Below are 54,077 nucleotides of genomic sequence, written 5' to 3' on the forward strand. Positions count from 1 at the left end.
AGATAAAAACATACCCGTCAGTTTTCGAAAAAACACGAAAACTGACGGGCTTTTAATGAACTATGAATAATTCAGGTTTATAATAATTTTACCATTTTAGTGACTGCTGAGTCCCGTTTTGGCATATCAAAACACTTATATTTTTTATGTTAGAAATATGATCAGATGGTATACAATTCTTAAGAATTAATTAATACACCCACGAAAAGATGAACACCCTTTACCGGTCAATTGTAAATTGGTATACTTGAAAGTGGCCTTAGAAAACAAACGAACACATACGAGTCATAATTCATGCATATATTACTTGAATATCATATAATCTGGTTGTCGGATAACATTTTGATGAGGGGTCCCAAAGGAGAATATCACTATGAACAGCAAATTACTTTCGTTTCTTGAAGAAATAAAGGCGCAAGGAAATATGTCCAAAGCGGCCCAAGCGTTATTTGTTACTCAACCGTACATCAGTCGGGTTATCAAAAATGCAGAAATCAATTTTGGCGTTAAATTAATCGACCGGTCATCCCATCCCATTCAGCTGACCTATGCTGGGGATCGACTGCTGGCCTATTTGCAGGAAGAGAATCGACTCAGATCCAACCTTGATCGGGAAATGACCCATTTGTCCCAGTTCAAATATGGTCATCTAACCATTGCTTCTAATGAAGTCGTTACCAATGACTTGTACAAACCGATTCTAGTTCGCTTCTACAATAAGTATCCAAATATTCATGCTCAAATCACCCGGATGACTAGCAGAGACGCTGAAAAGCGCCTGTTATCAGGAACACTTGACTTCTTTGTCGGCCATGCTTTGCAGAGTCACAAAGTTGATTATCAGCCAGCTGCTCGTTTGCCCCTTGTGTTGATTATTCCAAAGACCTCTAAACTATTTATCCCAGGTCAATTATATTCCAAATATGAAGACTTGGATCTCACCAAACTATCGGGTGAATCGTTTATTGGTACACCACAAGAAGATAACTACCAACGACTCGTTAATAGTTATTACAATGATGTCGGCATCACGCCAGAATACAGTATTGAGGTCCCAGATTTGCACTTGGCATCCGACCTAGCAATTGAACATATTGGCGCCATCGTCACCCCAGAACCATTTGCGGGCGAAGAACGGTTGACTGACGAGCAAAAGGCAGGAATCAATATTGTTAAGATCCCAACCGACGTGTTAACGGCTAACTTTGGTATCTCATATATCAAAAACAAACAAACGTCTGAACCTGTGACTGATCTACTTGAGATCATTACTGAGTATGTAGACGAGTATACGCCAAAACGGTAGTGTGCTGGCAGTAACGGTTCGACGTGGCTAAAGCAAAAGGAGTCATCACTGAAATCCTAGTTAGGGTTTGGTGATGACTCCTTTTGCTTTAGCCAGTTGCTTGACCCGACTGCTTACCAAAGGTGGAACAAGCGGCAAATTGTAATTCTTTCAAATTTTAAAGAAAGGCAACTGAATGCTGCAATTTGATCATTATTCTTCGACTGTTTTTTGAAGCCGGGTATGGTTCAATAAGATGTTCAAGATAACGGCGGTAAAGCTACCAACAACCATCCCATTACTCATGATAACTTGAACCGTTGCAGGCAAGTACTGGAACAAAGCCGGTTGGGTCGTAACCCCTAAGCCAAGTCCAACTGAGATGGCAATGATTAATAAGTTCTTGTTGTTTAATTCAACTTTAGATAACATCTTGATACCTTGGGCGCCAACCATTCCAAACATCACCAACATGGCCCCGCCTAAAACAGATGACGGAATCAATGTCGCAATTGCGCCAAACTTTGGAATCAATCCCAGTACCATCAACATAAATGCTGAATAGTAAATGGGTGTTAATTTCTTAATACCAGAAAGTTGCACGATCCCAACGTTTTGGGAGAATGTCGAATATGGGAATGTGTTGAACACACCACCGAGAATGGCAGCAATCCCCTCTGAACGATAGCCATGTTCCAAATCGCGGTCTTCCAATTTTCTGCCAGTAATATCACTCAACGCAAAGTAAACGCCGGTAGATTCAATCATACAGGTAAAGGCAGCTAATATCAGGGTTGCAATCGATGACCATTCAAACTTGGGTGTGCCAAAATAGAAAAATTGAGGCAATTGAGCCCAATGTGCTTGACCAACGGCCGCAAAATCAATTTGACCCATGAAAATTGCCACTAAGGTGCCAACCAGAATCCCAATTAAAATTGAGATTTGCTTCAAAAATCCACGTGCCCAAATGTTCAATACAATAATAACTAACGCAGTAAAAAATCCTAAAAACAAGTGAGTTGGATCTCCAAAGGCCTTGGCAGTTGTATCGCCACCACCAATGTTTTGAAAAGCAACCGGCATCAACGTAAACCCAATCAAGGTGATCAGTGAACCAGTGACAACGAGTGGAAAATATTTCCGCATGTGAGCAAATGGCTTGGCTGCCAATATAATGAACACCCCAGCGACGATAATGCCACCGTACATATACCCTAATCCGAAGTTCTTACCAATTGATTGCAAGGGGGCAACGTACTCCACGGCACACCCAAGGACAACCGGCAGTCCAATCCCAGTAATTGGGGTTCGGCGAATTTGTAGTAAGGTCGCAACCCCACACATGAAAATATCCATTGAAACTAAGTATGTCATCTGAGCGGCGTTAAACTTCAATGCAGCCCCAATTAATAACGGAACTAAAATATCGCCAGAATACATCGCCAATAAATGTTGAAAGCCTAAAATCGCATTCTTAATTGGTGACTTTTCTTCTGAAACGGAAACATTATTCATGATATTCTCCCTTTTATTCGTGTTTAACGTAATATTGTCATATTACCATGAATGAATCTTAAAAACAATTCAAATTCCGAATAATAGCGCTAACATCAGCCCTTTTTAACGACTGGTGCCGAATGGTTGGACAACTGGTATGCAAGTATTGCCTAAATAATTTCGCTTAAAACAAATAGATTGGTTAACGGTTACATTTTGCAAATCATTTTAAATGCTGATATGAAACGTTTTCACAGTCGTTTTCACTTGACTTATTATGAAAAGCGATTAGACTACTTACAGTAAAGTTCAATATCCGCGGAACAACTAACATATCAGGATAGAAATTCATCATTAACGAGGGAGATTTTTTTATGACAATCAATGACACAAGCGCATGGAAAGAATCATTACAATCAGCTGATGCATTCAGAGATTTTATTACAAAATATTTTCAGGAACACAAAGAACTAACCGGTAAGTATGAAGTACCTTCCTACTACGAATATTACACGGCCCATCTCGATAGCCGTGATGGGATTATCATCACTTTGACAACCGGCGTTAACCAGTCAGTTAACGCCACCATCTCACCATTGCCATTCAAGCAAAAGGAAAAGATGTCAATCGAAGACTTCCGTCAATTAATTTTGAACAAGAAGTTTGCTGACATGCAGGTTTCCCTTGCAGATGTCTTTAAGGCTGTTGCAGGCGTCCCAACTACTAAATAATCTGTTATTCGGCTGATCGCCGAATAAACAAATAAAGAGCGTAACCATTCCCAATTAGAGGATTGATTACGCTCTTTGTTTACATTATGAGATCGGGACTAATTTTAGTACCAACCGTATGCTTTCCAGTGCTTCTTGGCATTAACCCAACTACCATAACGCGCTTTAACGTAATGGTCAGCGGCCTTTTCTTGGTTGTTCTTTGAGTAATCACCGTGTAAGTATGATGAACTTAATTGATACTTACCAACGTAGCGACCGTTGCGAGCATGGTATGAACCTCTTGATTCATGATAGGCGATCCATGACTTTGCTTTTTGATTTGCTTTTGAAAGATTTGATTTATATACCTTGGTTGTCTTGGCGCTTGCGATTTCTGTGGTTGCGGCAACATCAAACGTGCCGTAGAAAGTTAATGCAGTCATTAAAACCATGACGAATTTTCTAAATTTCATTAAAATATTTCTCCCTCGTATTTACTCAACAGGGTAGAATATACACTCTCGTATTTACAGGGAGGTTGCTGGAAAATTACAAGCGTGTTAAACACGTTGTCATGTTAGTAATATTAGAAGGCAAATCTGATAGTAGAACAGATATATGCCTGATTTAACAGGCTTTAGGGCAAAAATAATTCTCTGACAAAATTAGTCATTGTCAGAGAATTCTAATGCCTTTTATTGGAAAAAGATTTGATATAAGTGTTTTCCAAGCAAATTCATGGCATCAATTTGCTGGTTTTGACGACCACTTTCGGATAAAACGACGACAACAAATGATTGTTGCCCTTTTTTGACAATTGCGGCGTCATTTTGAACACCATAATCTGGGAATTCACCAGTTTTATTATAAATAGTCGCCCTCGAACTGATTAGGGCTGGCAATTTTGTCTGATTCGCATTGTTCGCCAAAAGTCGTAACATTTCGGTATCATAACGACCACCCAGTAACTGATGCCGGTCAATTTTCAACAATGTCCGCCCTAAATCTGCTGCACTGGTATAGTTGTCGTGCCCAGCATTTAAGGCCCGATAGTCCAACATTTTTCGCTGCAATTTAGTGTGATGACAGCCAAGATTCTCAATTGTCCGGTTAATCTTGGAAAGGCCACCCAACTGATCAATTAACACATTGGTGGCTGTATTGTCACTGACTTTGATCATCAATTCAAGTAATTGCCCGATTGTCTGCTGATTGGTCCCGCGCTGGGCTAACACACCGGTCCCGCCAACCTGATCATGGGCGGGGATTGCCACTGCTTGCTTCAAATTCAGTGCCCCAGCTTTCACCCTCCTCATGGCTTCGATCATGATAAAAACTTTAATGACACTGGCAGACCGTTGCCGCCGATTGACCGCAATCCCAGTTGCTAATGGGTGATTGGCAGATGCCACGTAGACCGCCGTTGTTCCAGAAGCCTGTTGCACTGTTGCCCGAACGGCCTTGGTTACCTTGGCAGACTTAACCGTGCTGGCTGAACTTCCAGTCGCCTTTTTTGGTGGCACCTTTGTCGAACTGCTGGCCACCCGACCTACTTTTGAGTCAGAATGATGGTCGTTTGGCTGATGGGCGGAACACCCAGCTAACATAACGATCCCAGCTACGGCAAGAATACTAGTACTTAACCCAAACTTCATTGACTAAGTCCCCATCGTACGATTTGCCATCAGTCAGCACGGAATTGCCGTCATATGATGTGTAACCATAATACGTTTCGTTTTGGCCATTGCTCCAAGTGACTGTGACCTTGACATTTGAATTAATACTTTTGGTTTTATTCGTATCAGTCGTGACATCATATGATAGAATACCGCCTTGGCTGTATCCTGAAATAGTGGCAATCCCATGGAAACTGGTCCCATCTGTATTTTCCTGAAGAACCGTTCCGTCAGAATCAATCACCAAATCACTTTGAAGCCGATCAGGATCGTAATTATAGAATTCATAATCGCCAGCAAACTTTGGATAACTTGAAAAACTGCTGTTGGTACTTAAATTAGTTGTCCCGCCATTACTATTAGTCGCATTACTGGTTTGATTCTGTTTCTTAGCCTTCTTCAGCAAAAATGCATCGTTGCTTTTCTGCAACTGGAAGTACTCAGTCTTCAATGAACCAAAGCCGTGATCGCTCAAGTCCGCGATCCGGATCCCATTGAGGGCCTTGTTAGAGGCCTTATAATTGCCGCTTTCATTCAAATTGCGCGCTGTTTTGATAACCCCTTCGTACTCGGAAATCTTGTCTCGGGTCTTGGAAGTGATCTTTGGTTTCGTGTCATGACTCGCACTGTTGCTGGAGCACCCCGCCGTTGCAAACATCATTGTTGCTAATACACAAACTACCAATCGAAATTTCTTCATAATGATCTCCCACTCATAACCATAATATAATCTAATTATATAATAAGTGAATTCATCAAGATTAACAATCCTATTGCAACATTTCTATTAGTTATGAGCCGTTATATTGTATACTTAAGGAGTAACAGGGGGGCTTAACGTTGGACGAACATTTTAATAAAATCACCAAGGCCGGCTATGAACACATCAAATCCGAAATTCGCGATTTGGAAGAAGCCCGGCCGAATAAAATCAAAATACTGGCGGCGGCCCGGGCACTCGGCGACTTGTCGGAAAACGCCGAGTACAGTGCTGCTAAACGGGATCTTCGTCATTTGGAGAGTCGAATGCGATTTCTCAAGAAGCAACTTCAATACGCAAAGATTTATACCCCTACCGACAACGACACGGTTGAAATTGGTAAAACTGTGACTCTTGAGTTCATGGACGACCACTCAACGGATACTTATGAAATCGTCGGTACCCCCGAAGTTGACATCGAACACAACAAGATTTCAATTGCGTCGCCGATTGGGGCTGCGTTGTTAAACCATCATTCAGGTGATGCAGTACAAGTTTCTGCACCTGGGTTGACTTACCAAATCAAAATCATCAAAGTCACCAAATAAGTGAGCAAGCCAAGCCAGCTTAGCTCACTACTTTTTTGACGAAACTTACGATAAGCGGCTAATCCCCACCATTTACGCAAAACAAGCAGTGCATCCAAAACCAGATGCACTGCTTGTTTTCACTTAATCCCCGAGATCAGATGATCGAATCCCAGTTTCTTCTTAACGCTCATTAATCATATTCAACGACATCATCATTCTGCCCTTCACGCATTCGCCAGATCAATTTTTTGATCCCAGACAGGATAAATGTTGGCAAGGCTGACAGGATAATAATGCCAACGTAGAGGCCCATTGATAATGAGGCCGTTCCCATCACTTGATTAAAGAACGGAATCAATGTGACCAATACAGACGAGGTTGCGGCAAAACCAACCGCAAGGGTTAACCGGGAGTTGGTAAATGGATTCCGGTCAAACAGCGTCTTCGTACTTCTAGCATCATACACGTGCCAGAGTTGTCCGAATACCAAGGTCAGGAAGGCGATCGTCTGACTTTGGGCAATTGAAAAGCCTTGATTGGCTGCCCAAATGAAGGCGATAAACACGGCACCACCCATTACCCCACCGCGGATCAGCACTCGGCTGAGCATCCCATTGGCCAAAATTGATTGGTTAGTATCTCGGGGTTGTTGTTTCATCACATCGGCCTCTGCCTCATCGTATCCTAACGCAAATGATGGCAGCGAATCACTAATCATGTTCACCCACAGGACCATCAGTGCGGTCAGCGTTGGGGTCACTTCGGTAATGTGACCAATTGGTGCCGTAATCAGGAAGACTCCCAATAACAGCGAGAGTACTTCAGCCACATTGGTGGTTAATTCATGCCGCATAAAATTCAAAATATTGGCAAAAATGGTTCGCCCAGATTCTACTGATTTCTCGATGGTTGTAAATTTGTCATCTAATAAAATCAAATCAGCAGCATCTTTAGTCACTTCCGTCCCATTAATCCCCATTGCGATTCCGATATCAGCGGCTTTCAATGCTGGGGCGTCATTAATCCCGTCGCCGGTCATGGCCACCACCTGTTTGTGCTGCTGAAGCTGTTTGATAATGCGCTGTTTATGGGCTGGGGTCACTCGGGCATAAACTCGAGTGGTCAAGACAGCTTCGGCGAGTTGGGCATCGTCCATTGTCTCCAGTTCTTTTCCAGTAATCACCCGGGCAGTCTTTGATTTGATAATCCCTAACTGCTTGGCAATTGCTTTAGCGGTCGCGGCATGGTCACCGGTAATCATCACCACATTCACAGCGGCATCGGTTAATTTCTTAACCGATGCTCGCACTTCCTCACGCGGTGGATCAATAATTCCCACTAATCCTAAGAAGCACAGATCACGCTCAAGTTCTTCGCTTGGGGCATTCAATGCTTGATCTCGGGTGACCTCCCGTTGAGTAAGTGAAATTGTCCGCAGGGCGTTGTTAGCAAACGCCAGCATGGTGTTCTCAATATCAGCTGCAACTTCGCCAATGTCGACCACTTGATCATCAAGCATAGCTGAAGCGGTTCGATCTTTAATCACGTCCGGGGCGCCCTTGGTTAAACTATAGTATTTACCATTCTCTTTAATCACGACGGTCATCATTTTTCGAGTGCTGTCAAACGGCAGAATTCTGATGATATCAATGTCATGGTTGCCGCGTTCTTCTAACAAGGCATCACGCTTCACGCCCTGTTTGGCACCCAACACGACTAATGATACATCAGTGGGATTCCCAAATGGCCGCCAGTTCTGTTTATCATCGGGTTTAATTTCTGCTTCATTATTTAAGACTGCCACTTCCAAAAAGCGCTGGTAGTCCTTGGGGTTAACCGGCTTCCCATCGGTACGGATGATGTCACCAACCGGCGTGTAACCATTTCCCTCAACGTCATACACTTCGCCATTTGCCCAGAAACGAGTGACAGTCATCTCATTTTTAGTTAACGTTCCCGTCTTATCAGAGGCAATATAGGTCGTTGACCCCAGGGTTTCTACACTACTCAATGACTTTACCAACCCTTTCTGGTCGGCCATCATTTTGGCCCCAATTGTCAGCACAATTGAAAGGACCACTGGCATGGCATCAGGGATCGAGGCCACTGCAATGGCAATCGAAGTGGAAGAAATTCCGGCTAAGCTTTCCAGTGACACATTGCCGACTTGCAACAGTTGCTTGACAATATCGTAGCCGATTGTCAGGAGAATAATCAGCCCGGCAATGATCATCAATTTCTTGCTTAACCCGTGGACTGATTTTTCGATCGGCGTTTTCTGGTCGTCGATATCCTGCATTAAATTTGAAATTCGACCCAGTTCAGTGTCCATCCCCGTCGCGACCACCACGCCAATTCCGTTTCCGTTAACGACCATTGAGCCGGAATACCCCATGTTAGTGCGATCCCCCAGCTCGGTATCTTCGGAAACAGCTTCGGTATCCTTGCTGATGGCATCAGATTCACCAGTCAAATGTGACTCGTTAATCTGCAATTCAGCGGTCTTTAGCCACCGTAAGTCGCCGTCAATGAAGTCACCAGATTTCACACTGACGATATCGCCAGGAACCAAATCACTGGCTGCCACCGAAATCCAGTTGCTGTCCCGAAGAACGTGCATGTGATGCTGGCGCATGTTGGAGAGCGCTTCAAGCGATTTTTGGGCGGAGCGGGTTTGGTGAAAGGTCAGGCCACTATTAATCACCACAATTAGCAAAATTGCAACTGCTTCATAAACGGAAGCCATGGCATGCTTGTGGTCACCGGTCACGTTAAAATCGTACATTGCACTGGCAAGGGCTAATCCCGTCGCAACCAGCAGAATAATAATTAATGGCTCCTTAAAACTTTTCAAGAACATTTTCCAAGCGGGCTCTTTCTTGGCTGACTGAAGCCGATTGGGTCCATATTCCTGTTGGCGAAGTTGTGCTTTTGGTTCACTCAAGCCAGAAATTCGGCTAGTTTCAAGGGTTTCCAAAACTGACTTTGTGCTTTGACTATACCATTTCATCGGGTTCCTCCTTATAGGTGGGAATCTGTTTCGTCTAAAAAATACTTATAATAAGTATAACAAAGTCAAGCTGCTCACTTGTGAAAGTTTAGAGAATATTTGAGAAAAGTTTGAAGAATTTTAAAGTGTGCGCAGCAAAGCGGTTAGAAACCGGAGCCTAAGTGTCTTCAATCATAAATCCTGGTTTTGGATTTTTGGTTGAAGAGGCTTAGGTGCAGGTTTCTGCTTTGCGGAGCATGATTCTACTATGTGACATAAGTGCTTATGTGCAGGTTATTGCTTTGCGGAGCACTACTAATCTATCCAACAAGAAACCGCATAACTACAAGTTCCTCCTTTGCACCACAGTCCTAATTTACATAGAAAAGAAACTTCTGCCTTAGAATGCCCTGCATCACGCAACAAAAAAGGCCCCCAGGCAATCGCCCACAGGTCCAAATTCACTGTTCATCCCTATTTTTCGTTGAAAATTTATAATAAACGTAGCAAGCTACAATGACCACCACGACGACCAGAATCACCATCAACCATTGATCTAGTTGCCCAAGCATCTGTTCCCAAGCTTGCCCAGCAAAGTGACCAACGAGGATTAGCACCGTATTCCAAAGCAATGTCCCAATAATGGTTAAACCACTGAACTTGCCAAACGAATAGCCAGTCATCCCTGCCGGAATTGAAATCAAGCTCCGGACGACTGGAATGCATCGACCGATTAAAATAGCAACAGCCCCATGCTTGTTGAAATAATGACCGGCTTTCGCAATGTCTGCGGGCTTCAACCGTAAAATTTTGCCGATTTTCCCAGATACCAGCCGCTCCAGCTGTTCAACACTCAATAATCGGCCAACCCCATATAGGGCGACTGCCCCAAGGTAAGCCCCAGCAGTTGCTGCCAAAATCGACCCCAAAATGGTCAGCTTACTTGAGATCGTTAAATAACCAGTGAACACCAACACCACTTCAGAAGGGATCGGCGGAAAAATATTTTCGAAGGCAATTAGGAACGCAATTCCCCAATAGCCATATTGATTAATTAATTCAGTAATCGTACTCTCGCTCAATTAATTTCCTCGCTTCTCATTTTGGTAAGGCGATTATACCATATTCAAACTTTTCAATCTTTGGCATGTTGATTTTAATGGCTTATAATTGAAGGTAATTAATGAAGGAGGATGGAAATGAAGACATTAAAAATTGGTAACACCAACTTCGAAGCATCTGCAGTTGCGTTAGGAATCATGCGGATGGCTGGCATGGATACAAATGCCGCCGCAAAAACGCTGCAAACTGCTGTGGATACTGGGATTAACTACATTGATTCAGCCAACATCTATGGTGAAGGCGGTTCAGAAAAGAAGTTTAAGGAAGCCTTAAAAGCTTCTGGCATTTCTCGGGATAAACTATTTATCCAGTCAAAGGGTGGAATCGTCCTTGATCCCAGCCGCAGCCACGATGGCTTAGTATTCGGGGCTCGCTATGACTTTTCAAAGCAACACTTAATCGAAGCGGTTGATGGGATTCTGGAACGAATGGGCGTCGATTACCTGGATTCATTCTTGCTCCACCGACCAGATCCATTGATGGAAGAAGATGAAGTTGCGGACGCCTTTGATACTCTTCAGCGTGAAGGTAAAGTTCGTCACTTTGGGGTTTCCAACTTTGATCCTGAACAAGTCGAAATGGTTCAATCATGGGTTAACCAACGACTAATCATTAACCAACTGCAATTTAACGTGGTTCATTCCGGCATGATCAAGGCTGGCCTCCATGTTAACAAGGCCGGTGATGATAGTAATGATCATAACGATCAAATCATCGAATATTCACGCCGCAAACACATGACTATCCAAGCTTGGTCACCATTTAATTATGGCTTGTTTGATGGTATGTATATCAATGATCCTAAGTATGGCAAACTAAACGATAAGTTGGCTGAATTAGCTGACAAGTATGGCGTTTCAAAGAATGCCATCGCGGTAGCCTGGATTCTCCGTCATCCGGCTCACATTCAAGTATTGTTAGGCACAATGAATCCTGACCATATCAAGGATAGTGCTGCTGGTGCTGATGTCGAATTGACGAAGCAGGAGTGGTACGATTTGTACTTTGCTGCGGGTAATGACTTGCCTTAAAAAGAAGTGAGCGACGAGCAACGGTTTGACGCGGTTATCTAAGGGTCCGCCAACTGAAATCCCGGTTTTGGATTTTGGTTGGCGGATTCTTAGATGTTAGCGTCAGTTGCGTCGGAGCGGTCCTCAACAAGAATATGGAATCGAAGGCTCCAACCATTGACCCCGGAACATAACTCAAAACAGCCACTGATAAACGGCTTTGTTTGTCAGTGGCTGTTTTGTGTTATGTGGTAGGGGGCGAACGGTCCTCAACAAGAATACAACCAATTGACCCTGGAGCAATAATTGATCGTGGTTTAAGTTAGGAAGAAATAATTAAATATTAGAGTATGCCTTAAGATCCTTTAAACAGTCTACATTAAAAATTTGTTTTTAGTGTACTGTGCACATTTTCCTTGTCAGGAAATAAAGCGACTTGATTTATTTCAAATGATCAATTTAATTCATTTAACATATGTTTCTTGTTACTATCATTACTAGGAATTACTAATCTGATTGGTTACTTACTCTTAATTATACAGAACCACTTTTGGATTAATCACATCGTGAATGTTTTGCAAACTAAACATTTTACCATCACGGGATTCAACAAGAAAAGCCACTTTGAGCACACAAGCGTTCATTAATAAATGATTGCTCAACAAAGAAATGATGAATTAGGTTTCTAAAGTTAATTAGATCAGCGCATTCACACAGTATCAAAAAAGCCGCGTTTTATAACAATAAATTTCCTATTCTACTGGGATTAATATTTCACAGTATCCCATCTTTACTAATTTTTGCTGATACCGTTCAATAATTGGTTTATTGATAGTGCTAAGCCTTTCCTCGCAGATAATCCGTTCCATCTTTTGATAGAATTCGTTAATTGCTGTTTCAATGTGCGCTATTTGGAAAACAGCATAGTTCCCGGCTGTTAATACTCTTTGTTTGATTCGGTCATTTTTAAAATGTCCCCTATCGGTAATTAGACAAGTATCATATCTACAGTTAACACTAGAAACATTTTGTGGATTATCCAGAGCTATGCCAAGTATAGTCGATTCTTGAAATAGTCGTTCTGATTTAATCCATTGTTTAAATGAATCCATTAACTTTCTATTTTCAACACCATAAGCCCCTATTCGTCTAAAATAAACGACTTTCGTTTCTGTCATATGTTCAATATTCACTTTTACACACTCCATTGTTGTACTTGGACGTCCTGTGCTAATAGCATAACCCCAGTTAAAATGAAATACACTACCAAGTTTAAAATAATTTATTGACAATCATATTTCCCGTTTAATAGATCAAGTAAGGAAATTAAAGCGGCGGTTATTTCCGATCAAAAGTGGTGCTTTTAATGTTAAATCTGTAAATCCTATAATTCTCAGCAATCTATATAGCTAATTCAAAGTTCAAGTGCCCCCATTTTAAATTTCAATCAATTAGCTTTGCTATTTGATTGAAATTGCATCGAAGTATTTTTTTATCGCAGTATAAAACTAAATATTTTAATTTATTGGATCTCGAGCATAACTCAAAACAGCCACCAGAACTTTAAACTGTTCATAAGTGGCTGGTTTGCATTACATGACTGGTTTTCAAATCATTTGTAATTCTTACACATAGCTAGGACAATAGTTTGAGAACTCCCTCTCAAATTCCGACGAACTTTAGCAGATAAAAGTTAAAAGCCGCCCAAATAACTGAGATAATCAAAATCACAAGAATGACGATACCAGCAATCCATAACCCAGAATGCTTCTCGGTTGTCCGTTCCCGATCCGGATTATAAGCAGGATTCAAGTTTTCCGCCAATGGATATTTGCGCGATAACCGTGGTTCCATCCACGTCGTCTGAAATACTTTAATTGCTCCTAACCCAATTGGCCACAAAATTAGCCAACTGATGCCAGCAATCTCTAATATCCTATCACTATCCGTTAATGACACTAGGCTAATCAAGATCAACATTAATACTACAAATCCAATAATCAGGCACAAGCGATAAAATTGATGCATTACCAGCCATGTGTGGGTTTGGTCAGCCTTCTGTTTGTCAAATATCTTAATTTGTTCACCCTTATCCGAGTCTGATATCGTTTCAAATAAATCACCAATTTGAACACCCAATGCATTAGCAACCAAACGTAACGTTTCTAAACTGGCATCTTCCCCAGCTTCTAGGCGTTGAATTGTTCTGGGATTAACCTGGCTCACTTCTGCTAAATGTTCTTGAGTCCAACCATGCTGTTTTCGTAAATATGCAATTTTGTTATTAGTCATCATTTTGATTTCAGAATGGTTTTTCGGCTAGCTCGATCTACCGTTCTGTTCCTCCTTACTATTGGTTTTGAATCATTCATGATTCACTTAAACCATAGTGTACTTGGTAAAATCATACCACGACAGCGTCACGACAATAACCCGACAGTTGGCAACTCAAGATGAGGACAGCTAAATCCACTCAAACGTTAGAGGTTCGCGAACCATTTTAACGATGGTTATTTTGATTTATTATGAGTGCAGTTTCCGCGATTTAACCTTTGATCAACGACTTCGTATAACTTAATAAGGCCATCCGATTGAAATTCTGAGAATGAATTCCGATCAGATGGCCTTATTAATTAATCACTTTATTTTCCATCAGCCTTCAAATATTTTCGAAAAATATAAGCTGGCACACATCCCCAGCCATGACAATAACTATGAACCAGCGTGCTATTAACACCATACGGAGAATATTCAGCATCTTGAATTGAAAAAACTTCCCAGGATGTTTGGGCACCTGCTGCAATCATCTTTCCCCAATATGCTTTGATTAGTCTAACTGCCAAATCAACTAAATCATTTTCACATAAAGTTAAGCAGAGTTCACCATACAAATAGGGCGATACAAAGAAAGTCATTGGCAGTTTATCCAAGGCACGCCTTAGTAGTTGCTGATTTTGCTTTTTGGTAAACACATTCGCTCTCACAAGCCAAATTTGGCTAGGCCAGTTTATCTGACTATTTTTGCCACTGACAAACAAGCCCTTCTGCTGATCAAAATACAGGTCACGTGCAAGGCTAGTCAATTTTGTCTGGATCTGCCTAAGTTCAGGGATTTGTGGATCCTCCACAATCTCAGCCAAATATATCAACCGATTTAAGGCAAAAATTATGATCCCAAGGGTTGCTGCTTCCTTGGAAACATTGGCGTCTGCTAACCAATCTAAGAAAACTGTCTGAACTAAGTCACTATTCGGGATTCCGCTAGGATCAATTTGATTCAAGCCGTACTGAACCGCTCGTTTCGCAGTTTCATAAAGGCCCATCAACGTTTCTTTATCTTTAGTCTCCCCAAAATAATTTGCTAACACATCGACAAACAGTAACGTATAGTCTCCCATTTCCAAATCATCGGGTGTCTCTATCCCATCCGAAAAAATATCCGCACATAGAGAACCGGTTCTGCGATTAGCCGTACTTGCAAATAAATATAGGCACCGTTTAATAATGTCGAAATTTTCGAACGTTACTTCATCAGTTAATGATTGAATCCGAAAATCGCCAATCCACAAACGTCGATCACGTTTAGGACCGTCTTCAAAGACCGTCTGCATACAGCTGTGCAATGTGGCTAACGACAACTCGTCAATTTGCTTTAGTTGTGAGTCGTTTGTACAAAACTCATTATTTACGTTAAGTTCACCAGCAGAACTTTCAGAAACAAAGTCTGGATTTTTGAGTACTAATTGATATTTTTGAGAAGTATCAATGATTGAAATTTTGATATACCGGCAGGCAACGCGTTCAAATTCTTTTTTCCACGGGAACTTTAGGATTCTAACGGCATCCTCTTGAATCCATCCCTTTGGCAACCAACCCTCATAGTCCTTGCTTGCAGACAATTCCTTCTCCGTTTCACAAAAGCGAACATTCAAACCAGCTGGTGCATCCGGATGGGAACCAGTTGTTATCAATTGACAATTAAAATGACCAACACAGTGCCTACCTAGATCTAATACCAAAACATCATTTCTTGATAATCTAGGCAACCTATCTACGTCAACATTTTTCCGTGAGCCTTGATTGCCAATGTGTGAATAAGTCGCTGACAAAATCGGGATCCTTTGACGTTTTAATTGAGGATCGATTGCCTGAGCCTTTCCGTAAAACTCATCATTCACTTCCAAATTTGAACTGCCAGTCTTGTCAACCTTAAATTGTGACCGTTTCCCCTGATTGTCAAAATGGTAACTCATTTAAGCCTTCACTTCTTTCTGAAGTTTGGATGTCCACACGTAATAGCCATAAAGTGAATTGATGAGGTAGGCAAGCCAAAGTGCAATTATGATTGGGTTAAAGTTAATTGTCCAAAGAACAAGTTCAGCAACGTTACCAATAATCCACAGTAACCACTGGCTGGAACCATATCTGAGAACCATTAATAATTGAGCAAACACTTGAACGACAACACTAATCGAATCAATCCAAGGATGAGGATCTAAGGTACTCGATAAGAATGGCACTTGTTTTAAGAACGATCCCAAAGCAAACCAACCAATCAATACCAGAACTACTAAGGTTGCCCATCCCCATTTTGTCAGTTCTTTAACTTGAACAACATCTTTTCTGTCAGAATCAGTTTGGATGTTTTTAGCTGTCCACTCATAAATACCAATAAATTGAAGAATGAAAAAGTATAAGTTCAAATAAACCTCGCCATACAAGTTGTTCGCAAATGAAACATAAATGTAAGTAATATTATTGAGAATCCCCCAAAAATAGTTGGTAATCTCGCCATCTGCACAAATAACAACGCTGATAATGCCAGTAATTCCAGCAAGTAAGCCAAATATGCCTGTGACAGACGTATCGGGTTTCAATGAAAAAGTTCCGTTGGCAAAATATAGGAAAAACGAAACCACCTGAAGTAAAAGTAACAGGAATAGGTAGAAAGTTCTTCCCCTACTCATTTTAAAAATTGCCCGATAAATTTGCTTCGGGCTAAAAGCCAAGCCAATTGCTCGGCTAACAATGTTACCATGTTCATGTAATAAGCTTTGCATTCTTGTTCATCTTCCTCATTATAAAAGTACATTTAACCTTTATTAGTTTAAAGTTAAATGTACTTTTATAATAACTCCTAATCTCAAAATTACAAGCCCTTTACTAAATTCAATTAATGAACCCCTTGCCGTTCCCCTCCGTAATCTGCTATCCTCAATAGCGGACGTTACAACTATAATCGAGGGTGAAATCATGAGTAAACGTAGACGCAAGCATCGTCAATCATACACATTTTCCAGCTTAATCATTGCAATTATCATTTTAGTTGGTGGCTGGTTATTTTCCGGCGGCCAGCCAAGCGACATTCAATCATTTATTCAAAACATTTCTCAAACAGTATTCAACCAGACCAAAAGCGTCGATTCCAATAATGAACTAGCCAAGCTCAACTACCATTCAGGCGAGCAAAGCTATATTTACGTAAACCGTAATAAGGCCAACCTGAATCCTACCAAGTGGCAATCAAATCATGTCGTTTATTCAAATTTAGATCGCTTCAATCGGACCAGCAAAGGAAACCTGGCCTATTTAGAACCCCACAATTTGGCTTCAGATGAAAATCGCGTTCGCCAGTACGTTGAACCGACTGCTTGGCACCAAAAATTTGTCGACCGCGAGCCCATTATCAATCGGGGACACTTAATTGCCTATTCGATTTCTAAAGGGATTAGCGCAAATGGCACCTATAACCCCAGTGACCAATCGGGGGATCAAAATAATCCGAAAAACTTATTTACCCAAACCGCCTTTTCCAATCAACGAGTCCAAACCATTTTCGAGCAGAAAATCCGGGAAGCCCTTAAAGATGGTAAACGGGTCATCTTCTTTTCCAAACCAATTTTCAGGGACAATGACCTAATGGCCCGGGGAATTCACTTAGAGGCAATCAGCACCGACAAATCACTCAACTTCAACGTTTACCTGTTTAATGTACAACCAAAAGTTCAATTTGACTACTCAACTGGGCGATCAACCATTGATCGGGAAATGAGCGTTCCAGAACCTTAAACTAATTACCAAACCGAACTATAGAATCCTTGCATAAAAAGACAAATGCAGAGGCTTTGAATTAACAAGCCAATCCATACCCAATTTTGATTAGTTGATTGCCAAAATTGATAATTTAGCCAAAGTAATAATGGTAATGCGGTAATTGCAGCAATATCATTCACAGGGAAGGCTTTCGTCATGACTCTCAAACCATTACCAATCATGAGCAAAATAATTTCGAAGATCCCTAATACGACAGTAATCTTGTTAATTCGATTATTGAAAACTGATTGATGGATAAATTCTTTTTGAGTCAAAATACCAACCCAAACATAGCTGGCAACCATTATCCAAATAAACGTAACAATCATCAGCCAAGGCATTAGATTTGGGCTGACAAACGGTAACGTTCCCAAATCAAACAACTTAAAGAAGGTCATCCCATTCATGACATACGCAACAGTTGGGCTAACCAGAAAGTTCAGCCAAAATAGAATGGTTAACCCAAGGGATTTATTCATTATTTGGTCGTTCCTTTCTTTAGTTTCTCATTTCGATATCGAAGATTCTAGCTATTCTTTAGCATCAAAGTAAAGCCAACCGCTTAAGTAGGCCATAAAACTGATGATGAGTGCTCCTCCAAGGGCAAACAACACCGGGTGAGCACCCATACCAACGCTTAGAATTGGAATGACAATCAGTTCAATCAGCAATAACGTAATCATTACGTGATAAGTCCACCGCAATGCCTGTTGAGAAATTGCTTTTTCCCGTTCGTCTGCGGCGCTCAGTTCACCCCGATTAGGGTTAAATGACGGATCTTGTCTCGCTAAAATAACTCTTATAATACCAAAAATAATTAACCATACTAGCAGCATAATTCCATAAACACCAAATTGAAATGACGATTCTCCGGTGGTAGTCCAATACGAATGACTCACCGTGTACATCATTGTACAGGTCGCAAGGATAACCATGATAATATTGCCAATTTGTTCAATGATCACTTTTTTCATTTGCGGAGCCTCCCAACCAAAATAAGTCATTAATATTAACCTTTAACTTCAGAGCAAGCTGCAGAGCCAGGAGCAACGAGGGGGTACACTTTCCCTTTTCCAAAGAAATGATTGTTCGCCGGGTCACCCCAACAGCGGCCGCCAGTTGTGCTTGGGTTAACCCCAACTGTTTGCGGTGCTCTGACACATTATTATCTACAAAGATGATCGGCATCCCCCTATCTGCTGTGAAGTTCATTTCACATTATATTATAGCAAGTTATTGATTGAATGTGAAGTTGGTTTCACATTGTTTCTGTATATCTGTTTGCATTAATGTAACTTCAATCATTAAATATTTATTAGGCAAAGTCATTATTCAAAACGTATTTAATTATAAATTTCTAACGTTGAATATATATTTGTAATTACCAGAGGGAGGCGTGCTAACATTGACAAACAAAGATTATCCTTGGTTAGACGGTGGATATGATGATATCGATTTTGACGCTGAACTTAAAGATGTTGGTAATTATGGACTTGAGTCTCCTGTTGGGAAGGAGCAAGTAAACTGGTAACCCCTGCATCATTTTTATAGCAGCTAATCTCCACCCCGGCCACGAATAAATCGGCCATGATCCGGGAATGGACTCGTTAGACGCCCAATGATAGTGGTATTCAGAGACCAGTCATTACTTTCCAAATTTTGATTATATTGCCAGACACGGTGAAATTGTTGGTAGTGTTACCACCACTCTTTTGAACCAATTAATTAAACGAGCCAAATCTATCTTTTAACCCATTGGTTATTGCAAACTGTTATCTTCTTTAATTTAAACAAAAACAGTCACGACATGGTTTTTACCCGTCATGACTGTTTTTGTTTACTTTTACTCCTGTAGATTCTTTTAATAATTTTGGATTTGAACGATGGTTAGGTTTCTTGGCATCATAGTGGAAACGTGCTCACCCAAGCAGAAGCCTGCACATAAGCACTTTCAACAAAAATCCCCAAGACCAGGGGATTCCTGTTGAAAGCGACTTATGCTCCGGCTTCTAACCGCTTGGGTTCGCACTCTTCGCACTTTATGCTCTTTGCGCGCCATCAATCACAAAATCGGCGCCGTTAGCAAACTTCGATTCATCGCTGCCAAGGTAGACACAGACTTCACCGATATCAACCGGTTCGCCCATGTGCCCTACTGGAATGGTGCTAACAATTTGCTTTTCATATTCCTTTGGTACAATATCCGTTGCAATCCAGCCAGGGTGCACATTGTTGACTCGGATATCGAGTTTCTGTTGAGCCAACGATAGTGCTGTGGCATGGGTTAACAAACGTGTACCACCCTTACTTGCTGAATAAGCTGGGCTCATTGGCAGACCAACTAAGCCGGCAACTGATGAAATATTAATAATCGAACCCTTGCCGTTGGTATATTTCTTCATGGCTTTGATCGCATACTTCTCACCAAGGAAATTCCCAGTTAAATTAATATCAATCACTTGTTGCCAGTCTTCAAGCTTCAACTCATCGAGTGGGCCATTAACCCCACCAACACCCGCATTGTTGACCAGAATATCCAGCTTACCAAATTTATCGATGGTTTTGGTAACGGTATCCTGCCAAGATTTTTCATCAGCAACATTTTGCTGAACAAAGAGTGATTTGTCGTCGCCAAACTTTTCAACGGCTTTCTTGCCGCCTTCAACGTTATGGTTGGCGGTCAAAACAACCTTGGCTCCCTCCCGAACGTAACACTCAGCAATGCCTAAACCAATTCCAGCAACGCCACCAGTAATCAATGCAACCTTATCTTTCAATCGATCCATCACAAACGCTCCCCTTCTAATTGTCATTACAAGTCAATTCTACAGACCAGAAATTCCAATAGCAATTGATATGCTCTTTAATTCACAAATATTTGTGTCGTTCCTTCGCAATCATTTCATGCTAAAATAACCACAGTCAAAATTTGCCAAGTTAAAGGAGTTATCATCACAATGCCAACAATCACCGATCAAATGAAACAAAAAGCTGAACCGCTTTGGCAAGCCAGCTTCAATCATCCATTCATCAAAGAATTATCAACCGGTCAACTGCCAATGGAAGAATTCCGTTACTACCTCAAGCAGGACCGCTATTACCTGCAGAACTTTTCAACCCTTCACGGTAAAATTGCCGATCAAATCAAAGATCCATCGATCAAGAAATTCTTATATGCCGGTGCCACTGGCTTGAACGATTCTGAAAAGGATGTTCGCACTGAATTCTTTCAGCAACTCGCAATCACCCCAACAGAAATCCGCCAAACACCCATGGCACCTAACGCTTACAACTATGTGAGCCACATGTATCACGAATTATATGTCGGTTCACCCCGGCGAGCATGTGCGGCCCTGCTGCCATGTTACTGGCTTTATAATGATCTCGGCAAGCAACTCATTAAGAACGGTTCGCCGATGAAAATTTACCAAGAATTCATCGAAACTTATGACAGCCCTGAGTTTACGGATGCGACCAACACGATGATTTCAATCGTCGATCAACTCGGCGAAAAGGCCGAACCGGCTGAGCGCCAAGCCATGGTGACCGCGTTTGTCCGCAGCAGTTACTACGAACTTCATTTCTGGGGAATGGCGTATACCGAACAAAAATGGTAAGCAACGGCTGATCTTAGCTTCACCAAAAACGGGTTCCTCAATCAATCCAAACGCTGGATTGAACTGGGGAACCCGTTAATTATTCGTGCCACGCTATTATTTCATTAAGAATGATTTTGAACTATTTTGCCAAATTCAACGTCACCATCGTGTAGTTGATCTTCGTGTTGGTCGTCTGGCTCTTGGCCTTTTTACCCTTTTGTTTAACCTTCGTCACCGTTTTGGTTGTTGATTTACCCTTTTGAACCTTTGTGACAATCATCTTGGTGCCGGGCTTTAACAAATATTCCTTCTCGCCAACATTGGTTGAAATGGGGTCAATGTAAGCGCCGTGTTTGCCAGCCGGCAAGTTGATTTTTAAAATCACGTGTTGATTTGAGAAGCCCAACGCGATCATCTGGCTCAACGTGCAGGATGAATAAGCTGGGTCCTGGTAACGGCGGCCAACTTTGATCGACCGGTTTACCAATGATTTCCTCAGGCCAACTAGCGACGTCCCCCGATAAATCGTCAACGGCTTGGTTAAGTTAAATTTGTTAATACTTGCGTTAATTCGGCGAATACTGGTTGTTACTTTCTTCGTTGGCTTAAAACTTGGTGTCCGCAGCACCGTATTAATCTTGCCATACCCCTTATCCGTATAATACCGGATTGCTTTAATATCTGATTTAGAAATACGCTTTGACCATTTCTTCGAGGCTGCCTTCATCTTTGCGATGGTCTGCCGATCGTTTTTTAGCCCTTTGGTTGAATAAACCACTTTTGCTGGGTTGAGCAATTCATAAGCATCCTGGCTTCCCGCCTTACTAACCACATAGCCTTGGCGATTCTGTAATGTTGACTTGATGGTTAAAACCGTATTCTTTGGAACCGCGATATAGGAGTCGTAATTGGGTAACCCATTAACAACACCATACAAGCGAACCCTTTTATTAGTAACAACTTGTTGTGGCCCAGCGTTCTTGAGCTTTGCTGAATAAGTTGTTGAAACAGTGGTCGTTGTGTTGCCGTGAACTTCTTTGTGAACCGACTCGGCATTAACCGGGCTTGTTGCAAGTAGTCCCGCCATCAATGCGAGGGCGAGGACTAACCGTTTAGGTTTAAACATTTTGTGACCATCCCTTTTGCTTTATTTGAAATCGTTTGGGTTGCTTCAAGGTTGCCCTCCCCACTCACGGTCGTTTCAGCTCAATCACCGGCACATTGGCAATTGCCTTGACAAAATTTCGATCATGGTCAATCACCAACATTGGCGGTTGATACTTTAGAATTAAATCTTCAACTTGTTGACGGGTGATCACGTCCAGATAGTTTAGCGGTTCATCCCATACATACAGGTTGGCGGACTCACACAACGATCTGGCCAGCGACACCTTTCGTTTTTGGCCCATGCTCAAATCGCGAAGATCTGCCGTGAACACCGACCGCTCGAAGCCCAATTTTCTTAACATATTCAGCAAGCTTGGTAATTCAATACTGTAACTTGCCGCATATGCTTCAATCGACCCGCTTAATGCTTCAAAGTTCTGGGTTAAATACGAAATTTTGAGCTTTGACGGATAGTTAACCGTTCCATTAATAACTAGATCAGTATCACCCAGAATTGCTTTGATCAAAGTTGTCTTGCCATAGCCATTTGGGCCCAATAATACCTGTCGTTGGCCCGATTTCAACTCAAACGTAATTGGCTGATTTAACGTCACCCCGTTTCTGGCAACCTGTAAATCAGTGACTCACATTAAGTGTTGCTGGTACGGTGGTTGATAATTCAACGTCAACTGCGGCATTTCGTCAATGTTCTTCAATAAGGTCTTCTTCTCGTCAATCGCCATTTCAGTTCGGTTGAGGGTATTTTTTGAGCGCTTCATGATTTTGGCGGCTTTGTGACCTAAAAAGCCTTTATCCATCATGACCCGACCTTGATACTTGTATGCCAGCTGCGACTTTTTGGCTTCGGCGTTGCCTGCCCACTGCTTAATTTTGTTGGCAGTCACATCCAAGCGTTTGATTTCACTCTGTAAATGCTGCTTTTCAGCCTTCTCGCTGGCATTGGTCTTGTCAAATTCGCGCTGCCAGGTTTCATAATTGCCATCAAACAACTGGATTTTTTCACGGTCAATTGATAACACGTGGTCAATAACTTGGTCGATAAAGTAACGGTCATGGCTAACAACAATGAAGCCGGTTTTGCCTTTCAAGTAATCTGCCACAACATCCCTGGCGGCCACATCCAAATGATTGGTCGGCTCATCAATCAGCTTGAACGTCCCGCTCTCACTGAACATCACTGCCAGTAGTGCTTTTGTCCGTTCACCTGGGCTCAGGGTGTTAAATGGCCGCTCCAAGACATTATCACTCAGTTGTAACTTATCCATTTCAATTTGAATCCGCCAAAGTTCACTCGAATCCATCTTAGCGATGTTGAGTAAGACCGTTGCCGTCATTTGACTAGGATCGTGAACTGGTTGGGGAAAATAGGTAAAGGCAACGTTGGTGCTAATTTGACCATGGTAGGCCAGCTGTCCCAACAAAAGCCGCAAAAAAGTCGTCTTTCCCCGACCATTTCGCCCGATTAATCCCAACTTCCAACTGTCATCGATATTCAAACTAAATTTATCAAAAAGATTGCTCGACATGCCATCGTATCTAAATGATAGGTCATGAATTTTAATTGTTCCCATTAAAGATCACCTCATTTGTTAAGAGGCTCATCACGGCAATTATTCAGCTAAACAAAAGGTCCGCTAAACGAGAATCATCCCGTCGCAGGCCTTCTGTATCGATATTTTTGCGAGAATGTCAGCTTAACCCGTGTGACATTAACAAACGTCACCCTTAATAAACGACACCGAATTTGGTTCACACAAAATTACTAATTCGCACAGAATAACCCCTGCTGATGAGCAGTGATAGTATCAAATTCTGAATTAACGATTAGCAATCTTCAATGCGAGCCACATCCCTTTTTTGTTATCTAGTTGATATACCTAGTGCACTGCTCCATTGTTTCACAAATTTCTGAATTAGTCCAGTTATTCTAACTAAGGTTAAAGTTATTGCAACATAAAATTGGCTAATTACTTACCCGCAAACTGCTGTCTTTAACCAGCAGATGCGTTACAATGTAAGTGTAAAGAAAGCGCAAACAATTTGCGTTCATGGGTTCCAAATAATCACCATATTACCGCGAAATGCTTGCGATCTTAACAATTAATAGTACGGGGGAGCGATCTTATGGATGAGAACTTGAAAATCACGTTAATTGGTTTCTTGACACTTGTAGTGGGAACGATTTTTGCATCAATCGTGGCAAGTTTTGGCTTCACAAACATATTACCTGGCCTGTTGTCATTCCTCATCGCAGCTATTATTGTGGTTGCCGGCTTTGAGTTGGGTGACCGCCGTCATGGCAATAAGCGAATGACGCCAAGGCATTAATAACCAGTTTTGACAGCCGGTATCACTCTTAAAGGAACCAATGGATGAACGCGTTTTGTTTATTCGTTGGTCTTTTTGCATCCTATTAGATCAAACCCTTTGCAGTAGTCCTATCCCTATCAGGAAGTGCTGCTGACTTTGGCTATGACGCCTTAGCGTTCTTTCAATCCTCACTCATTTTTTGTTGATAATCTTCGACCCTTCTTTAACCGCCAATTGAGACAAGGAATGGCTTTCAATAAACGCCTTCACCCACGCCGGATTATACTTACTGTAATTTCGTAATGCCCAACCAATCGCCTTTTGGATAAAAAACTCATCAGTATTGCTATCATATTCGATCGCTTGAGTGAGCAACCGGGGGTCTAACGTCTCCTTCTCCAACAGTTGGAGCAAAATTCCCACTCGCCGCATCCAGAAATTATCATGAGCATAAAATAAGTAAAAAACGGCATCCTTCTCGGCTGGATGTTTCACCACATATGTCCCGAATATTTTCCGCCAGGCATCCACGGTATCCCACCAGGATTTGAGTTGAATATAAGCGGTCAATTTTTTCAAATCGGTGAATTCCAATCGATTAACATTGGCATAAGCCAGATCAATTGCAACGTACTGATATTCACGTTCCTCTAGCTGGTACAGACGATCAATCTCCGCAAACAATTCAGTTAACGCTAATTGTTTTGATTGGCGAATAAGTTCTTTCGATTGGGCCTTGCGCTCTGGTGTCTTTACTCCCAAAAACGGGAACTGATTGCGCATGTATTTTTCCATAAAGGGTTTATTTTCTTCGTTGCCAACTAATTTGAACATCTAAATTCCTCCGTCATCTTCAAAAAGATTGGGCTATACTTATTCTAACAGCTAAATTGGAGGCCAAACGATGTTTATCAACCAAATCAACGATAAGATTGCATTCAAATTACCAGAAAAGACTAACGCAGCCGAGCTCCTTGCTTTAATCGACGAAGATCGCCATGAATTGGGCAAATGGCTGCCCTGGGCAAAAACGACTCTCTCACCAAGTGACGAAATCAATTTTCTGCAGTATGGGATTGAAAAAATGGCAAAGGGTGATTTCTGGTTTGCGATCATCCTATTCAACGGGGAACCAGCTGGGATGATTGATCTCCACGAATTTGCTCACGAGCACTCTCGCTGCCAAATGGGCTACTGGTTAGCCCGCCGCTTTCAGGGACAGGGGATCATGCACCTCGCCGTGTCAGCGTTGACGACCATTGCCTTTAACGACCTGAATATCAACCGTTTGGAAATTCTAGCAGACGTGGAAAATCAAAAAAGCCGCAACGTCGCTGAACGCTGCGGATTTCATCAAGATGCTATTTTGAAGCAATATGCTTTTTATAATGGGCAATTCAGGGACATGGTCCTCTATTCCAAGTTGAACTCGTGATTATTTTCCAAATACGATCGCCAGCAGCAAAATCACCGCTGCAAGGAGAATCGTTTGGCCATGAAAGTACTGAACCAAGTAACCATTTAATAACGCACCAACAAAGAACGAGCCGATGATGGTTGAAATGTCACCGGCTTTTTTGAGTGCCCGCTTGTCGTCTTGAGCAAAGAAATCAAGGACACTCTCAGCCAAAGTACGGACGTTTCCGGTCATCATAAGTGACGTAAACGGCCCATTTTTCAGTGTTCGAAACTCTTGAAGTTGAGAGGCGGCAGCCAGTGCCAGCATCCCAGTCGTTACGAGTTCGGACACCCGATCGGCAATAATGCTGACGACGATAAATAGCAAAATTTCAAATGCCAACGTAATCACCCGCCGTCTGACAATCCGTTCAACCGGATAGTGATACTGAACGGTTCTGATGATTGCAACGCCGACCATGAACATGAGCAGTGACACGACTGCCTGTAAGATATCCCCGTATTCTCCGCGGCCGATTCGCAGCCCGGTCAGAATTAAGTTACCCGTTTGCAATCCGGCAAAAACGCCACCGTCCTCAAGATAAGTATAGGAATCAAGTGCCCCAGCGGCCATCGCTAATAAGGCACCACTTAATAACCGTTCGTATGCCCCAATTTGTTGTTCTTCTTCCATCGTCATCCCCCCGTGAGCGTGACAAAACGCTTAACACAACCGGAGATCCCAATTTTGACACTAAGTTGTGGTGATGTTCCGGTTGTTGGTTTATGTAACTATCAACACCCAAACATCATAGACGATAAAAGAGGCGATTACCACCAAAAAGGCTTTCTAACTCAACACCCGATTAATTTCATTCATGATCAATGCCTGATCCACGAAGCCCGTGTTTGGAATCTTGAATCGGTTAATGGTTGTTGACCCCAATCGTAACGGTCGCTGTTCAACGCCGATGCCTTGCTCATCCAAATGAATCACATTGTAGGCAGTCGCATCGGTCACAAAGTGTTCGTGAGCATTGGAACAGTTGATATGATAAGCGGTTGAATCCGCAACGACATTTAAAATATCCCCAATCTGGTAAGTATTCGCAAAATGAACATGGCCGGAAAAAATGGCTTGGACATTGCTGCCATGAATCACGTTCATCAAGTCATCGCCATTCTGCAGAATGCTGTAGGCCATGTTTTTTAATGGCGCTCACGGCAACGGATGGTGCATGAAAATCAATGCTGGTTTAGCGGACCTTGCCAACTTATCCTGAAGCCAATCCAGTTGCGCCTGGTCAATATAGCCCTGTTCTAAATCCCCGCATTTAGTATCAAGAAAGTAAAAATCCCATTCGGCGCCAACAATCTTATAGTAATAACGGCTTCGATACGGCCGCTTTAAATAACCATCGTAAAATGGCCGAGTTCGGTCATGATTCCCCAAAATCACTTTAATTGGGGCCATCAGTCGTTCCTGTTGCTGAGCCAAAATGTGCCTTAAATGATGATAATCGGCTGCTTTGCCTTCATGAATCAGGTCGCCGGTGATCACAATCAAGTCGGGATCCACGTTAGTCGTATAAATGTCGTCAAAAACGTCCTGCAGTTTATCAGCCGGATCAATCTGCTGATGATTGGCAGGCTGGCCGCCTTCCGGGGTTAAATGCGTATCGGTAATTTGAACAATTTTATAGACCATTTTTGATCACTCCAATTCATATTTTGAATTCTGATTGGCTTCAATCCGTTCGTGGTTCTGGGCATCAAATAATAACAGTTCCTTGCGGGATAATTTAGCGTAAACCGTCTGGTCAACCCCGGCATCCCAGCTGGTCACGACCGACTTGATTTCCAAGCGGTCAAACACTTTGAGGGTTAGTTGCTTATAACGACCGTAATCAACAACGGATTCAACTTCAGCGGGAAAATCAGCCCCTGTTGGATCTTCCGACAGGCTCACGTTTTCAGGCCGAATTCCGACTAAGTAATCGGTGTCTTCTTGCAAATCAGTCGTCTGATAAGGAGCCAGGTTGGCCACAACGGCGCCGCTTATATCTAACAATTGGTGATTAAAGTAGGTCACCTTGAACACATTAATCTGGGGTGTGCCCACGAACTGAGCCACAAATAAATTGGCCGGATTATGGTACAGATTTTCGGGCGTATCAATCATCTGAATCTTGCCATCGTTAATGACGGCGATCCGATCCCCCAGTGCCATTGCTTCCTGCTGGTCATGGGTCACGTAAATAATGGTTTGCCCATTTTGCTCGTTGAGTTTCTGAATTTCGTCACGGGCCTTTTCTCGCAGCTGGACATCAATGTTTGATAATGGCTCATCTAATAGAAAGATTCGGCTCTTTTTCGCCATCCCTCTCCCCAAAGCAACCCGTTGTTTTTGACCACCAGACAATTGGCTTGGGTAGCGATCCTTGTAATTTGTTAAATTCAGTGAAGCCAGAATCGAAGACAATCGTTGCTGGCGGATTTGCTTAGGAACCTTGTGAACGCGCAACGCATACTCCAAATTTTGGTAAACCGTCATGTTCGGGTAGAGTGCATAATCTTGAAACACCATTGCAATACTGCGTTGTAGGCTGGTCATCTTAGTGGCATCTTGCCCGGCAATCAACACCTTGCCACCCGTGGGCGCTTCGAGACCGGCGATGATCCGTAAGGTGGTTGATTTCCCACAACCTGACGGTCCCAACAATACTAAGAACTCCCCGGGGACCACCGACAGATCCATTTTATCAATCACATTTGTTTTCTTGTTGTAACTTTTCGACATGTCATCTAACTCAATTGGGAAACCAGTATTTTCCATTAAATCATCCTCACTTTAGTCCTGAGCTGCTAATGCTATTCAAAATATACTTCTGGAAAACCATGTAGATCAGCAGTGGCGGCACAATCATAATGACGGCCAGTGCCATCGCCAATGGGAAGTTAGTCCCACCTTCGCTTGAAATATAGTTTTGTAAAGCCAGTGGCAGCGTGAAACTGCTTTTATCTTTCAATACCAATGTTGGCCAAACGTATTCGTTCCAACTATTGATAAAAAAGATTGCCCCTACACTGATGATACTGGGCTTTAGTAACGGAATAATGATGTTCATAAAAATTCGCCGGCTGGGGATTCCGTCAACTTTAGCTGATTCAGTGAGACTGCTGGGAATTTTTTCCATCGCTTTGATAAACAACATAATCCCAGTTGCATCACACATTTGGGGCAGCGCCACCCCGATCACGTTATTAAGCAAGTTCATTTTCGCGATTAACAAATAGTTTGGAATCATCACCGTTGTGAACGGCACAAAAATGGTCGCCACAAAGATAAAGTAAATGAGTCGTTTACCTTTAAAATGAAAGTTCTGGAATGCATAAGCTGCCAATAATCCAGTTCCGACTTTTCCAAGCGTGACAATCATTGCCATCAAGAAAGTGTTGGCAACCATCCGCAGCAGGTTGATCTGCTTGTTCAGCGTTAAATAATTGCCCAACGTTGGCTGGGATGGGATCAGCTGCAAAATTGAATGGTACGATTCCTGCAGGGTCTTAAATGAGTTGGAAATCATGAACACCACTGGCAGCATAATCGCCAAAATAATGAGGATCAGTAGAATGTGCCAACCCCAGTTCCGTTTTTCAGTCAGCATCTCGTTTCCTCCCCTCAACGAATTTGATTTCAATGAATAATAGAATCAAGAAGATCACAAAAGTCACGGTTGCCAATGCGGACGCGTTCCCGGTTTTGTAAAGGACAAACGCATTGAGGTACGTGTGATACAGCAAGTTAGACGACCCATAGTAGGGGCCACCTTGCGTGATGACGTTGATTGGCGTAAAGACATACTGCAACCCTTGAACGATTGTCAAAATGAAGACATAGATTGCCACGCCTTTATTCAGTGGCAGCACAATGTTCCAAATGACCCGCCACTTGGGAATCCCATCCAAAGCGGCGGCATCAAGAATGTTGCGCGGGACGGCTCCTAAACCGGTGAGCAGTAAAATGAAATTATAACCAAACACTTTCCAATTGGTAATCAGACAAATCACGACAATTGCCATGGCACCGGAATTGGTCCATTGAGGCACTTTCATGCCAAAATCCCTGAGGAAGAGTGCCAGTGGGCCAGAAACGGGATTCAAAATCCATGAGAACAACATCGCGCCAACCACTAACGAGAACAAGCTGGGAATGAAGAACAGGATTTTGTAAGGCCCCTTCATTTTGCCAATGAAGAAATTGACAATTAGCGAAATGAAATATGGAATGATAAAGTTTAAAATCACCAATAGGACAATGTAGACGAGCGTATTTAAAATCACTTTCTGGTTCGTTGGGTCGGTGAAGACATTGACGTAATTTGCCAAGCCGACAAACTGCTTAGTTGGGGCAATCAGGTTCCAATTAAAGAAGCTCAGGTAAAATGTATAGCCAATTGGAACGATCATGAACACCAGTAATAACAGTGCCGATGGTAGTAGGTATAGAAATGGCAAAAGCCGTCCTCGCGGCTTGCGGGAAACCCGCGGGCCAGAACGACTGTTAACAGCCTTTTCAATTTGTGAATTATTGTTGAGCATTAATCTTCTCCTGTGCAGCCTTGAGTGTCTGGGCAACATTGCTGCCGGTTAAAATCTTGTCCCGGGCATCAATCATGTCCTGTTCAGCATCTAACCCATTTTTAGGGAATGATGTCCAAGGAACGGCGTTGGTCAATTCTTGGGTAGCTGGTTTAATCATTGGGTTGGCAGCCAAGTACTTCTTAAATTGAGCTGAATCTAAGGCAGTCTTTGTTGGTGGCAAGTATCCAGTTCCCTTGTCCCAAGTTAACAGTGAATCATTTTTATAGAGCCACTTTTCAAAGGTCCAAGCCGCTTTTTGCTTGGCACTGTCCTGAGAAGTGAGGGCTAACATTGACCCACCAACTGGAACCGTCAGCTTATTGCCCTTAAAGGTTGGGGCAATTTGTGAGGAAGCCTTGAAGCTGACACTTTGTTTAATGTGTGAGGCTTGAGCAACGGTTGTGAACGCCATGGCCACTTTGCCATTGGTGAAATCGTCCATCCCTTGTGCCCAAGGCGTATGAATCGCGGCTTTATCCTTTAAAACCATGTCCTGGTATAGTTGATAAGCTTTGACACCCTGAGCACTGGCAAACGCTGCTTTACCGGCCGAATTTTTAATTTGCGCACCATTGCTTAACATCATTGCTTGTTGCGCCCAGGTATCAGCGGGTTCTTGAATATAGACGCCATAGTTGCCGCTCTTTTGCTTGATGGTCTTGGCAGCTGCTTGGACGCCTTCCCAAGTACTCAAGCTGCTCTTTTTAATCCCATATTTAGCAAGCATACTGTCATTGGTAAACAGAATTGGCGTACTCAATGAGTATGGCAACCCGACTAACTTACCTTTGGCGTTTTTAGCGAAGGATAACGACTGGGTCGAAAAGTTATTCGTAATGGCACTCTTGCTCTTGTCAAATTTTTGAGCTGCGTCAGTTGGCGTCATGTACTTGAAATTGTCAGAGAAGTAGTTCGTGAATGCCCAACCAACCTGAACGATATCCGGCACTTTTCCAGATGCCTGAGCGGATTGTAAATTCTGCATCAATCCTTGATACATATTTGGATTGTATTTAGCAGTTACCTTGATGTGCTTGTGGGTCTTGTTAAACTCTTTAACGAGCTTATTAACAGATGTCCCACCCTGTGTTTCAGCGTTAACGTGCCAATATGTAATGTGCGTTGTTTTGGTTGCCGCAGACTTGGAACACCCCGCAAACAATAACGCAACCCCGACAATTGACAAAAGACCGATTACTCGTTTTAAACCGTGACTAATAGTCATCATGAAACCCTCCTAAAATAAGTGAGCGGAGTAAAGCGGTTAGAAACCGGAGCGTAAGTCGCTGCTGAGAGGAATTCCTGGTTTTGGAATTTTTCTCAGTGGTGCTTACGTGCAGGTTTCTGCTTTACGCAGCTGTCTAAAAGTAAGTGAGCGGAGTAAAGCGGTTAACAATCGGAATGTAAGTCGCCTTGGGGAGAAATTCCCGGTCTTGGAATTTTTCGCTAAGGTGCTTACATGCAGATTGTTGCTTTACGCAGCTGTCCTAAAATAAGTGAGCAGATCCAAGCGTTTAGGGATCGGAGGGTAAGTCGCCTGGAACGAAAATTCCGGGTTTGGGAATTTTTGTTCGAGGTGCTTACATGCAGATCCCTGCTTGGAGCAGCTGTCCTATTTACGATGTACTTATAGATTAACAAGGTGATGTAAATTGAAGGCAAAAATTATGTTTCAAAAGTGTAAAAAGTCATGACATTTTGGTGGGTGTTGGATACCCCAGTTGGTTATGAACCCTGTATTGTGTCCCTTACACACAATTTCATTTTAAAAAAGCCAAAGAAAAACGGGTAACCATTCGGATTGGAATAGTTACCCGTTTTGTTTGGACCTGCCTAGCTTAAGTTGGTTCGACGCTCATAATCTTTTGATAATCAGCAGAAACTTCATTCAGTAATCTTTAAGACCGGTAGCTCCTGTGATCGGATCAGGCATCCCAATTGCCCCTATGATCCGATCCAACTACCGAGCCATAAACTTAGCAAAATTCACCATCAGCTTATAAATCCCCGTAAAAATACCAATCAACATATTGCCAATCGAGCTTAACAGTGAGTGGTGATGCGTCTTTTTTGCTTGTTTTGCCTGCTGATTTGGTTTAATCGTCGCTTCAGCAATCATTGGCACCTTTGCCACCCCACGACTATTAGAAAGTCCCACCTCCGCATAGCCAACAGAGTCGCCTTTGGTCACTTGCCCGGTCTTTTGGGTCAAACGATACTTAACTGATTGAGGCTTTTGGTTGGCATTCTGGCGCCAAATGGCGGTTTGTGATTCTTGTGGCGTTGCCGTTAGCAATTGATTGCCGATCTTAAATTGATGGGCTTTCACGTTCACACTCACCTTTTGATACTTTTTATCAATCTGTTGAATCAATCGATCCATCGACGTGAATACCGAATTACTATCGATAATGGTGGCAATCAAATGACGGCCATTGTGCCAAAAAGTAACCGTGAGACAGAGACCGGCATTAATTGTATAGCCGGTCTTCAACCCATCAACGTGATTCGCTTTTCGGTAATAAACTTTGTTCTTCAACAAGCTGTTGGAGTTAACTAACCATTGTTTACCAACCTTCATCGTCGACTGACTACTCCACTTGGTAATCGTCGGGAATTCGGCGAGCACTTTAGCCGCCACTTGAGAAATGGCAGAAACGCTGACCATGTTTTGGGCTTTGCTGGTCGTATGAGGTACCTGATAATGATATTTCTTCAAATCGGTGTTATCGAGGCCAGAGCTGCTAACAAAGGTTGCCTCAATTCCCCATTTTTGAGCTTGCTGGTTCATCATGTAAATAAATTGGGTGTTATTGCCACCACCCACTAATTTTCCGAGGGCAATCGCGGCAGAATTCGAAGAAGCGATCAGGGCGGCTTTGTATAAATCCTTAACGGTAAATTCGCCAGAGCGCTTAATTCTAAATCCCCCTAAAGTGGGATCCTTACTCATTTTGATTAATTCTTCGTCAACGGGTACTTTCTGATCCCATTTGATCTTATGCGCATCAATCGCTTTCTTGGTCAAATAGAGGGTCATTAATTTTGACAAACTGGCGATCGGCCGCTTGGCATCGGCGTTTTTCTGATACAGCACTTGACCGGTCTTGGCATCCATGACATAAGCTTCCTTAGCCTGAAATGCCGGCAATTTTTTCGCACGGGCTGAAGGTGTCGCAGTCGTTGAGAAAGCAATGATGGCAGCCATCACTATAACGACAATTTGTAAAAATGGGCTTTGTTTAACTTTCGAGGTGGCTTTCCGCAAACCAGGTACCTCCTAAATTTCTAAATTACAGATGGCACTATCCTAACTTAAATTTTAAGATTTGGAAAATCAAATTGAGAATCTTTAAATAAAATTTACCCAGAAAAGCCAAATGTGGTATTTAATAGCGCCAGCATTTTCTCGCAAGCTAACGACGATCCTGTTCCGCTCACTTTTTTAAGGTTGCAGATGACGGCTCATTTCATCGATATGCTGCCGAACCACCTGTTCCTTTCGCCTCATCCCCATTGTCGCAGAGTGGATAATGCTGTTACCCCGACTCACTTTGGTGTATAACGGCGCTGCATAATAGACGAACCGATGAGAGGCGGCAATGTAATCCGCCGTAAACAGGAGATCTTCAGCCAGCTCTAAGGTTTCATCGAACCGAATCTGATGGTCACGAATCACCGAAAGCCTAAACCCTTTATTCCAAGTATATCCACCAATTTCGGCGCCGCGATAATTAATTGAATCAAATGCTTCTTGCTTTGAAACGGATTGGAATTTGGCATCGGCAGACAACCTGCCACCGCCACGCCATCCCCAGGCGTACCCAACTGCGGCCATATCAACAGCCTTATCTGCCAATCCGGCAACAATGACTTCAAGATAATTTGAAGCCAGTAGATCATCGCCGTCAACAAACACAATAATTTCCCCATTGGCATGATCAATCGCATAATTGCGAGCCTTCGAGACCCCTTCATGCTCATCATAATAATGAGGATGAATTCGCTCATCCTGCTTGGCAAGCTCAGAAATTGCGGTCGCAGTGTCATCGGTTGACGCATCATCAACTAAAATAATTTCAAAATTCTGATAGGTCTGATTAAAAATACTCTGCATCGTTTTCTTTAAATAAGATCCCAAATTGTAAGCTGGAATCGAAATGGTGACTAACGGAGAATTTGTCATGGTAACCGCCTCCACTTATTTTTGGTCAGTGTAAGCGGTTGGGAAGGAATGTGCAAGGATTTGAGCGTCATCGCATATGGCGAATATTCGAAGCACGCAGTTGCCTCAATCGGAGAGTCTGGCATTTGCAATTTAAATTGACGAAATGTGCTCTCGCGGACCTAACCCTACTACATAAAAAAGAGCCCCAACGATAAACAAAGAACGTTCATCATTGGAGCTCATATCTTATTCTCCGGATCAACCCGGACTTAGTAGAAAGCGTGCCTCAGGGAACTGGCCCTTATATTACCGCGCCAAAAACGTTCCTTTCAGCACTCTATTCGTGTTCTGCGTGACTCTTAGATTTGGCATTATTTTGACCATAGTAAGCATTCTTACCATGCTTACGATAGTAATGCTTATCCAACAGATATTGTGGCACATGGGTTTCGTCACGAGTTAATTGTAATGTGTGATAGCTAATTTCAGCTGAAACTTCAAGTACCTTAGCGTTATAAACCGCTTTGTCGGCAGTTGGGCCCCATGCAAATGGACCATGTTGGCTAACTAGAACTGCAGGAACAGCATCTGGGTCAATTCCGCGGCGTTCAAATTCGTCAACGATCACTTTACTGGTGTTCAACTCATAGGCTTCTTCGATTTGTTTTTTCGTCAAAGCTGGGGCACAAGGAACATCACCGTAGAATGTGTCGGCATGAGTCGTGCTAGTAGCTGGGATATCCATCTTAGCTGCGGCAAATGAAACAGCCCAAGGTGAATGAGTATGAACAATACCACCAATGGTTGGGAAATGATTATAGAGATAAGTATGAGTTGGTGTATCGCTTGAAGGATTCAAGTCACCTTCAACAACCTTACCATCCAAATCAACAACGACCATATCTGAAGGCTTCATATCTTCGTAAGGAACCCCTGATGGCTTGATAACGAATAAGCCTTTGTCACGGTCAATTGCTGAAACATTTCCCCAAGTGAAGGTTACCAAGTCCAACTTAGGAAGTTTCATGTTTGCTTCATATACTTCTTGTTTAAGATCTTCTAGCATTTTGTTTATCACCTTTCGTGTTTGTGGTTTTAAGATTGTGGTTGTTCTTGGTTATATGGAGTAGGACAGCTCCGCAAAGCAATAACCTGCACATAAGCACCACAACCAAAAATCCAAGCCCAGGATTTCTGGTTGCGGAGACTTATGTTCCGGTTATTAACCGCTTTGCTTCGCTCACTATTTCATTTTCATCGACTTAACCGCTTGCTCCTCAACCGGAAGGGCTGCCTTGTAGTTGTCGATGAACTTGTCATAACCTTGGACACTGGCTGGTTCTGGGTACAACGTTGCTTTGGTTGAATCTTTGAAGACACGGTTCTCCAAGTAGTCTTCCAATGCTTCGCCGTCTTTACGGTTAACACAGTAGAGTGCCAAGACTGCCATTCCCCAAGGACCACCCTCACCGGCATTTTCCATTACAGAAATTGGGGTGTTCAGGGCATCCGCCAGAACTTGTTGGGCAACAACCGGCGTCTTGAAAATACCACCTTGGGCAACCAGTACACTGGTCTTGATATGTTCTTCGCGAAGCAAGATATCCATCCCAATCTTTAATGGGGCAAAGGCTGAATAAATTTGTTGCTTGATGAAGTTAGCGAGGTTCAACTTGCTGTCTGGCTTACGGACAAATAATGGTCGGCCTTCTGGCATCCGGGTGATGTTTTCACCTGAAAGGTAAGCAAAGTTAACCAAGCCACCGGCATCTTGATCACCCTTAACTGATTCGGCGAACAAAGTCCCGTACAAATCATCAGGCTTGAGTTGCAATCCAAGTGCTTTGGCAAATTCACCAAACAAGCCTACCCAAGCGTTGATATCGGATGAACTGTTGTTGGTGTGAACCATGGCAACTGGTGCACCATCTGGGGTTGTCACCATATCAATATCACGATGAACAGCCTTCATAGGCCGATCCAAGACAACCATTGAGAATGCAGAAGTTCCGGCTGAAATATTTCCAGTCCGCTTCTTAACACTGTTGGTTGAAACCATCCCAGTACCAGCATCCCCTTCAGGAGGCGCAATCAATGAACCGCCTTGGAGTTCACCACTCTGGTCAAGCAATTTGGCACCGGCATCCGTCAGCTCACCGACTTTTTGACCAGCCGGGAGGACCTTAGGCAAAATGTCGGTAATCTTCCATGGGTATTTCTGAACTTCAGGAAGAGCACTGAACTTATCCAGCATCTCTTGATTGTAGCTAACCGTCTGTTCGTCAATTGGAAACATTCCAGAGGCATCCCCAACACCAAGTGCCCTCTCACCGGACAACTTCCAAGTAACGTAACCAGCAAGTGTTGTAAAGAAATCAACGTTCTTAACATGGTCTTCGTTATTCAAAATTGCTTGGTATAAATGAGCAATACTCCAACGTTCTGGAATATTGAAATCAAACAACTTGGTCAAAGCTTCCGCAGCCTGGCCGGTAATGTTATTCCGCCAAGTTCTAAAGGGTACTAACAACTCGTCATTCTTATCAAATGCCATATAACCGTGCATCATGGCACTGACACCGATTGACCCGATCTTCTGAAGATCGCAACCATACTTATCATGAACTTCCAATGCCAAAGTTGCATAACTGGTTTGGATACCATCCCAAATCTTGTCTATTGGATAAGTCCAAATGCCGTTATCCAATTCGTTTTCCCAAAGGTAATCGCCAGAAGCAATTGTTTGGAAATCATCTGTCACCAGGACGGCCTTGATTCTTGTAGAACCTAATTCGAGACCCAGCGAAATGTTTCCGCTTACAATTTCGTCTCGCACACGACTTTCATCCATTATATAATCCTCCAGAGTAACTCCATTAATATTTTCATTTACCCTCTAATTGTAAAATATTCGTACGTATAAATCAATTGTTTTCGAAATTTATAGAATAAATTGGCCACAATTAAACCAGATCAGTCAGGGCATCCTCATCCAAAATCGTCACGGTAGACCCTGATGATTCAATGATTTCGTCAGTCGTCAGCTGTTTAAAAATTCGACTGATTGTTTCTGGCGTGGTCCCCAAATAAGTTGCAATATCCTTTTTCTTGAGTGGTAATTTGAATATTTTATCTCCGAGAGCGGCGCTGGTTTCCAACAAATATTTGGCCAGCTTGCCAGTGGTATCCGTTGTTGAGGCCAAGGTCTTTTCTTCTTGGAGTTCACTGATCTGCTTGCTCATAATCGCCAGCAACTTAACGGCTAACTGAGAACTGGTTTTTAACAAGTCCTGAAACGCCCCTTGATCAATTTGGCAAATATTTGAATCCACCAGCGCCGTGGCCGTAACATTCCTTTGATTCCCGTTGAATAGTGCGGATTCTCCATCAAAGTCCCCTGGCTGCATTACTTTCAATAACTGTTCTTTGCCGTTGGCCGCAACTTGGGAGATCTTGATTTGGCCAGCTTCCAGAATTAGAAAGTGGCCAACCGAATCGCCTGCCATATAAATGATTGTTCCCTTGGCATATTCGTGCTGAACGATCAACTTGGCAACTTCCACTTTTTGAGCTTGTGGCAGTGATCGAAACAACGGGACTAAATTGACACATTCAAGTGCGTGCTGTAAATCCATTTTTATAACTCCTTTAATTCATTGAGCCATTGCTGAGTTGCGCTATCCGGCGCGGTGGTCGTATCAAAGCCAATGGGTTCAAATACAGCTTTAACCTTCTGCCAATCAATCGCCTGATCGGAACTCAAATTTGCAACCAGGGAATCGAGCTGAGCAGGCCTCATCAGTTTAATTAATTGCGGGTTACCCGTTGAAAGCAGTGTATTAGCTGCCAGCTGGCGCAGAATAATTTGTTCCACATCAGCTGTAGAAGCCAGATCTATCAAGCTAATTCGCTCTTCTAACGGTACCGCCGGAATTTCACGTTCCAAGAAGTGATTGAAGGATTCCCAATTTTTTAAAACCTGCCGATAAAATTGATATGGCACCCGAATTCCAATTTGGCTGAAGGTTTTGGTAACCAGCGTTGCCATTGGCCAAGTCGGTCCAGCCCCAGCAACACCTAATAATTCAATCAAGAAACGCTGCATCGTTTCTTTATCCGAATGACGATATTTTTTCTTGAGAGTCAAGTCATAACGGACCAATACAAAATTCTGAAATTGTTCCGGCCCAATCACGCGACCAGGTTGGTGATGCAGCCGTCGTCTAATCTGTTTGATTTGTTTTAATTTGCTTGATTTAGCGAATCTACCTTGTTTTACCATTTTTTATCTCCCTGTTTACTACTCCCATTATTGCGGAAACGGCTCATTAAATCAAAGCATCACCTTTTCTGATTATTTTTTGCTAGCAAGCGTGAAAGCTGGCAATCACCACCTTAGCCCTTCCAACAACAGCGTTTTGGCTGTTCATCCCCATTTCCAATTCATTTACATCATATTTACATAAATTTAATGGGAACCATTACTTTTAAATTTAACGTGTTTGTAACAAGTCGGCTAAATACTTGATTTATCATAGGAATTCATTGTCACATAATTGTCTTATTTCGACCGGCTGTTGACGGTTATCGATGATCTGATATTATATACGGCGTGATTGCTTCTGGTTCATCTACCTCAATGATCAATCACCTTCCAAGTTACCGTTTAACATCTACCATGTGTTCCGGAACACACTTTCATTTTCACTTAGTAACCATGGAAGAACAACATTTCAAGTATTCGATCCAATTCTAGTTATAGATAATCTAAAAGGTGGTCATTATTATCAAAAAGAGTTTACTTACATTATCAGTTATCACTGGTTTCTTAGGTCTTAGTGGCGTTGTCGCAAATGCCGACAGCTATACCGTTAAGTCCGGAGATACCGTTGCCAACATTGCTGATAAATTTAACGACACTGTTAATGGAATTGCAAAACGCAACAACCTTTCTGATGCTGATTTAATCATGGTAGGCCAAAAGCTCAAAGTTAGCAACAATGATAAAGCTTCAAAGACCAACATGAAGACTTCAACTGCTATTCACAATGAACATAAGGATGCAATCGTAGCTGATACAGCTTCAAATTCCAATAACAATTCAGATACTTCAACTGACGCAACCAGCAGCGCAACAATCACCCCGGCTGCATTCCAATCACAAGGGGTTGTTTACCAAAATGGTAAGAAATGGACCTATTACACCGGTGCAGCATTCGCCGATGGTACCACTAATCACGGTGGTTATGATGCAGACGGCTACTTAATTGTAGCAGCTCCTGCAGACGTTCCATTTGGCACTCACGTTCAAACGCCACTTGGTGAAGGCGTTGTCCATGATCGTGGAACAGCGATTGTCGGTAATCATTATGACTTGGTAATGCCATAGAGACTGGGGCAATAGGCGTTTTGATCCCATAATTTAACGAAAATGACCAATTATTCCTGATTTTGGAATAGTTGGTCATTTTTGTTAAATTCTGGGATCAGCCGTTTGGCGCAGCTTTTATCTTGGTAGCTATGGCGATCTAGGTGAATGATCATCGATTGAAAATTGATATGTGTTCTGCCCTCGTTGTTTATGCAGGAAGGGGCAGGGTCGTCAGAGCACGTTTCCACTATATAAGGGAAGACATGGTTTCTCCCGGTATTAAAACATCTAACAATCTCCTATTCTTCATAGATAAAACGCGCTCACCAAAACTGACGCTATAAGAACCAGCAAATCATCTTTTTTAAGTTCTCCACTACCATGCCAAAATGCGCTCTGATGACCCTGACCCCTACCACGTAAGACAAAGCCGCCAACAATGAACAAAATTCGTTCATTATTGGCGGCTTTGTCTTACGTTCCGGGGTCAAACCGGGTCTTATCGCGCTCTAATCCCATTTTCCAATATATCCATATATACCTTCACCCGATCGATCACCTCACCCATATCTTCCATCTTGGTGATTTCTGGATGCTTTTCAAAATACGTTTGGGCCATTTGAGACATTGATCCAATAAACATTTTCAGATAGTCACGAACATCAGCTTCATTCAACTCTGGTCGAATATCCAGTTGACTAATAGTTGAAGTCAGGATTGTGTTCATTAAATCCGTTTCAAGCTTTTGAAACATCCCGAATACTTTTTCTCGCATGGGCTTGGGGACGAAGGAATCATTGGAATACACCCGCAGTAGCAATTCAAATTCAAACGGAAACTTGTGAGATAACTCCGTTTTATATTTGGTCGCCCGAATGATCATACTGACCAAATCCTGCGAATCTGTCCAGACTGATAAATCAACGACCGCCATAATTGTGTCTATCGCCTGTTTGACGGCTACGTAATACAAATGTTGCTTATTATCAAAATATCTAAACACGGACCCTTTTGACACATCGGCCACTTCAGCGATCTTATCCGTGCTGGCGCGATAACCCCGCTTGCCAAATTCTTGCACCGCCGCTGTTAAAATTGCCTGCTCTTTTTGAGGATCACGTGGTAATCGTTTCGCCATGAATTGACCTTCTTTTTTACTCAATTGTTTAAGAATCACTAAGCCAAATTAAATTTCATTAAATCGATTCCAGGCTGCCTAGATTAATTGTCGATCCAATTGCTCCAAGCAAGTCACTACGCAAGGTCTCGCTTACGATACCCGACAAAGCCGATCACGATCAATACCAACGCAACGGCTAACAGCCACCACACCGGTTCTGCGTTGATTTCATGGATCGGAACTTTATCGAACCAATAAAACGGCGAAATCTTCATTGCCCAATTTGGTAAATCGATCAGGCGGCCAAAGTAGGAAATGACAAACGAACCGCCTAACAGAATCCAAACAACTGACCGCAGTTTTGGCAGAATGCCGATGAAGCAGACCAGTGTACTCATGAATAGAATCAATACAGGCAGCATTGCCACAAATATTCTATTATAATACCTGATTGGCAGCGAATGCGCCAAGGTTGAATTGCCCACCACCATTGTCGTCATCAGGGTGACATACAAAATTACTACTGCCAGGATCACCCCATACAGCACATATGTCGCTAATAGATAGTAGCGACTATGCGGGGTAGTATTAACGAGCTGCAGGTAGCCACGCCGTTCCTCGGTGTACAAGTGATTAATAACCATTGCTCCACCGATAACCGCCAGGACCGTGAAAATAATCCCAAGAATGCCGACAAACGACAACACTTGGTTTTTCTCCAATGCTTGAACGCCATTGCTGCCAAGAACTTCTTTAATGACTGGCGAATCGTTCACCAACTTGCCAATACTGTTAAATACTGAGCCGTAACTGGCACCCAGAACCGCCATACCAATGATCCAAAATAAACTAATCGACCGTTGGTTCCAGAATAGTAAGGTTGCCGGACCCCGCAGGAAACGACTCTGCCGCTTGCCGCCACGGACTTGAATGATGCCGGCATCGATATCCCGATTAACGTTCAGTGCAACCGCAATTCCAAATGCCACGCTTCCTAAAATTAAGAACAATGCAACGGGGAGCCAATTATTCTTGATATAAATATCCGTTTTTTCGATCCAGCCGAAGGGGGACCACCAAGTGTTATCGGGATTGGAAACATCCGTCATCATCCGGACCAGATAGGTGAGGCCAAAAAACGCATAATTATAAATTAAAACGTTGTGACTGTCGGCAACCAGTTGGGAAAAGATCAACGAGATCATGCCGAAAGTCCAGCCAACTGCCGCTAAAGAAACCGCAAACAGCCAGTTACCGTTACTATCGCTACCTGGCATGTTCGCAAAGGTCATCCCAATTCCCGTGATGATTGCAAAACAGCCATCCGCGATTAATAGCTCTAAAGCCGCAGCGCTCAGTGGGGCCAAACGCCCCACTGGATGTCCACCAAGGACCATTTCGGTAAGACCGGATTCCTCTTGAGCTCGGCTCGCGCCAACTGCCACTGAATAGTTAAAGATCACCATGAAGATCGCCCAAAAGACGGCCATTTCGGTCGCAAAGATAACGGCCGTACTGATCGAAGCGTGCGCTAACGGCCCAAATAGTGCCTTCATTGCAGGTGATCGTAATGTTTGAGCAATGGTATTCAATTGTTGCTGATTGCCGTATATGCCTTCAAACTTTGCGGCAACCGCAACGAATAACCCAGCTAACACCAGCAGCCAGACCAGCAATTTAATCCAATCACGTTTGAAGTTTGCTTTCAACAATGCAAAAGTCTGTGTGTACTGTGTCATTTTACTCACCTACTTTTTGATCATTATCAGAGTGGTAATAGCGTAAGAACAAATCCTCCAGTGTTGGTGGGGTTGTCTTCAGTTGCAAAATTTTATTGGCCGAAAGACTCGCCATCACGTTGCCTATTTGATCAGAATCAACGCTAAATTCTGCGATGGTTTTCTGATCATTTTTAAAGTCCAGTTGGTACACCCCTGCCATCTTTTGCAACCCAACCAACGGCGCCACTGTTGTGACCGCCACCGAGTTTCGGGTCAGGTGCTGCATTGATTCCAGTGAGCCGGTCTCAATCACGCTGCCTTCGCGAATAATCGAAATCGTATCGCACATTTTTTCGACTTCAGACAGGATGTGACTGGAAAGCAGGACACTCTTGCCAGCCGCCTTAAGTTGGGCAACCTTTTGTTGGAAAATCAGTTCATTGAGCGGATCAAGCCCAGAAGTTGGTTCATCAAATACATACAATGACACGTCAGTTGAGAAAGCCGCAATTAAGGCCACCTTTTGCCGGTTACCTTTCGAATAAGTTCGATTCTTCTTACTGGTATCAAGCTTAAACTCTTTGATCAAGTCATCAGTCCGCTCAGTGTGGGTCTGTCCCGACATATGAAGCAACAGATCAATTGTTTGACCACCAGTCAAGTTCGGCCAGAGATAGACATCCCCAGGAACATACGCTAAATCCTTATGAATTGTGACTGATTCTTTCCAGGCATCTTTACCAAAGACTTTGGCTGAGCCGCCAGAGGACTTGATTAATCCTAAAATCACTCGAATAGTGGTCGACTTCCCAGCCCCATTTGGCCCGATAAATCCTAAGACTTCTCCCGGATGAAGCGTTAAGTTAACATCTTTGAGCGCCTCAAACTTCCCAAATGACTTCTTTAATCCCTTAACATCCATTACTAATGTGTGATTCATCATTCCTCACGCCCCTTTTTAAGCGGATAAGCGAACCACAATTCTGACTCGCTTTCAAAAATCACCCTCAGTATATCATTAATGACTGGATAGTCAATAACCAGGCAGTCATTTTTAATCTCGACTTTTTTGAACGCCACTATTCCTTGCAGCGCCGGCTTTCGGAGACAAAAAAAGGATCGAGTATCAATTAAGATCTCAATCCCATTGTTTCTACGAAAGTGACTTCCCCGTATCATCCCACTGATCAACAGAATCACCAATGTCCGCACTTGGTCGATGCCACTTGAAGTCATCGTACCATAGGCCCCGTTTGTCTTCGTCCAATTGATTGATGGTTTCAACGTCTTCGTCGCTCAGTTCGAAGTCAAAAATATGGCTATTTTCGATAATGCGTTTTTCATGAACCGATTTAATCACGGTAATGATCTCTCGTTGCCACTCCCAACGCAAAATGATCTGGGCCGCACTACGATGATATTTATCAGCGAGCTTCTCAATCACTGGGTTAGTTAACGATTTGCCACCGCCTAATGGTGACCAGGCTGTCATCGTGATCTTGTGGCTGGTGTCAAATTTGAGAATATCCCGTTCTTGATTGGTCGGATTAAATTCCATCTGGTTGATCGCTGGAATCACGTCGGCAGATTCAATCAGCTTACTCATCCGATCATTATCAAAGTTAGAGACCCCAATCGCTCTCACTTTACCTTCCTTGAGCAATCTTTCCATCGCCTGGTAACTTTCAAGGTAGTAGGCGTCAACCGGCCAGTGCATCAGATAAAGATCCACGTAATCCAATCCCAAGTCCTTTAATTGACCTTCAAAAGCCTTGGAAACCTTATCGTAGTCACCTTGATCACCATTAAACAGCTTAGTGGTCACAAAGACATCTTCACGCTTTAAGCCAGCCTGCTTGAGCCCTAACTTAATGCCGGCGCCGGTTCCCTGCTCGTTACCATATTGTTTGGCGGTATCAATCGCTCGATACCCGTTGCGGATCGCTGCAGCAACTGAGTCACGGGCTGCATGGTTATCACTCTTCCAAACACCAAGGCCGAATCGGGGCATCTTAATCCCATTGTTCAGCGTCATTGTTGAATTTAAACCGTCCAAAAATAACATCTCCGTTTCTGTTAATTGTGTCCACTTCAAGCATAGCAAAAGAGCGGCTGAAAGGAAAAAAAAACCATTTGCCCAGCCTCTCACCTATTTTATTTTGTTATTTACAAACTCACCGTAAATTTCTGCTTAACCTTATACGTCATCAGCCACGATGCGACCAAGAAGACTGTCACCACAATATATGGATAGTGGTAATTCATGTCCAGCAATGCCCCAGACATGATTGGCCCAATAATATTTCCCACACTGGTGAGTGACATATTGACCCCGTTGATCAACCCTTGAGCCGTCGCACTTGCCTTTGTCAGCAACGTCGTAATCGCCGGACGGATCAGATCATAGGCTGTAAAGACGATCAACGTCGCGATGATCACTTCCAATTTGGAATGAGCCAACATGATCCAGATGGTGCCAGCAAATGATAGGAAGAAACAATAGCGAATCAGTCGCTTTTCAGTTAGCCAAACGACCAATCGATCAAATAACAATGCCTGGAAAGTTAGTGAAGTCAATCCGTTCAGGGTCAATACCAAGGCAATGTTTTCCATTGTGAACTTGTAGACTTCATTGACATACAGACTATAAATGCTTTCAAAACCGACCAAGCCAAACGATGAAATCAGAATCAGAACGAATAATAAGCCCATCGGTCCAGAAAACAATTTCTTGGTCTGCTCCCACGATGCCTTACTGTACTTGCGTTCAGTCAGCACAGGTGGCACGTCATTTCTACTGGCAATTTTTTTGATTTCCGTTTCACTTGGCAGCATGAAGAGTAGCGATAACATGCTTAAAAAGCCCAGGACGGCCGCAAACCAAAACGGCGTTTTATAGTCAAACTTGGCTAAGATCCCGCCAATTCCGGGTCCTAGAATCAAGCCACCACTAAACGCGGCAGACAGTAGCCCAATGACGCGGGCTCGTTGCCTGGGTGTCGTCAAATCTGCCGCCAAGGCATTGGTTGTTGGGACCACCATTGCTGCTGACAGGCCGCCAATTGTCCGTGAAATATCGAACATCCAGAGCCAGTTGGTGAGCGCAAATAAAACTTCTGACACCATATAGAGCAGCAGTCCATAGACCAGGATGGGCTTGCGACCAATCTTATCCGAGATTTGGCCGACAATTGGTGAAGCAATCAACTGAGCCAATGCAAATAGTGAGTTCATGATTCCCATGTCAGTCGCAGACAGATGTAATTCGTTTTTAATGAATGGCATGACTGGGAAAATCAGGCTCATCCCAATACAAACCAAAAAGTTCCCAAAAATAAGGACAATAATGGCATTTCTAACCTTTTTTGACAAGTTGATTGCCCCCTTTCGTAATAGTACATAAAAGTTAGTATAACGCTATAAGTCCTGGCGTGTCCATCACAATCCACTGCAACTTTGAGGTGGCGACTGGTAAGATTCCACCCTCATCTGGTACACTATGACTGACAAATATCTAACAGGAGGTTAAGTATCGTGACAGAATCCAATCATTTACCCCAAAAAATTAAAACGGTCTGGCGCATCTCGGCCTTCATTAACTTCACAATCCTTGCAGTCATCGCAATTGGTGGCTTCATCGTTTTCAAGTTCACGAACTGGAGTTGGCTGCCGTATGGTGTCTTCGGCTTCGCAGCCCTGGCAATCATCGACCTGATCGTCGAACTCACTTTGGTGCCCTACCGTTACTCATTTTGGCTGTACACCCTCACCGATGATGCCGTCGAATTACGGTCTGGATTCATTTTCAGAAAATTAGTGTCGATCCCCATCGCCCGGGTTCAAGACGTCACTTTGGCTGCCGGCCCAATTTTACAATCGCAAAAGCTCCAGGAAGTACGGATTACCACTGCCTCAACCTCTCACAAAATCGATGGATTGGAGCCCGAAGTTGGCGACCAACTCCGCAACCAAATCATGAAAATGGCGGTGGAGGTGAACGACCGTGACGTCTGAAACCAAGCATCACTTGAACCCGCTGTCCATGTTCTATTTTTTGTTTCATCGTGTTTGGGACTGGATCATCTACGTTATCTTAACGGTTGGCCCGTTGACTGGTTTACTTAAACACTTCCATATTAATCCGGTTCTGGGGTTTGGCGCCCTACTGGTCCTGATCATCATGCTGATCGTTGTTCGCTACCTTTGTTTCACTTTTGAAATTGCGGCGGACATGCTGACAATTAATTCGGGGATTTTTATCAAAAAGCACACTCACATCCCTTACGGCCGAATTCAAACCATCCAACGCAGCCAGTGGTTTTTCTTAAAACCATTCAAGTTGGAAAAGCTCCAGATTGAAACGGCCGGCCATGACGATAAGACCCCTGAGGCAGTCCTGCCATTGGTACCTGAATCGGTGCGAACAGCAATTGAGGCCAGGCGCGTTACCGGCCCAGAAGCAAAAGCGGATTTAACCGGTACCGACAACCAGAAAACTGCTGAATCAGCGACCACTTACGTCATTAATCCTCACGAGCTCAACGTTTTCGCTCTCACCTCATTGGGCATTCTGCCCCTGATCGGGGTTTTGCTCGCCCTCTATGGCAAAATCCAAGAAGCCATTCCACAACGAGTGATCAATTCAGTTACCAGCGAAATTGTTCATCAATCACTCATTATCATCGTGGTGGTTGGTATCTTAATCATTTTGATCAGTATCGCCGGTTCATATTTATCAATTGTCCAGCGCTACTACAAGTTCACGTTGACAGCTCAGACCAACCAATTGAAAACTTATCAGGGCTTGTTTCAACGAAATTCCGTTACCATCCCTACCGACCGGATCCAAGCCTTGCGCATCAAACAAAACGTGATCCGTCAATGGTGTAAAATCTCAACCGTTCAAGCATTGGCCGCGTCTTCTGCCGGCGATGATGAAAAGAGCAATGACTTGATGATCTTGCCGGTTGTAAACACCCAAACAGTTTTCAAAACTCTCCGGCCCTTTATTGACTGGACACCCACGCAAGCCGTTGCTCTGAATCGCTTAAAGAAAGCGCCTTATTGGTATTTCATCCGAAATGCCATGCTGTTTGCCGCCGTCCCAATTGTAATCTGTGTATATTTTTTCACGGTTTGGGGACTGTTGAGCCTGGCGTTATTGCCGATTGCCATTTTTCTCGGCTGGTATTCTGCCAGCAACACCGGTTGGGTAGTCAGCGGTGACCAATTAATCATGCAGGTTGGTCACTCATTTACCCGCTCACAATACGTCATCCCCAAGAAGAATGTTCAGTCCTTTAGCCTCCACCAATCAATTTGGATGAGTGCCAGAGAGCTTGCCCATCTTGAAGTTAACGTCCGTCACGGCAATCATAATCAGAACATCGAAATTCGCTACTTGCCAAAAGAGGCCGCTCAAGAAATTTTTGACTGGTTGAAAAATTAGCAATTAGCTTTCATCATTATTTTCATAATTTTCAATTCCGCGGTATAATTTTAGTAACAGGTTTAAGGAGGCTATTATTTTATGAAAGAGTTAACGATTGGTGGCACCAAGGTTCCTGCAATTGGCTTAGGTACCTGGCATATGGGGGATCATCCTGCTACTCGGTCACAAGAAATCAAAGCGCTTCAGGCCGGGATTGAGGCTGGTGCAAAAGTCATTGATACCGCTGAAATGTACGGGAACGGTCGCAGTGAAAGCCTCATTGGCGAAGCTATTCGTGATTTGAACCGGGATAACTTATTCATTATTGATAAGGTGCTCCCTTCTAACGCTTCCAGAAATCGACTGGAGCATAGTTTGGACACCAGCCTAAAATTAGTGGGAACAGATTATTTTGATCTCTACCTTTATCACTGGCGGGGCGCCGTACCGTTGAGCGAAACGGTTGAAACGTTGCAAGCGATGCAGAAAAAAGGCAAGATCAAACATTGGGGTGTTTCCAATTTTGACCTGCCTGATATGGAAGAACTATTCGATCTTCCCGGTGGCAATGAGGTGGCCGCAAACGAGGACCTGTACAACATCGGCAGCCGTGGTGTGGAGTATAGCTTGCTGCCATGGCAACGAGACCAAGGTATCCCCTTTATTGCCTACACCCCAGTTGGTGCCGGTGATGAGCGTGGTCGGTTAACGACCAATAAAGTGGTCAAAGAAATTGCGGCTGCTCATCAAGCAACCCCTTGGCAAATCATCTTAGCTTGGGCAATTCGGGATGGTAACACGTTGGCAATTCCCCAGTCTGGTGATCCCAAACATGCTGTCGACAATGTGAAAGCTGCAAGTTTAGCGCTGGCAGCTGACGAATTGGCCGAAATTGATAAAGAATTTCCCAAGCCAACTTCTAAAGAACCTTTGGATATCCGGTAATTTAAAATCAACTTACACGACTTTATTTTCATAACTTAAAAAGCGTCACGCTTCTCAATCCAATTTCCAGGATTGAGAAGCGTGACGTTTTTTTGATGGCTAAACGTTTGCAAAATTGTGCACCTTTTACCAAAATCAGCATGATTACTGATCGTTTTAACTGAACCAAATCATAATCAATCACTTAAGGGTTTCTCACCTACTTCTGTATAGTAGGTCACCCCGCCAACATCATAATGGGCATAATAAATTCTGGCAACAAACGACTGCTGGCCGTCATCCCAAATTGTTTGAGTTTTAATATCATCCTTATCGGCCACTTTCAACCGGTACTGATATTTTCCGGTCTTATGCACTCGTTTGTCATCTAAGCCGGTCACATGATGGCGATAATACAAATAGCGACTATTTTTCTTGGCAATTGTTTTCGTAATCTTTGCGGATCCCATTGGCTTATTCCCAAATCCTTCTGGACCGACTCCTGCTTGATAGTGATACAACTCAACGTAGCCATCAGAGGTAATCATTAATCGATCACTTAAAAACGTATCTGGATATTCTTTTGGCGAGGTTCCGAGATAGAAGTTGCCATCGCTATATGGAACCATGTATTGGGGCTTTTTCACTTTTTCAAAGCGGGCGTTACTGTACTTAATATCTCCAGTCAGATCCTGCCATGCTTCCAAATAGTAACCCGGCATCACTGCAGCCTTTTTCACTTGATAACTTAAGCTGCTGGCGACCACTGTAATTTTTTTAATTTGTTTATTTTTCACTTCAATCGGGTGACCGGACACAACCGTTCCCTTGGGAATCGTAATCCAGCGACTCTGAAACATGTGGGCAGTCGGATTATCGACACCAATCCAGGTCCTGATTGGTTTCTTGGTTTTGAAGTAATATTCGGATAGTTGGGCGCTCTTTGGCGGGCTAACTTCTTTTTTGGCATACGTTTGAGTTGGGAACATAGCCATTGTGAAGGCTGTCGCTAACAACATCAAAATAAGTCGGCTTGATTTCAAATTCATGGGTTATCCTCTCCTCAGCAATACGAAGATTATTGAGATATTCAAGAGCAGGCGGCAACATATAAAAAATACGTTGTTCACCCCTTCAAGTGAATTGTACAGCGTTACAGCTTAAAATTACTAGCCATTTGTTTTTTATATCACATTAAGAATAATTTGTTTCAATTTGCGTGAATCTTCATCAACAATCGTCTGCATATTCTTAAATCGCTTTGAATACGACGGATGATAAAGTGGGAAAATTCTGCGCTTCTCGGTCGTAAATTTAAATGCGTTGGCGGCTTGATCAAATTGCTGAATGGGGCGTTCCAAAAGTTGACCATGCAGCTCGCCAATCTTAGCGTGATTCCCCAGCAGCCGTTGCAGGCTGGCATTGCCCATCGGAACCAACAGGATTCCCGGGAATTGGGCCAGCTCCCAGTCAAACATCGGTGCCGCCTGCTTCACTTCCGCTTGATTGGGCCGTCGATCCCGCTTGCGGCCGGTTTTACCAATCGAAAACGGGCGAGAATTCACGACTCCCGTGATATAAATATCTTCCCGCGTCAAACCAAGAGATGCCAACCAACGGTCAAGTTCCTTACCAGCGGGTCCCATGAATGGGCGACCCTGTTTGACCTCTTGATCGCCAGGGGCTTCTCCAAGCAATAAAATCTTGGGATGTCGCCCGCCCTCGCTGGGAACAAAGCCTTCCAATCGCGGATTTTCTGCAGCAATGAGTTTGGCATTTTTGACCCAGTCCGGAGTTAAAATTGTATGAAGAACCATGCTGTTGAGCTCCTTTCACTTTATCATTTCAATTATTAGTATAGACCAAATTTAAAAATAATGGTAAAAATTTTCATTTTCATAACTTATCATTAAACGCCGCGAGATCAAGGATTGTCGTCCTAAAGGATTCTTATTCCGCTTCTTTTTAAACTAGATTCATTTTTAAAAGCGCTTTCGTATGTGATATAATCTCACCTGTTATTGTATTTTGAGGGAAATCTGAAACGAATATGGAGAAAAATCATGAGTATTTTATTAGCATTGATTCCACCCCTCGCATGGGGAGCTACTGGAATCATCGGCACAAAAATGGGCGGATCTGCTGCTCAACAAACCTTCGGCGAATCCTGTGGTGCTTTGCTACTTGGAATTGGTGTCTATCTATTCTTTGTGCTGCCCAATGGAGTCGCAGTCACAGGTCGAATTTGGTTAGTTGGGCTGTTTTCCGGATTGTTCTGGTCAGTCGGAACCGCTGGCCAATTTATTGCTTATAAAAAGATGGGCGTCTCGGCTGCCTTCCCACTCTCGACGGCTGGCCAAATCATTGCCAACGCCCTTCTCGCCGCTGCGATTCTCAACGAATGGATCAACTTTAAGATGTGGTTATTTGGAATTCTTTCAATCGCCTTGGTCACGCTTGGCGCATTGCTCATTGCCGCCCGTTCCAAGGCTGAGAAAAAGATTACCAAAAAGCGGCCAGTCTCATACGGTGAAGGGATTGCTGCAATCTTAGCTTCGACGGCTGGTTTTGCACTGTATTTTATTTTTCCAAACATGCTATTCAAGTTCGGCTTTATTAGCCCAGCCATCCATAATGCCAACAACGGCATCAATTACATGACGGCGATTGTGACCCCACAGGCAGTTGGCCAAGTTGTCGGTTCATTTTTAATCGGCTTCTTCTTCCTTCAGGAGCGCAAACTATTAACGAAACCAGCAGCCAAGAACATTGTCACGGGAATCGATTGGGCGATCGGCAATTTGTTTATGTTTATCGCCGCCGCCAACCCAGCAATCGGCCAAGCCACTGCTGCCACCCTTTCCCAGTTGGGAATCATTGTCGGCACTTTTGGTGGAATTTACATCCTTCATGAACACAAGACCGGCGATCAGATGGTCAAGATTGTGCTGGGAACGATTTTGGTGATTGTGGGGAGTATTTTGATTACTAATTTGAAGGTTATTTAGGAAACTTTCTTAACATAAAAGAAAGGCTGGACATATAATAATTTTCCATCAGTAACCATTGGCTTGGATCGCCGCAACTATTCGGTAAGAAACCTGTGACAAATAGTTGCCCCCTGCCATTTAAATAAAAGCGGTGATGCATTCCAAAGTCAGAATGCATCACCGCTTTTAACTAAATTCTGAGATCAAATCCCAGTTTTTTGACTACAATGCGTATGCCGATGGAGATGATGCTTTGTACGACATATTTGACCTACCTAAGCCTGCAAGCAAACCATAAAGATAGTCTTCAGAAAATTGGTCAAGATCCCATGGGTCACCGTTAGCATCATTATGCCTTGTTTGGTAATGATTATATTGGTTTGTGACCAAGTTGAAATTTCTTTTAACTTGCTGGCATATCGGTCGGCACCTTTTAAGGACTTCATTTCCTGCTTAAATCGTGGCCGGAAATGATGATAAATCTTGTAAAGATCGGCAGCTTGCCAAGTTGGATAAAAGTCCTCATCATCGGTTTCAATTGATGCATCAGGAATGGCATTTTCAATATCAGAGATGATTTGTTCATTGTTCAGTGCCGCCATGAGCTTCTTCATATTTTTGGGCGTCATCCGACCAGACATGTCGCTGTCAGTATAACCAGTATATGCAGTTCCCAAATGGATCTTGGAAAAGATTGGTAAGATCTGTTTTTGAGTGCTTTGGGGCATTGTGTTTACTAATTCTCTGAGATAAGCAAGGTCCCGCTTAGGCTGAGCCTGACTTCTTCGATGATAAAGTTGTCCCTTCTTAATCCAACCGCCTAACGGTTTATAACCAGTTAACCCAGCATTTTGGTCAAGTTGTGGTATCGATGTCCCAATATAATAATAAACTACCTTTTTCCCATTAGGTTGACGAACGAGCGACTTTTGTTGAGTCTCAAACCATGTGGCCTGCTGACGGTACTTGTGCGAAACAAAGCCAGAAAACGACTTTTTGTAAATTTCACCCTTCACGTGATATTGCTGCGGGCTGAAATAATAATTTTTAACAACTTTATATTTATTGTCAGCACTTACTGATGTCGTCGTGGCAACCACCGAAACAAGAACAGCAGTCATGATTGAAACCGATATGAGCACCCGTTTTAATATAGAATTTTTCATTAGACAGTCCCTCGTTTAATCCGGTAACTTTTCATAAAAATTATCTGAAAACGAAACTCGACCATTCTTCATCACAACAGCGTTTCCTTCTGGATTCCCTTTCGGTGCCTCATCCATAACATTCCACCAATATCCAAACGAAAGCAGCGCATTGTGATATTTACTTGGGTTCTTACCGAAGTAAGAAACATTCATGAAAATTGCGTCAGTAGCATCGTTGGTCATCCCTTTAACCGGAGTTGTCTGCTCATTAGCGTAAGATTTACCATAATACCCCATCGTACGATTAAATGTGATCGTGCCTTTATAGTTTTTTCGCAGCAACTTAGCCGTCTTAGAATTAATCACAGATCCTGATTTATTCATAAAAATACACAAAATACCCATCAAACACATGTTTCACGCGTTTGATGGGTATTTTGCATTTTC

At 43.0% G+C, this 54,077-nt stretch carries 52 protein-coding genes and 1 pseudogene; 14 read left to right on the forward strand and 39 right to left on the reverse strand.

Annotated elements, in window-relative coordinates:
* Positions 1-373 precede the first annotated feature (373 nt).
* Positions 374-1,306: a LysR family transcriptional regulator gene (locus QUF07_RS03185; RefSeq protein WP_289426775.1), complete on the forward strand. Its 933-nt coding sequence runs from the start codon at positions 374-376 to the stop codon at positions 1,304-1,306.
* 192 nt (positions 1,307-1,498) lie between these two features.
* Here QUF07_RS03185 and QUF07_RS03190 read toward each other — a convergent pair whose 3' ends face one another.
* Positions 1,499-2,803, reverse strand: a complete 1,305-nt coding sequence (locus tag QUF07_RS03190) for a nucleobase:cation symporter-2 family protein (protein WP_056981234.1) — start codon at positions 2,801-2,803, stop codon at positions 1,499-1,501.
* A gap of 356 nt (positions 2,804-3,159) precedes the next feature.
* Between QUF07_RS03190 and QUF07_RS03195 the strand changes: the two genes are divergently transcribed.
* Positions 3,160-3,516, forward strand: a complete 357-nt coding sequence (locus tag QUF07_RS03195; protein WP_054748959.1) for a hypothetical protein — start codon at positions 3,160-3,162, stop codon at positions 3,514-3,516.
* Positions 3,517-3,620: 104 nt separating this feature from the next.
* Here the strand turns inward: QUF07_RS03195 and QUF07_RS03200 are convergent, their stop codons facing one another.
* The 3 genes from QUF07_RS03200 to QUF07_RS03210 all read right to left on the reverse strand — a co-directional run bounded on the left by QUF07_RS03200 (position 3,621) and on the right by QUF07_RS03210 (position 5,874).
* Positions 3,621-3,971 (reverse strand): aggregation-promoting factor C-terminal-like domain-containing protein, encoded by a 351-nt coding sequence (locus QUF07_RS03200; protein ID WP_056981233.1) that lies wholly within the window; start codon positions 3,969-3,971, stop codon positions 3,621-3,623.
* Positions 3,972-4,193: 222 nt separating this feature from the next.
* Positions 4,194-5,153, reverse strand: coding sequence for a serine hydrolase (locus tag QUF07_RS03205; protein WP_217162479.1), 960 nt, complete (start codon positions 5,151-5,153; stop codon positions 4,194-4,196).
* On the reverse strand, positions 5,131-5,874 hold the full coding sequence (locus QUF07_RS03210) for a hypothetical protein (RefSeq protein ID WP_217162481.1): 744 nt from the start codon (positions 5,872-5,874) through the stop codon (positions 5,131-5,133). Before QUF07_RS03210 ends, QUF07_RS03205 begins: the two co-directional genes overlap by 23 nt.
* A 140-nt stretch (positions 5,875-6,014) precedes the next feature.
* On the opposite strand from QUF07_RS03210, the gene greA reads away from it, so the two are divergent.
* Complete coding sequence (gene greA, locus QUF07_RS03215) at positions 6,015-6,482, forward strand: transcription elongation factor GreA (protein WP_289426776.1); 468 nt, start codon at positions 6,015-6,017, stop codon at positions 6,480-6,482.
* Between the two features lie 172 nt (positions 6,483-6,654).
* On the opposite strand, the gene QUF07_RS03220 is transcribed toward greA, so the two are convergent.
* Together QUF07_RS03220 and QUF07_RS03225 are read right to left on the reverse strand one after the other, a co-directional pair.
* The gene (locus QUF07_RS03220; protein WP_289426777.1) at positions 6,655-9,474 is read right to left on the reverse strand and encodes a cation-translocating P-type ATPase; all 2,820 of its coding nucleotides are present in this window, start codon (positions 9,472-9,474) and stop codon (positions 6,655-6,657) included.
* 440 nt (positions 9,475-9,914) lie between these two features.
* A complete protein-coding gene (locus QUF07_RS03225) occupies positions 9,915-10,535 on the reverse strand; it encodes a DedA family protein (protein WP_217162486.1) in 621 nt (206 codons plus the stop codon).
* A gap of 117 nt (positions 10,536-10,652) precedes the next feature.
* Between QUF07_RS03225 and QUF07_RS03230 the strand changes: the two genes are divergently transcribed.
* On the forward strand, positions 10,653-11,606 hold the full coding sequence (locus QUF07_RS03230) for an aldo/keto reductase (protein WP_289426778.1): 954 nt from the start codon (positions 10,653-10,655) through the stop codon (positions 11,604-11,606).
* Positions 11,607-12,337: 731 nt separating this feature from the next.
* Here the strand turns inward: QUF07_RS03230 and QUF07_RS03235 are convergent.
* From QUF07_RS03235 to pnuC, 4 genes are all read right to left on the reverse strand, one after another.
* Positions 12,338-12,778, reverse strand: coding sequence for a GyrI-like domain-containing protein (locus tag QUF07_RS03235; RefSeq protein WP_289426779.1), 441 nt, complete (start codon positions 12,776-12,778; stop codon positions 12,338-12,340).
* A 469-nt stretch (positions 12,779-13,247) separates the two neighbouring features.
* On the reverse strand, positions 13,248-13,877 hold the full coding sequence (locus QUF07_RS03240) for a helix-turn-helix transcriptional regulator (RefSeq protein WP_217165240.1): 630 nt from the start codon (positions 13,875-13,877) through the stop codon (positions 13,248-13,250).
* A gap of 350 nt (positions 13,878-14,227) precedes the next feature.
* Entirely contained in the window at positions 14,228-15,838 is a 1,611-nt protein-coding gene (locus QUF07_RS03245; protein ID WP_217165242.1) for an alpha-L-rhamnosidase-related protein, read from the reverse strand.
* On the reverse strand, positions 15,839-16,645 hold the full coding sequence (pnuC, locus tag QUF07_RS03250; RefSeq protein ID WP_249778522.1) for a nicotinamide riboside transporter PnuC: 807 nt from the start codon (positions 16,643-16,645) through the stop codon (positions 15,839-15,841).
* 193 nt (positions 16,646-16,838) lie between these two features.
* Between pnuC and QUF07_RS03255 the strand changes: the two genes are divergently transcribed.
* Positions 16,839-17,654 (forward strand): DNA/RNA non-specific endonuclease, encoded by an 816-nt coding sequence (locus tag QUF07_RS03255; protein WP_289426780.1) that lies wholly within the window; start codon positions 16,839-16,841, stop codon positions 17,652-17,654.
* A 5-nt stretch (positions 17,655-17,659) separates the two neighbouring features.
* On the opposite strand, the gene QUF07_RS03260 is transcribed toward QUF07_RS03255, so the two are convergent.
* Genes QUF07_RS03260 through QUF07_RS03270 form a run of 3 tightly spaced genes read right to left on the reverse strand, consistent with a single transcriptional unit; the run spans position 17,660 to position 18,866 of the window.
* Positions 17,660-18,157, reverse strand: coding sequence for a hypothetical protein (locus QUF07_RS03260; protein ID WP_289426781.1), 498 nt, complete (start codon positions 18,155-18,157; stop codon positions 17,660-17,662).
* Between the two features lie 51 nt (positions 18,158-18,208).
* Positions 18,209-18,652 carry a DUF2178 domain-containing protein gene (locus QUF07_RS03265; RefSeq protein ID WP_217341672.1) on the reverse strand — a complete coding sequence of 148 codons (444 nt, stop codon included), beginning with the start codon at positions 18,650-18,652 and terminating at the stop codon, positions 18,209-18,211.
* Positions 18,633-18,866 carry a helix-turn-helix transcriptional regulator gene (locus QUF07_RS03270; RefSeq protein WP_217165250.1) on the reverse strand — a complete coding sequence of 78 codons (234 nt, stop codon included), beginning with the start codon at positions 18,864-18,866 and terminating at the stop codon, positions 18,633-18,635. Before QUF07_RS03270 ends, QUF07_RS03265 begins: the two co-directional genes overlap by 20 nt.
* A gap of 217 nt (positions 18,867-19,083) precedes the next feature.
* Between QUF07_RS03270 and QUF07_RS03275 the strand changes: the two genes are divergently transcribed.
* The gene (locus tag QUF07_RS03275) at positions 19,084-19,209 is read left to right on the forward strand and encodes a hypothetical protein (RefSeq protein WP_283812291.1); all 126 of its coding nucleotides are present in this window, start codon (positions 19,084-19,086) and stop codon (positions 19,207-19,209) included.
* A 508-nt stretch (positions 19,210-19,717) separates the two neighbouring features.
* Here QUF07_RS03275 and QUF07_RS03280 read toward each other — a convergent pair.
* Positions 19,718-20,467: a glucose 1-dehydrogenase gene (locus QUF07_RS03280; RefSeq protein ID WP_217162768.1), complete on the reverse strand. Its 750-nt coding sequence runs from the start codon at positions 20,465-20,467 to the stop codon at positions 19,718-19,720.
* A gap of 168 nt (positions 20,468-20,635) precedes the next feature.
* On the opposite strand from QUF07_RS03280, the gene tenA reads away from it, so the two are divergent.
* Positions 20,636-21,295: a thiaminase II gene (gene tenA / locus QUF07_RS03285; protein ID WP_289426782.1), complete on the forward strand. Its 660-nt coding sequence runs from the start codon at positions 20,636-20,638 to the stop codon at positions 21,293-21,295.
* Positions 21,296-21,416: 121 nt separating this feature from the next.
* Here tenA and QUF07_RS03290 read toward each other — a convergent pair whose 3' ends face one another.
* Together QUF07_RS03290 and abc-f are read right to left on the reverse strand one after the other, a co-directional pair.
* Complete coding sequence (locus QUF07_RS03290) at positions 21,417-22,403, reverse strand: ADP-ribosyltransferase (protein WP_217162764.1); 987 nt, start codon at positions 22,401-22,403, stop codon at positions 21,417-21,419.
* Between the two features lie 64 nt (positions 22,404-22,467).
* Positions 22,468-23,976: pseudogene (abc-f, locus tag QUF07_RS03295) on the reverse strand (ribosomal protection-like ABC-F family protein).
* 553 nt (positions 23,977-24,529) lie between these two features.
* Between abc-f and QUF07_RS03300 the strand changes: the two are divergent.
* On the forward strand, positions 24,530-24,733 hold the full coding sequence (locus tag QUF07_RS03300) for a hypothetical protein (RefSeq protein WP_217162762.1): 204 nt from the start codon (positions 24,530-24,532) through the stop codon (positions 24,731-24,733).
* Positions 24,734-24,907: 174 nt separating this feature from the next.
* Here QUF07_RS03300 and QUF07_RS03305 read toward each other — a convergent pair whose 3' ends face one another.
* The gene (locus QUF07_RS03305; RefSeq protein ID WP_217341675.1) at positions 24,908-25,549 is read right to left on the reverse strand and encodes a DNA alkylation repair protein; all 642 of its coding nucleotides are present in this window, start codon (positions 25,547-25,549) and stop codon (positions 24,908-24,910) included.
* 70 nt (positions 25,550-25,619) lie between these two features.
* On the opposite strand from QUF07_RS03305, the gene QUF07_RS03310 reads away from it, so the two are divergent.
* Positions 25,620-26,150 carry a GNAT family N-acetyltransferase gene (locus QUF07_RS03310; RefSeq protein ID WP_217162756.1) on the forward strand — a complete coding sequence of 177 codons (531 nt, stop codon included), beginning with the start codon at positions 25,620-25,622 and terminating at the stop codon, positions 26,148-26,150.
* Here QUF07_RS03310 and QUF07_RS03315 read toward each other — a convergent pair whose 3' ends face one another.
* The 13 genes from QUF07_RS03315 to QUF07_RS03375 all read right to left on the reverse strand — a co-directional run bounded on the left by QUF07_RS03315 (position 26,151) and on the right by QUF07_RS03375 (position 39,207).
* Positions 26,151-26,807: a YoaK family protein gene (locus QUF07_RS03315; protein WP_249778431.1), complete on the reverse strand. Its 657-nt coding sequence runs from the start codon at positions 26,805-26,807 to the stop codon at positions 26,151-26,153.
* 156 nt (positions 26,808-26,963) lie between these two features.
* A complete protein-coding gene (locus QUF07_RS03320; RefSeq protein WP_289426783.1) occupies positions 26,964-27,317 on the reverse strand; it encodes a metallophosphoesterase family protein in 354 nt (117 codons plus the stop codon).
* 15 nt (positions 27,318-27,332) lie between these two features.
* Positions 27,333-27,821 carry a metallophosphoesterase gene (locus QUF07_RS03325; protein ID WP_289426784.1) on the reverse strand — a complete coding sequence of 163 codons (489 nt, stop codon included), beginning with the start codon at positions 27,819-27,821 and terminating at the stop codon, positions 27,333-27,335.
* A 6-nt stretch (positions 27,822-27,827) separates the two neighbouring features.
* Complete coding sequence (locus tag QUF07_RS03330; protein ID WP_289426785.1) at positions 27,828-28,949, reverse strand: ABC transporter ATP-binding protein; 1,122 nt, start codon at positions 28,947-28,949, stop codon at positions 27,828-27,830.
* Positions 28,950-28,959: 10 nt separating this feature from the next.
* Positions 28,960-29,781 (reverse strand): carbohydrate ABC transporter permease, encoded by an 822-nt coding sequence (locus QUF07_RS03335; protein ID WP_217162748.1) that lies wholly within the window; start codon positions 29,779-29,781, stop codon positions 28,960-28,962.
* Positions 29,771-30,715, reverse strand: a complete 945-nt coding sequence (locus QUF07_RS03340) for a carbohydrate ABC transporter permease (RefSeq protein WP_289426786.1) — start codon at positions 30,713-30,715, stop codon at positions 29,771-29,773. The genes QUF07_RS03335 and QUF07_RS03340 overlap by 11 nt, the downstream gene beginning before the upstream one ends.
* Positions 30,702-31,985, reverse strand: coding sequence for an ABC transporter substrate-binding protein (locus QUF07_RS03345; protein WP_249778430.1), 1,284 nt, complete (start codon positions 31,983-31,985; stop codon positions 30,702-30,704). Before QUF07_RS03345 ends, QUF07_RS03340 begins: the two co-directional genes overlap by 14 nt.
* Before the next feature lie 732 nt (positions 31,986-32,717).
* A complete protein-coding gene (locus tag QUF07_RS03350; RefSeq protein WP_289426787.1) occupies positions 32,718-34,025 on the reverse strand; it encodes a D-alanyl-D-alanine carboxypeptidase family protein in 1,308 nt (435 codons plus the stop codon).
* A 177-nt stretch (positions 34,026-34,202) separates the two neighbouring features.
* Entirely contained in the window at positions 34,203-34,943 is a 741-nt protein-coding gene (locus QUF07_RS03355) for a glycosyltransferase family 2 protein (protein WP_217162744.1), read from the reverse strand.
* A 319-nt stretch (positions 34,944-35,262) separates the two neighbouring features.
* Positions 35,263-35,991, reverse strand: a complete 729-nt coding sequence (locus tag QUF07_RS03360) for an L-ribulose-5-phosphate 4-epimerase (RefSeq protein WP_289426788.1) — start codon at positions 35,989-35,991, stop codon at positions 35,263-35,265.
* A gap of 177 nt (positions 35,992-36,168) precedes the next feature.
* The gene (locus QUF07_RS03365) at positions 36,169-37,776 is read right to left on the reverse strand and encodes a xylulokinase (RefSeq protein WP_217341680.1); all 1,608 of its coding nucleotides are present in this window, start codon (positions 37,774-37,776) and stop codon (positions 36,169-36,171) included.
* A 112-nt stretch (positions 37,777-37,888) separates the two neighbouring features.
* On the reverse strand, positions 37,889-38,560 hold the full coding sequence (locus QUF07_RS03370) for a Crp/Fnr family transcriptional regulator (protein ID WP_217162740.1): 672 nt from the start codon (positions 38,558-38,560) through the stop codon (positions 37,889-37,891).
* A gap of 2 nt (positions 38,561-38,562) precedes the next feature.
* The gene (locus QUF07_RS03375; RefSeq protein ID WP_289426789.1) at positions 38,563-39,207 is read right to left on the reverse strand and encodes a hypothetical protein; all 645 of its coding nucleotides are present in this window, start codon (positions 39,205-39,207) and stop codon (positions 38,563-38,565) included.
* Between the two features lie 492 nt (positions 39,208-39,699).
* Here QUF07_RS03375 and QUF07_RS03380 point away from each other — a divergent pair, with 492 nt between their 5' ends.
* The gene (locus QUF07_RS03380; RefSeq protein ID WP_217162737.1) at positions 39,700-40,314 is read left to right on the forward strand and encodes a LysM peptidoglycan-binding domain-containing protein; all 615 of its coding nucleotides are present in this window, start codon (positions 39,700-39,702) and stop codon (positions 40,312-40,314) included.
* A gap of 481 nt (positions 40,315-40,795) precedes the next feature.
* Here QUF07_RS03380 and QUF07_RS03385 read toward each other — a convergent pair whose 3' ends face one another.
* The 5 genes from QUF07_RS03385 to QUF07_RS03405 all read right to left on the reverse strand — a co-directional run bounded on the left by QUF07_RS03385 (position 40,796) and on the right by QUF07_RS03405 (position 46,443).
* A complete protein-coding gene (locus QUF07_RS03385; RefSeq protein ID WP_289426790.1) occupies positions 40,796-41,434 on the reverse strand; it encodes a TetR/AcrR family transcriptional regulator in 639 nt (212 codons plus the stop codon).
* A gap of 116 nt (positions 41,435-41,550) precedes the next feature.
* On the reverse strand, positions 41,551-43,155 hold the full coding sequence (locus QUF07_RS03390; protein WP_289426791.1) for an ABC transporter permease: 1,605 nt from the start codon (positions 43,153-43,155) through the stop codon (positions 41,551-41,553).
* A gap of 1 nt (position 43,156) precedes the next feature.
* Positions 43,157-44,077, reverse strand: coding sequence for an ABC transporter ATP-binding protein (locus tag QUF07_RS03395; protein WP_289426797.1), 921 nt, complete (start codon positions 44,075-44,077; stop codon positions 43,157-43,159).
* A gap of 213 nt (positions 44,078-44,290) precedes the next feature.
* The gene (locus QUF07_RS03400; protein ID WP_289426798.1) at positions 44,291-45,148 is read right to left on the reverse strand and encodes an aldo/keto reductase; all 858 of its coding nucleotides are present in this window, start codon (positions 45,146-45,148) and stop codon (positions 44,291-44,293) included.
* A 155-nt stretch (positions 45,149-45,303) separates the two neighbouring features.
* Positions 45,304-46,443, reverse strand: coding sequence for an MFS transporter (locus tag QUF07_RS03405; protein WP_502878965.1), 1,140 nt, complete (start codon positions 46,441-46,443; stop codon positions 45,304-45,306).
* A 228-nt stretch (positions 46,444-46,671) separates the two neighbouring features.
* Between QUF07_RS03405 and QUF07_RS03410 the strand changes: the two genes are divergently transcribed.
* From QUF07_RS03410 to QUF07_RS03420, 3 genes are all read left to right on the forward strand, one after another.
* Positions 46,672-47,151, forward strand: coding sequence for a PH domain-containing protein (locus tag QUF07_RS03410; protein WP_217162729.1), 480 nt, complete (start codon positions 46,672-46,674; stop codon positions 47,149-47,151).
* Positions 47,141-48,586, forward strand: coding sequence for a PH domain-containing protein (locus QUF07_RS03415; RefSeq protein ID WP_217162727.1), 1,446 nt, complete (start codon positions 47,141-47,143; stop codon positions 48,584-48,586). Before QUF07_RS03410 ends, QUF07_RS03415 begins: the two co-directional genes overlap by 11 nt.
* An 81-nt stretch (positions 48,587-48,667) precedes the next feature.
* Positions 48,668-49,513: an aldo/keto reductase gene (locus tag QUF07_RS03420; RefSeq protein ID WP_289426793.1), complete on the forward strand. Its 846-nt coding sequence runs from the start codon at positions 48,668-48,670 to the stop codon at positions 49,511-49,513.
* 176 nt (positions 49,514-49,689) lie between these two features.
* Here QUF07_RS03420 and QUF07_RS03425 read toward each other — a convergent pair whose 3' ends face one another.
* Entirely contained in the window at positions 49,690-50,541 is an 852-nt protein-coding gene (locus QUF07_RS03425) for a hypothetical protein (protein ID WP_217162723.1), read from the reverse strand.
* Between the two features lie 135 nt (positions 50,542-50,676).
* Positions 50,677-51,309, reverse strand: a complete 633-nt coding sequence (locus QUF07_RS03430) for a uracil-DNA glycosylase (protein ID WP_217162721.1) — start codon at positions 51,307-51,309, stop codon at positions 50,677-50,679.
* A 246-nt stretch (positions 51,310-51,555) separates the two neighbouring features.
* Here QUF07_RS03430 and QUF07_RS03435 point away from each other — a divergent pair, with 246 nt between their 5' ends.
* Positions 51,556-52,500: a GRP family sugar transporter gene (locus QUF07_RS03435; RefSeq protein WP_289426794.1), complete on the forward strand. Its 945-nt coding sequence runs from the start codon at positions 51,556-51,558 to the stop codon at positions 52,498-52,500.
* A 257-nt stretch (positions 52,501-52,757) separates the two neighbouring features.
* Here QUF07_RS03435 and QUF07_RS03440 read toward each other — a convergent pair whose 3' ends face one another.
* A complete protein-coding gene (locus tag QUF07_RS03440; RefSeq protein WP_289426795.1) occupies positions 52,758-53,648 on the reverse strand; it encodes a hypothetical protein in 891 nt (296 codons plus the stop codon).
* A 15-nt stretch (positions 53,649-53,663) separates the two neighbouring features.
* Positions 53,664-54,014: a hypothetical protein gene (locus QUF07_RS03445; RefSeq protein ID WP_289426796.1), complete on the reverse strand. Its 351-nt coding sequence runs from the start codon at positions 54,012-54,014 to the stop codon at positions 53,664-53,666.
* Between the last annotated feature and the right edge of the window lie 63 nt (positions 54,015-54,077).

Source organism: Lentilactobacillus sp. TOM.63 (assembly GCF_030361045.1).
Classification (GTDB): domain Bacteria; phylum Bacillota; class Bacilli; order Lactobacillales; family Lactobacillaceae; genus Lentilactobacillus; species Lentilactobacillus dabitei.

Bases quoted from the DNA above. Each gene is read 5' to 3' on its own strand.
- QUF07_RS03185 (WP_289426775.1), top strand. From the start codon at position 374: ATGAACAGCAAATTACTTTCGTTTCTTGAAGAAATAAAGGCGCAAGGA.
- QUF07_RS03190 (WP_056981234.1), bottom strand. From the start codon at position 2,803: ATGAATAATGTTTCCGTTTCAGAAGAAAAGTCACCAATTAAGAATGCG.
- QUF07_RS03195 (WP_054748959.1), top strand. From the start codon at position 3,160: ATGACAATCAATGACACAAGCGCATGGAAAGAATCATTACAATCAGCT.
- QUF07_RS03200 (WP_056981233.1), bottom strand. From the start codon at position 3,971: ATGAAATTTAGAAAATTCGTCATGGTTTTAATGACTGCATTAACTTTC.
- QUF07_RS03205 (WP_217162479.1), bottom strand. From the start codon at position 5,153: ATGAAGTTTGGGTTAAGTACTAGTATTCTTGCCGTAGCTGGGATCGTT.
- QUF07_RS03210 (WP_217162481.1), bottom strand. From the start codon at position 5,874: ATGAAGAAATTTCGATTGGTAGTTTGTGTATTAGCAACAATGATGTTT.
- QUF07_RS03220 (WP_289426777.1), bottom strand. From the start codon at position 9,474: ATGAAATGGTATAGTCAAAGCACAAAGTCAGTTTTGGAAACCCTTGAA.
- QUF07_RS03230 (WP_289426778.1), top strand. From the start codon at position 10,653: ATGAAGACATTAAAAATTGGTAACACCAACTTCGAAGCATCTGCAGTT.
- QUF07_RS03240 (WP_217165240.1), bottom strand. From the start codon at position 13,877: ATGACTAATAACAAAATTGCATATTTACGAAAACAGCATGGTTGGACT.
- QUF07_RS03245 (WP_217165242.1), bottom strand. From the start codon at position 15,838: ATGAGTTACCATTTTGACAATCAGGGGAAACGGTCACAATTTAAGGTT.
- pnuC (WP_249778522.1), bottom strand. From the start codon at position 16,645: ATGCAAAGCTTATTACATGAACATGGTAACATTGTTAGCCGAGCAATT.
- QUF07_RS03255 (WP_289426780.1), top strand. From the start codon at position 16,839: ATGAGTAAACGTAGACGCAAGCATCGTCAATCATACACATTTTCCAGC.
- QUF07_RS03260 (WP_289426781.1), bottom strand. From the start codon at position 18,157: ATGAATAAATCCCTTGGGTTAACCATTCTATTTTGGCTGAACTTTCTG.
- QUF07_RS03265 (WP_217341672.1), bottom strand. From the start codon at position 18,652: ATGAAAAAAGTGATCATTGAACAAATTGGCAATATTATCATGGTTATC.
- QUF07_RS03270 (WP_217165250.1), bottom strand. From the start codon at position 18,866: ATGCCGATCATCTTTGTAGATAATAATGTGTCAGAGCACCGCAAACAG.
- tenA (WP_289426782.1), top strand. From the start codon at position 20,636: ATGCCAACAATCACCGATCAAATGAAACAAAAAGCTGAACCGCTTTGG.
- QUF07_RS03290 (WP_217162764.1), bottom strand. From the start codon at position 22,403: ATGTTTAAACCTAAACGGTTAGTCCTCGCCCTCGCATTGATGGCGGGA.
- QUF07_RS03300 (WP_217162762.1), top strand. From the start codon at position 24,530: ATGGATGAGAACTTGAAAATCACGTTAATTGGTTTCTTGACACTTGTA.
- QUF07_RS03305 (WP_217341675.1), bottom strand. From the start codon at position 25,549: ATGTTCAAATTAGTTGGCAACGAAGAAAATAAACCCTTTATGGAAAAA.
- QUF07_RS03310 (WP_217162756.1), top strand. From the start codon at position 25,620: ATGTTTATCAACCAAATCAACGATAAGATTGCATTCAAATTACCAGAA.
- QUF07_RS03315 (WP_249778431.1), bottom strand. From the start codon at position 26,807: ATGGAAGAAGAACAACAAATTGGGGCATACGAACGGTTATTAAGTGGT.
- QUF07_RS03320 (WP_289426783.1), bottom strand. From the start codon at position 27,317: ATGGCCTACAGCATTCTGCAGAATGGCGATGACTTGATGAACGTGATT.
- QUF07_RS03325 (WP_289426784.1), bottom strand. From the start codon at position 27,821: ATGGTCTATAAAATTGTTCAAATTACCGATACGCATTTAACCCCGGAA.
- QUF07_RS03330 (WP_289426785.1), bottom strand. From the start codon at position 28,949: ATGGAAAATACTGGTTTCCCAATTGAGTTAGATGACATGTCGAAAAGT.
- QUF07_RS03335 (WP_217162748.1), bottom strand. From the start codon at position 29,781: ATGCTGACTGAAAAACGGAACTGGGGTTGGCACATTCTACTGATCCTC.
- QUF07_RS03340 (WP_289426786.1), bottom strand. From the start codon at position 30,715: ATGCTCAACAATAATTCACAAATTGAAAAGGCTGTTAACAGTCGTTCT.
- QUF07_RS03345 (WP_249778430.1), bottom strand. From the start codon at position 31,985: ATGATGACTATTAGTCACGGTTTAAAACGAGTAATCGGTCTTTTGTCA.
- QUF07_RS03355 (WP_217162744.1), bottom strand. From the start codon at position 34,943: ATGACAAATTCTCCGTTAGTCACCATTTCGATTCCAGCTTACAATTTG.
- QUF07_RS03360 (WP_289426788.1), bottom strand. From the start codon at position 35,991: ATGCTAGAAGATCTTAAACAAGAAGTATATGAAGCAAACATGAAACTT.
- QUF07_RS03365 (WP_217341680.1), bottom strand. From the start codon at position 37,776: ATGGATGAAAGTCGTGTGCGAGACGAAATTGTAAGCGGAAACATTTCG.
- QUF07_RS03370 (WP_217162740.1), bottom strand. From the start codon at position 38,560: ATGGATTTACAGCACGCACTTGAATGTGTCAATTTAGTCCCGTTGTTT.
- QUF07_RS03375 (WP_289426789.1), bottom strand. From the start codon at position 39,207: ATGGTAAAACAAGGTAGATTCGCTAAATCAAGCAAATTAAAACAAATC.
- QUF07_RS03385 (WP_289426790.1), bottom strand. From the start codon at position 41,434: ATGGCGAAACGATTACCACGTGATCCTCAAAAAGAGCAGGCAATTTTA.
- QUF07_RS03390 (WP_289426791.1), bottom strand. From the start codon at position 43,155: ATGACACAGTACACACAGACTTTTGCATTGTTGAAAGCAAACTTCAAA.
- QUF07_RS03395 (WP_289426797.1), bottom strand. From the start codon at position 44,077: ATGAATCACACATTAGTAATGGATGTTAAGGGATTAAAGAAGTCATTT.
- QUF07_RS03400 (WP_289426798.1), bottom strand. From the start codon at position 45,148: ATGCCCCGATTCGGCCTTGGTGTTTGGAAGAGTGATAACCATGCAGCC.
- QUF07_RS03405 (WP_502878965.1), bottom strand. From the start codon at position 46,443: ATGAGCCTGATTTTCCCAGTCATGCCATTCATTAAAAACGAATTACAT.
- QUF07_RS03420 (WP_289426793.1), top strand. From the start codon at position 48,668: ATGAAAGAGTTAACGATTGGTGGCACCAAGGTTCCTGCAATTGGCTTA.
- QUF07_RS03425 (WP_217162723.1), bottom strand. From the start codon at position 50,541: ATGAATTTGAAATCAAGCCGACTTATTTTGATGTTGTTAGCGACAGCC.
- QUF07_RS03430 (WP_217162721.1), bottom strand. From the start codon at position 51,309: ATGGTTCTTCATACAATTTTAACTCCGGACTGGGTCAAAAATGCCAAA.
- QUF07_RS03435 (WP_289426794.1), top strand. From the start codon at position 51,556: ATGAGTATTTTATTAGCATTGATTCCACCCCTCGCATGGGGAGCTACT.
- QUF07_RS03440 (WP_289426795.1), bottom strand. From the start codon at position 53,648: ATGAAAAATTCTATATTAAAACGGGTGCTCATATCGGTTTCAATCATG.
- QUF07_RS03445 (WP_289426796.1), bottom strand. From the start codon at position 54,014: ATGAATAAATCAGGATCTGTGATTAATTCTAAGACGGCTAAGTTGCTG.